The organism is Streptomyces sp. NPDC004752 (genome assembly GCF_053601275.1).
Map to the genome: position 1 here is coordinate 1 of NZ_JBSGBN010000053.1, position 54388 is coordinate 54388.

At 72.8% G+C, this 54388-nt stretch carries 53 protein-coding genes, 3 pseudogenes and 1 riboswitch (1 of these 57 cut by a window edge); of the genes and pseudogenes, 23 read left to right on the plus strand and 33 right to left on the minus strand.

Translation table 11 applies throughout. The annotated features are described in order from the left end of the window. The 5 genes and pseudogenes from ACWEKM_RS22365 to ACWEKM_RS22385 all read right to left on the minus strand — a co-directional run. A pseudogene (locus ACWEKM_RS22365) lies at positions 1-616 on the minus strand (hypothetical protein); the annotation flags it as partial. Continuing rightward, complete coding sequence (locus ACWEKM_RS22370) at positions 613-1497, minus strand: AAA family ATPase (RefSeq protein ID WP_451622945.1); 885 nt, start codon at positions 1495-1497, stop codon at positions 613-615. The pseudogene ACWEKM_RS22365 and the gene ACWEKM_RS22370, both read right to left, overlap by 4 nt. Before the next feature lie 15 nt (positions 1498-1512). After that, a complete protein-coding gene (locus tag ACWEKM_RS22375; RefSeq protein WP_451622946.1) occupies positions 1513-2367 on the minus strand; it encodes an FAD binding domain-containing protein in 855 nt (284 codons plus the stop codon). Next, positions 2364-4763: a xanthine dehydrogenase family protein molybdopterin-binding subunit gene (locus ACWEKM_RS22380; RefSeq protein ID WP_451622947.1), complete on the minus strand. Its 2400-nt coding sequence runs from the start codon at positions 4761-4763 to the stop codon at positions 2364-2366. The genes ACWEKM_RS22375 and ACWEKM_RS22380 overlap by 4 nt, the downstream gene beginning before the upstream one ends. Continuing rightward, positions 4760-5263, minus strand: coding sequence for a (2Fe-2S)-binding protein (locus tag ACWEKM_RS22385; protein ID WP_451622948.1), 504 nt, complete (start codon positions 5261-5263; stop codon positions 4760-4762). The genes ACWEKM_RS22380 and ACWEKM_RS22385 overlap by 4 nt, the downstream gene beginning before the upstream one ends. A gap of 255 nt (positions 5264-5518) precedes the next feature. Between ACWEKM_RS22385 and ACWEKM_RS22390 the strand changes: the two genes are divergently transcribed. Next, complete coding sequence (locus ACWEKM_RS22390; RefSeq protein WP_451622949.1) at positions 5519-7519, plus strand: GTP-binding protein; 2001 nt, start codon at positions 5519-5521, stop codon at positions 7517-7519. 124 nt (positions 7520-7643) lie between these two features. Here ACWEKM_RS22390 and ACWEKM_RS22395 read toward each other — a convergent pair whose 3' ends face one another. Continuing rightward, entirely contained in the window at positions 7644-8009 is a 366-nt protein-coding gene (locus ACWEKM_RS22395; RefSeq protein WP_451622950.1) for a nuclear transport factor 2 family protein, read from the minus strand. A gap of 172 nt (positions 8010-8181) precedes the next feature. On the opposite strand from ACWEKM_RS22395, the gene ACWEKM_RS22400 reads away from it, so the two are divergent. The 6 genes from ACWEKM_RS22400 (at position 8182) to ACWEKM_RS22425 (ending at position 12305) form a co-directional block, all read left to right on the plus strand. Beyond that, positions 8182-8478 carry a hypothetical protein gene (locus tag ACWEKM_RS22400; RefSeq protein WP_451622951.1) on the plus strand — a complete coding sequence of 99 codons (297 nt, stop codon included), beginning with the start codon at positions 8182-8184 and terminating at the stop codon, positions 8476-8478. 137 nt (positions 8479-8615) lie between these two features. Continuing rightward, complete coding sequence (locus ACWEKM_RS22405) at positions 8616-8900, plus strand: metal-sensitive transcriptional regulator (protein WP_451622999.1); 285 nt, start codon at positions 8616-8618, stop codon at positions 8898-8900. 211 nt (positions 8901-9111) lie between these two features. After that, positions 9112-10197, plus strand: a complete 1086-nt coding sequence (locus tag ACWEKM_RS22410; RefSeq protein ID WP_451622952.1) for an S-(hydroxymethyl)mycothiol dehydrogenase — start codon at positions 9112-9114, stop codon at positions 10195-10197. Next, a complete protein-coding gene (locus ACWEKM_RS22415; protein WP_451622953.1) occupies positions 10197-10826 on the plus strand; it encodes an MBL fold metallo-hydrolase in 630 nt (209 codons plus the stop codon). Before ACWEKM_RS22410 ends, ACWEKM_RS22415 begins: the two co-directional genes overlap by 1 nt. Positions 10827-10904: 78 nt before the next feature. Beyond that, entirely contained in the window at positions 10905-11273 is a 369-nt protein-coding gene (locus ACWEKM_RS22420; RefSeq protein ID WP_451622954.1) for a DUF4180 domain-containing protein, read from the plus strand. 117 nt (positions 11274-11390) lie between these two features. Next, positions 11391-12305, plus strand: a complete 915-nt coding sequence (locus ACWEKM_RS22425; RefSeq protein WP_451622955.1) for an SDR family oxidoreductase — start codon at positions 11391-11393, stop codon at positions 12303-12305. Between the two features lies 1 nt (position 12306). Here ACWEKM_RS22425 and ACWEKM_RS22430 read toward each other — a convergent pair whose 3' ends face one another. Next, positions 12307-12834, minus strand: coding sequence for a hypothetical protein (locus tag ACWEKM_RS22430; RefSeq protein ID WP_451622956.1), 528 nt, complete (start codon positions 12832-12834; stop codon positions 12307-12309). Between the two features lie 304 nt (positions 12835-13138). On the opposite strand from ACWEKM_RS22430, the pseudogene ACWEKM_RS22435 reads away from it, so the two are divergent. The 3 genes and pseudogenes from ACWEKM_RS22435 to ACWEKM_RS22445 form a co-directional block, all read left to right on the plus strand. Further along, positions 13139-13552, plus strand: a pseudogene (locus ACWEKM_RS22435) (SDR family NAD(P)-dependent oxidoreductase); the annotation flags it as partial. Between the two features lie 136 nt (positions 13553-13688). Continuing rightward, the gene (locus tag ACWEKM_RS22440) at positions 13689-14384 is read left to right on the plus strand and encodes a L,D-transpeptidase family protein (RefSeq protein ID WP_451622957.1); all 696 of its coding nucleotides are present in this window, start codon (positions 13689-13691) and stop codon (positions 14382-14384) included. Between the two features lie 183 nt (positions 14385-14567). Beyond that, positions 14568-14741, plus strand: coding sequence for a hypothetical protein (locus ACWEKM_RS22445; protein WP_451622958.1), 174 nt, complete (start codon positions 14568-14570; stop codon positions 14739-14741). Between the two features lie 197 nt (positions 14742-14938). Here the strand turns inward: ACWEKM_RS22445 and ACWEKM_RS22450 are convergent, their stop codons facing one another. The 4 genes from ACWEKM_RS22450 to ACWEKM_RS22465 all read right to left on the minus strand — a co-directional run bounded on the left by ACWEKM_RS22450 (position 14939) and on the right by ACWEKM_RS22465 (position 18684). Further along, positions 14939-15622, minus strand: a complete 684-nt coding sequence (locus ACWEKM_RS22450) for a class I SAM-dependent DNA methyltransferase (protein ID WP_451622959.1) — start codon at positions 15620-15622, stop codon at positions 14939-14941. Positions 15623-15762: 140 nt separating this feature from the next. Further along, positions 15763-17133, minus strand: coding sequence for a S1 family peptidase (locus ACWEKM_RS22455; RefSeq protein WP_451622960.1), 1371 nt, complete (start codon positions 17131-17133; stop codon positions 15763-15765). A gap of 212 nt (positions 17134-17345) precedes the next feature. Then, complete coding sequence (locus tag ACWEKM_RS22460) at positions 17346-17762, minus strand: Zn-ribbon domain-containing OB-fold protein (RefSeq protein ID WP_451622961.1); 417 nt, start codon at positions 17760-17762, stop codon at positions 17346-17348. 151 nt (positions 17763-17913) lie between these two features. Then, positions 17914-18684, minus strand: a complete 771-nt coding sequence (locus ACWEKM_RS22465; RefSeq protein WP_451622962.1) for a TetR family transcriptional regulator — start codon at positions 18682-18684, stop codon at positions 17914-17916. Positions 18685-18854: 170 nt separating this feature from the next. On the opposite strand from ACWEKM_RS22465, the gene ACWEKM_RS22470 reads away from it, so the two are divergent. Continuing rightward, positions 18855-19547, plus strand: a complete 693-nt coding sequence (locus tag ACWEKM_RS22470; RefSeq protein ID WP_451622963.1) for a peptidoglycan-binding domain-containing protein — start codon at positions 18855-18857, stop codon at positions 19545-19547. A 162-nt stretch (positions 19548-19709) separates the two neighbouring features. Here ACWEKM_RS22470 and ACWEKM_RS22475 read toward each other — a convergent pair whose 3' ends face one another. The 3 genes from ACWEKM_RS22475 to ACWEKM_RS22485 all read right to left on the minus strand — a co-directional run bounded on the left by ACWEKM_RS22475 (position 19710) and on the right by ACWEKM_RS22485 (position 23219). Next, the gene (locus tag ACWEKM_RS22475; protein ID WP_451622964.1) at positions 19710-20084 is read right to left on the minus strand and encodes a hypothetical protein; all 375 of its coding nucleotides are present in this window, start codon (positions 20082-20084) and stop codon (positions 19710-19712) included. A gap of 438 nt (positions 20085-20522) precedes the next feature. Next, complete coding sequence (locus ACWEKM_RS22480) at positions 20523-21449, minus strand: MurR/RpiR family transcriptional regulator (RefSeq protein WP_451622965.1); 927 nt, start codon at positions 21447-21449, stop codon at positions 20523-20525. A 69-nt stretch (positions 21450-21518) separates the two neighbouring features. Further along, entirely contained in the window at positions 21519-23219 is a 1701-nt protein-coding gene (locus tag ACWEKM_RS22485) for an ArnT family glycosyltransferase (protein ID WP_451623000.1), read from the minus strand. A 540-nt stretch (positions 23220-23759) separates the two neighbouring features. Between ACWEKM_RS22485 and ACWEKM_RS22490 the strand changes: the two genes are divergently transcribed. After that, positions 23760-24500, plus strand: a complete 741-nt coding sequence (locus ACWEKM_RS22490) for an HAD family hydrolase (protein WP_451622966.1) — start codon at positions 23760-23762, stop codon at positions 24498-24500. A gap of 162 nt (positions 24501-24662) precedes the next feature. Here ACWEKM_RS22490 and ACWEKM_RS22495 read toward each other — a convergent pair whose 3' ends face one another. Next, positions 24663-25556, minus strand: coding sequence for a M48 family metalloprotease (locus ACWEKM_RS22495; RefSeq protein WP_451622967.1), 894 nt, complete (start codon positions 25554-25556; stop codon positions 24663-24665). Then, a complete protein-coding gene (locus ACWEKM_RS22500) occupies positions 25553-25936 on the minus strand; it encodes a BlaI/MecI/CopY family transcriptional regulator (RefSeq protein WP_451622968.1) in 384 nt (127 codons plus the stop codon). The genes ACWEKM_RS22495 and ACWEKM_RS22500 overlap by 4 nt, the downstream gene beginning before the upstream one ends. Before the next feature lie 199 nt (positions 25937-26135). Here ACWEKM_RS22500 and ACWEKM_RS22505 point away from each other — a divergent pair, with 199 nt between their 5' ends. The 3 genes from ACWEKM_RS22505 to prcB all read left to right on the plus strand — a co-directional run bounded on the left by ACWEKM_RS22505 (position 26136) and on the right by prcB (position 29552). After that, on the plus strand, positions 26136-27623 hold the full coding sequence (locus ACWEKM_RS22505; protein ID WP_451623001.1) for a hypothetical protein: 1488 nt from the start codon (positions 26136-26138) through the stop codon (positions 27621-27623). Then, positions 27620-28567 carry a lysylphosphatidylglycerol synthase transmembrane domain-containing protein gene (locus tag ACWEKM_RS22510; protein WP_451622969.1) on the plus strand — a complete coding sequence of 316 codons (948 nt, stop codon included), beginning with the start codon at positions 27620-27622 and terminating at the stop codon, positions 28565-28567. Before ACWEKM_RS22505 ends, ACWEKM_RS22510 begins: the two co-directional genes overlap by 4 nt. Positions 28568-28697: 130 nt before the next feature. After that, the gene (prcB, locus tag ACWEKM_RS22515) at positions 28698-29552 is read left to right on the plus strand and encodes a proteasome subunit beta (RefSeq protein WP_451622970.1); all 855 of its coding nucleotides are present in this window, start codon (positions 28698-28700) and stop codon (positions 29550-29552) included. A gap of 41 nt (positions 29553-29593) precedes the next feature. Here prcB and ACWEKM_RS22520 read toward each other — a convergent pair whose 3' ends face one another. Then, the gene (locus tag ACWEKM_RS22520; RefSeq protein ID WP_451622971.1) at positions 29594-30334 is read right to left on the minus strand and encodes a response regulator transcription factor; all 741 of its coding nucleotides are present in this window, start codon (positions 30332-30334) and stop codon (positions 29594-29596) included. Between the two features lie 23 nt (positions 30335-30357). Between ACWEKM_RS22520 and ACWEKM_RS22525 the strand changes: the two genes are divergently transcribed. Further along, positions 30358-30786 carry an ATP-binding protein gene (locus ACWEKM_RS22525; protein WP_451622972.1) on the plus strand — a complete coding sequence of 143 codons (429 nt, stop codon included), beginning with the start codon at positions 30358-30360 and terminating at the stop codon, positions 30784-30786. A gap of 54 nt (positions 30787-30840) precedes the next feature. Next, complete coding sequence (locus ACWEKM_RS22530) at positions 30841-31668, plus strand: COG4705 family protein (protein ID WP_451622973.1); 828 nt, start codon at positions 30841-30843, stop codon at positions 31666-31668. A 40-nt stretch (positions 31669-31708) separates the two neighbouring features. Here the strand turns inward: ACWEKM_RS22530 and ACWEKM_RS22535 are convergent, their stop codons facing one another. From ACWEKM_RS22535 to ACWEKM_RS22555, 5 genes are all read right to left on the minus strand, one after another. Beyond that, positions 31709-33067 (minus strand): sensor histidine kinase, encoded by a 1359-nt coding sequence (locus tag ACWEKM_RS22535; protein ID WP_451622974.1) that lies wholly within the window; start codon positions 33065-33067, stop codon positions 31709-31711. Further along, on the minus strand, positions 33064-33738 hold the full coding sequence (locus ACWEKM_RS22540; RefSeq protein WP_451622975.1) for a response regulator transcription factor: 675 nt from the start codon (positions 33736-33738) through the stop codon (positions 33064-33066). The genes ACWEKM_RS22535 and ACWEKM_RS22540 overlap by 4 nt, the downstream gene beginning before the upstream one ends. A 157-nt stretch (positions 33739-33895) precedes the next feature. Beyond that, positions 33896-34600, minus strand: coding sequence for a phosphatase PAP2 family protein (locus ACWEKM_RS22545; RefSeq protein WP_451622976.1), 705 nt, complete (start codon positions 34598-34600; stop codon positions 33896-33898). Beyond that, entirely contained in the window at positions 34597-35199 is a 603-nt protein-coding gene (locus tag ACWEKM_RS22550; protein ID WP_451622977.1) for a phosphatase PAP2 family protein, read from the minus strand. Before ACWEKM_RS22550 ends, ACWEKM_RS22545 begins: the two co-directional genes overlap by 4 nt. Next, positions 35196-35855 (minus strand): DedA family protein, encoded by a 660-nt coding sequence (locus tag ACWEKM_RS22555; protein ID WP_451622978.1) that lies wholly within the window; start codon positions 35853-35855, stop codon positions 35196-35198. Before ACWEKM_RS22555 ends, ACWEKM_RS22550 begins: the two co-directional genes overlap by 4 nt. 254 nt (positions 35856-36109) lie before the next feature. Between ACWEKM_RS22555 and efeU the strand changes: the two genes are divergently transcribed. Both efeU and efeB read left to right on the plus strand, forming a co-directional pair. Further along, complete coding sequence (gene efeU / locus ACWEKM_RS22560) at positions 36110-38215, plus strand: iron uptake transporter permease EfeU (RefSeq protein WP_451622979.1); 2106 nt, start codon at positions 36110-36112, stop codon at positions 38213-38215. Positions 38216-38393: 178 nt separating this feature from the next. Continuing rightward, a complete protein-coding gene (efeB, locus tag ACWEKM_RS22565) occupies positions 38394-39674 on the plus strand; it encodes an iron uptake transporter deferrochelatase/peroxidase subunit (RefSeq protein WP_451622980.1) in 1281 nt (426 codons plus the stop codon). A 200-nt stretch (positions 39675-39874) separates the two neighbouring features. On the opposite strand, the gene ACWEKM_RS22570 is transcribed toward efeB, so the two are convergent. The 4 genes from ACWEKM_RS22570 to ACWEKM_RS22585 form a co-directional block, all read right to left on the minus strand. Continuing rightward, positions 39875-40834 (minus strand): hypothetical protein, encoded by a 960-nt coding sequence (locus tag ACWEKM_RS22570; RefSeq protein ID WP_451622981.1) that lies wholly within the window; start codon positions 40832-40834, stop codon positions 39875-39877. Positions 40835-40848: 14 nt separating this feature from the next. Next, positions 40849-42321 (minus strand): APC family permease, encoded by a 1473-nt coding sequence (locus tag ACWEKM_RS22575; protein ID WP_451622982.1) that lies wholly within the window; start codon positions 42319-42321, stop codon positions 40849-40851. Between the two features lie 300 nt (positions 42322-42621). Beyond that, the gene (locus tag ACWEKM_RS22580) at positions 42622-42768 is read right to left on the minus strand and encodes a hypothetical protein (protein WP_451622983.1); all 147 of its coding nucleotides are present in this window, start codon (positions 42766-42768) and stop codon (positions 42622-42624) included. A 466-nt stretch (positions 42769-43234) separates the two neighbouring features. Continuing rightward, positions 43235-43441: a hypothetical protein gene (locus tag ACWEKM_RS22585; protein WP_451622984.1), complete on the minus strand. Its 207-nt coding sequence runs from the start codon at positions 43439-43441 to the stop codon at positions 43235-43237. A gap of 224 nt (positions 43442-43665) precedes the next feature. Between ACWEKM_RS22585 and ACWEKM_RS22590 the strand changes: the two genes are divergently transcribed. After that, entirely contained in the window at positions 43666-45510 is a 1845-nt protein-coding gene (locus ACWEKM_RS22590; RefSeq protein WP_451622985.1) for a glycoside hydrolase family 15 protein, read from the plus strand. A gap of 61 nt (positions 45511-45571) precedes the next feature. Here ACWEKM_RS22590 and ACWEKM_RS22595 read toward each other — a convergent pair whose 3' ends face one another. The 3 genes from ACWEKM_RS22595 to ACWEKM_RS22605 all read right to left on the minus strand — a co-directional run bounded on the left by ACWEKM_RS22595 (position 45572) and on the right by ACWEKM_RS22605 (position 47885). Beyond that, positions 45572-45859, minus strand: a complete 288-nt coding sequence (locus ACWEKM_RS22595; protein WP_451622986.1) for a DUF1232 domain-containing protein — start codon at positions 45857-45859, stop codon at positions 45572-45574. Between the two features lie 109 nt (positions 45860-45968). Further along, positions 45969-47132, minus strand: coding sequence for a hypothetical protein (locus ACWEKM_RS22600; RefSeq protein ID WP_451622987.1), 1164 nt, complete (start codon positions 47130-47132; stop codon positions 45969-45971). 261 nt (positions 47133-47393) lie between these two features. Continuing rightward, on the minus strand, positions 47394-47885 hold the full coding sequence (locus ACWEKM_RS22605; protein WP_451622988.1) for an FBP domain-containing protein: 492 nt from the start codon (positions 47883-47885) through the stop codon (positions 47394-47396). Between the two features lie 71 nt (positions 47886-47956). Between ACWEKM_RS22605 and ACWEKM_RS22610 the strand changes: the two genes are divergently transcribed. Then, positions 47957-48526 carry a TetR/AcrR family transcriptional regulator gene (locus ACWEKM_RS22610; protein ID WP_451622989.1) on the plus strand — a complete coding sequence of 190 codons (570 nt, stop codon included), beginning with the start codon at positions 47957-47959 and terminating at the stop codon, positions 48524-48526. A 204-nt stretch (positions 48527-48730) separates the two neighbouring features. On the opposite strand, the gene ACWEKM_RS22615 is transcribed toward ACWEKM_RS22610, so the two are convergent. From ACWEKM_RS22615 to ACWEKM_RS22625, 3 genes and pseudogenes are all read right to left on the minus strand, one after another. Continuing rightward, positions 48731-50095 (minus strand): FAD-dependent oxidoreductase, encoded by a 1365-nt coding sequence (locus ACWEKM_RS22615; protein ID WP_451622990.1) that lies wholly within the window; start codon positions 50093-50095, stop codon positions 48731-48733. A gap of 406 nt (positions 50096-50501) precedes the next feature. After that, positions 50502-51728 (minus strand): NlpC/P60 family protein, encoded by a 1227-nt coding sequence (locus ACWEKM_RS22620; protein ID WP_451622991.1) that lies wholly within the window; start codon positions 51726-51728, stop codon positions 50502-50504. 9 nt (positions 51729-51737) lie between these two features. Next, positions 51738-51909, minus strand: a riboswitch (cyclic di-AMP (ydaO/yuaA leader). A 128-nt stretch (positions 51910-52037) separates the two neighbouring features. Next, positions 52038-52230, minus strand: a pseudogene (locus ACWEKM_RS22625) (protein phosphatase); the annotation flags it as partial. A 154-nt stretch (positions 52231-52384) separates the two neighbouring features. Between ACWEKM_RS22625 and ACWEKM_RS22630 the strand changes: the two are divergent. Then, entirely contained in the window at positions 52385-52837 is a 453-nt protein-coding gene (locus ACWEKM_RS22630; protein WP_451622992.1) for a flavodoxin family protein, read from the plus strand. Positions 52838-52873: 36 nt separating this feature from the next. Here ACWEKM_RS22630 and ACWEKM_RS22635 read toward each other — a convergent pair whose 3' ends face one another. Continuing rightward, positions 52874-53311: a VOC family protein gene (locus ACWEKM_RS22635; protein ID WP_451622993.1), complete on the minus strand. Its 438-nt coding sequence runs from the start codon at positions 53309-53311 to the stop codon at positions 52874-52876. 176 nt (positions 53312-53487) lie between these two features. On the opposite strand from ACWEKM_RS22635, the gene ACWEKM_RS22640 reads away from it, so the two are divergent. Beyond that, positions 53488-54388, plus strand: the 5' portion of a protein-coding gene (locus tag ACWEKM_RS22640) for a hypothetical protein (protein WP_451622994.1). Its footprint extends 218 nt past the window's final position; the window shows 901 of its 1119 coding nt (coding positions 1-901); its start codon is at positions 53488-53490; the stop codon falls past the right edge of the window.

A 54388-nucleotide genomic window follows, 5' to 3' on the forward strand; every position in this document is an offset into this window, starting at 1 on the left:
CCTGCCGCCGCAGCAACGCGGGCTCCCCGCCGCGCCGCAGCAGTTCCCGCACGGTCCGGCGTGGGTCGACGGCGCCGCGCCGGGCCGGGCGGCGGCGCGCGGACAACCGGGTCTGCCCGTGCGCCGTGAACGCGGCCAGCAGCCGGTTGAGCTGGGTGCGTTCGGCGGCGTCCAGCCCGCCGACGTCGCGGTGCCGCAGCACCTCGGCGGAGCTGGCGAGCGCCAGGGCCGGTGGCCCCGGCGGCTCGCTCCCGTCCGCCGCCCGGACGCCGGACGGGGCGTCCCGTACGGCGAGCCGGATCCGGGGCGGGGCCGCGGCACGGGCTGCGGGCGGGGCGCAGCCGCCGTCCGCCCCGAAGTACGCGGCGAACACCCGCTCGTAGCGATCCAGATCGTCCCGCCCGCCGCACAGTGTCGCCCGCCCCGCCGTGTGCACGTCCGCGCGCACCCCGGGGCGCAGGACGTCGACGGCGCGCAGGAAGGCGTACAGCCGTTCGGTGCTCGCGTCGATCCCCGCCGCCCGTAGCGCGCGCACGAAGCCGAGCAGCACCGCGTCGGGCCCGGCCGGCCCGTCCGCCCACCGTCCTTCGACCGCCGTGTGTCCGCCGTGCGTCATGCCGATCGCGCTCCCCGGGCCGCCAGCACCGCCGTGAGGTCGAGGCCCCGGGCCCGCTCCGTGTCCTCCCGGTACTTCAGCACCGAGCCCAGGGTGGCCACCGCCAGCTCCGCGTCGACCTCGCTCGCCCCGAGCGCGTCCAGGGCCTGCGCCCAGTCGATCGTCTCGGCCACGCCCGGCGGCTTGAGCAGGTCGGCGCCGCGCAGCGCCTGCACCAGGGCGGTCACCTGCTCGGCCAGCCGCTCGGTGACCTCGGGCAACCGGCGGCGCACGATGGCCAGTTCGCGGGCGAAGGAGGGATGATCGAACCAGTGGTACAGGCACCGCCGCTTCAGTGCGTCGTGCACCTCCCGGGTCCGGTTCGAGGTCAGCACGACGACCGGTGGCACCTCGGCGCGCAGGGTGCCCAGCTCCGGAATGGTCACCGAGTACTCGGACAGCAGCTCCAGCAGAAACGCCTCGAACTCGTCGTCGGCCCGGTCGATCTCGTCGACCAGGAGCACCGAGGGCCAGGTCTGCAACGCCCGCAGCAGCGGCCGGGCGATCAGGAACCGCCGGTCGTACAGCTCGCTCTCCAGCCGGTCGGCGTCGGTGACCCCGGCCGCCTCGGCGGCCCGCAGATGCAGCAGCTGACGCGGGAAGTCCCAGTCGTACAGGGCCTGCGCGGCGTCGATGCCCTCGTGGCACTGCAACCGGATCAGCGGGGCGCCCAGCGCCTCGGCGAGGGCGGCGGCGAGCGCGGTCTTGCCGACGCCCGCGTCGCCCTCGCAGAACAGCGGCCGATGCAGTCTCAGGGCCAGGAAGCAGGTGACGGCCAGCCCCTCGTCGACGAGATACCCCGTCTCCGCCAGGCGGGCCCGTACCTGCTCCGGGTCGTCCATCCGGGTGATCGACGCTCACCTCGCTCCGGTGGCGGCCAGGACCGCCCGCCGGGTCAGCACCCGCGCGAGGTGCGCCCGGTACTCGGGCGAGGCCGACAGGTCCTGGGCGGGCCGGGTGCCCTCGGCGGCCTGTTCGGCGGCCCGCGCGACGGCGTCCGGGCCGTCGGCGCCGGCCAGTGCGCGCTCGGCGGCCACCGCCCGCAGCGGGGTGCCGCCCATGTTGGTGAGCCCGATGCGGGCCTCGGCGATGCGCCTGTCGTCCCGGCGCACCAGGGCCGCCACGCCGACGATCGCATATGCCTGGGCCACCCGGTGGAACTTCTCGTAGTGGAAGTCCCAGCCGTCCGTCTTCGGCAGCCGCACCTCCACCAGCAGTTCGTCGGGGGCCAGCGCGGACTGGAGGTAGTCCACGAAGAAGTCGCCCGCCGCGATGGTGCGCCGCCCGTCCGGCCCGGCGACGACCAGCTCGCCGTCCAGCGCCAGCACCACCGCGGGCAGATCACCCGCCGGGTCGGCGTGCGCCAGCGCGCCGCCGAGGGTGCCCCGGTGCCGTACGGCCGGGTCGGCGACGGTCCGCGTCGCGGCGGCCAGCAGTCCAGCGTGCCGGCGGACCAGCGGGTCGTGGAGCACATCGTGGTGGGTGGTCAGCGCGCCGATGACGAGCGTGTCGCCGTCCTCGCGGACCCCGCGCAGCTCCGGGATCCGGCCGATGTCCACGACCAGTTCGGGGAAGGCCAGCCTGAGCCGCAGCAGCGGCAGCAGGCTCTGCCCGCCGGCCAGCACCTTCGCCTCGTCGCCCGCCTCGGCGAGCGCGCGCACCGCCTCGTCGACGCTCTCGGGACGGGTGTACTCGAACGCGGGGGGAATCATGCCGCGGTCTCCTTCCCGGCGGCGTCGGTGGCGTCGTCGTCGGCGGACCGGACGGCCCGCCACACCCGCTCCGGTGTGCAGGGCATCCGCACGTCCTGCACACCGAACGGCCTGAGTGCGTCCACGACCGCGTTGACCACGGCGGGCGTCGACGCGATGGTCCCCGCCTCGCCGACGCCCTTGACACCCATGGAGTTGGAGGTGGCCGGCGTCTCCGTCCGCGCGGTCACGAAGTCCGGCAGGTCCGCCGCCGACGGCACCAGGTAGTCCGTCATGGTGCCGGAGACCAGGTTGCCCTCGTCGTCGTAGACCGCCTCCTCGTACAGGGCCTGCGCGATGCCCTGCGCGAGCCCGCCGTGCACCTGCCCCTCGACGATCATCGGGTTGACGACCCGGCCGACGTCGTCGACGCAGACGTAGGACCGGATGCGGGTCGCGCCGGTCTCCGTGTCGACCTCGACCGCGCACAGATGGGTGCCGTGCGGATAGGAGAAGTTCTCCGGGTCGACCAGGTACTCGGCGTTGATGGTCGGCTCCATGCCGTCGGGCAGGTCGTGCGAGGAGAACGTCTCCAAGGCGATCTCCTGGATGGTTCTGCGTGCCTCCGGGGAGCCCTTCACACAGAACACACCGTCCGTGAAGTCCAGGTCCCGCTCGCTCGCCTCCAGCAGATGCGCGGCAACCTTCCGGGCCTTGTCCACCACCCTGGTCGCCGCCCGGTGGACGGCCTCGCCGCCGACCGCCAGCGACCGCGAGCCGTAGGTGTCCATGCCCTGCGGGGAGGACCGGGTGTCGCCGTGCACCACCTCGACGTCCTCGAACGGCACGCCGAGCACGTCGGCGGCGATCTGGCTCCAGCAGGTCTCGTGCCCCTGCCCGTGCGGGCTGGTGCCGGTGACCACCTCGACCTTGCCGGTGGGCAGCATGCGGATGCTCGCCGCCTCCCAGCCGCCGGCCCCGTATCTGAGGTCGCGCAGCACCCGGCTCGGGGCCAGCCCGCACATCTCGGTGAAGGTCGACACACCGATGCCTAGGCGTACGGTGTCGCCGCGCGCGTTGCGCTCGCGCTGCTCGGCGCGCAGCTCGTCGTAGCCGAACAGGGCGAGGGCCTTGTCCGTCGCGGCCTCGTAGTCGCCGCTGTCGTAGGTGAGCCCGGCGACGGTGGTGTACGGGAACTCCTCGTGCCGGATCCAGTTGCGGCGCCGCAACTCCACCGGGTCCAGGCCGAGTTCCGCGGCCAGCTCGTCCATGATCCGCTCGATGGCGAACGTCGCCTCCGGGCGCCCGGCGCCACGGTAGGCGTCGGTGGGGGTCCGGGTGGTGAAGACGCCCGTGCAGGTGAACTCGTAGGCGTCCATCTTGTAGATCGCGGGGTACATGAAGGCGCCGAGGATCGGGACGCCCGGGGTGACGAGCATCAGATACGCGCCCATGTCGGCGATCAGGTCCACCTTGAGGCCGAGCAGCCTGCCCTCCCGGGTCGCGGCCACCTCGACGTCCTGGATCATGCCGCGGCCGTGGTGGGTCGCCAGATAGCCTTCGGAACGGGACTCGGTCCACTTCACCGGGCGGCCGAGCCGTCGGGCGACGGCCACGGCGATGGCCTCCTCGCCGTACACCTGGAGCTTGGAGCCGAAGCCGCCGCCCACGTCCGGGGCGATCACGCGCAGCTTGTGCTCGGGCACGCCGGTGACGGTCGCCAGCATGATCCGCAGGATGTGCGGGATCTGCGTCGCCGAGTAGACCGTGTACTCGCCGGAGGCGGTGAGCGGGGTGACGACGACGGCGCGGGGCTCCATCGCGTTGGGGATCAGGCGCTGCTGGTGGTAGCGGCGCTTCAGGGTGACCTCGGCGCGCTCGCGGACCGCGGCGAAGTCCTCACCGGTCGCCAGCGGCCACACATAGCTGCGGTTGGTGCCCTTGTCGGCGTGGACCAGCGGGGCGTCGTCCGCCAGCGCGGCCTCCAGGTCGAGGACCGGCTCCAGCGGCTCGTAGTCGACCTCGATCGCCTCCAGTGCGTCGGCCGCCGCGTACCGGTCGCGGGCCACCACCACGGCGACCGGGTCACCGGCGTAGCGCACCTCGTCCAGCGCGATCGGCGGGTGGCCGGGCAGCACGATGTCCTCGGTCACCGGCCAGGCGCACGGCAGCGAGCCCAGCCCGTCGGCGAGGTCGGCGCCGCTGAACGCCGCGACCACACCGGGCCGGTCGAGCGCCGGGGAGACGTCGATGCGCCCGATGCGCGCGTGGGCCATCGGGCTGCGCAGCACGGCGAGGTGGAGCAGGCCGGTGACCTGGATGTTGTCGGTCCAGTTGGTCTGGCCGGTGATCAGCCGGGCGTCCTCCTTGCGCAGCCGGGAGCGGCCGATCTCGCGCGCTACGGCCTGATCCGTCATGCCGTGACCTCCTGAGTGCTCTGCTGCCCGGACCGAACGCTCTCCTGCCCGGAGGCGGCTAGCACCGCGCGGACGATGTTCTGGTAACCGGTGCAGCGGCACAGGTTGCCCTCCAGGGCGTGGCGCACCTCGTCCGGGCCGGGACGCGGGTTCTCGCGCAGCAGATCGCGCGCCGCCATGATCATGCCCGGGGTGCAGTAGCCGCACTGGAGCGCGTGCCGCTCGTGGAAGGCGCGCTGCAACGCCGTCAGCTGCCCGTCGCGGGCCAGGCCCTGCACGGTGGTCACCTCGGACCCGTCCGCCTGGACGGCCAGCACCGAGCAGCTCTTGACGGTCGCGCCGTCCAGGTCGACCGTGCAGGTCCCGCAGTTCGAGGTGTCGCAGCCGATCGGGGTGCCGGTCAGGCCGAGGCGGTCGCGCAGATAGTGGGCCAGGAGGAGACGGGGTTCCACGTCGTCCTCGTAGACCGTGCCGTCCACGTTCACCTTGATATGGGTCATATGCCCTCCAGACCGTGCGGGCGTGAGCGAGCGGTATCAGCGACGTGACGTGATGTACGTCACTGTAAGACCGAGGTGTGGCCGCGGCGAGTGCTGTGCGGGCGGCTCGTGCCGGGCGTTAATCCGTTGCGGCCAGGGCGCCGGTGCTGCTGCACTGCGCGGGACCAGTCGTCACACCGAGAGGACCCATGATGGGCGCTGCGTGCATGTCCCCCCAGGAAGGAACCCCACCCATGCCGAAGGACATCACGCTCAGTGCATCTGCTCAATCTTGGAATCCTCGCGCACGTAGACGCCGGTAAGACCAGCCTGACCGAGCGGCTGCTGCACTCCGTCGGAGTGATCGACGAGGTCGGCAGCGTCGACGCCGGCAGCACTCAGACGGACACGCTCGCCCTGGAGCGGCAGCGCGGCATCACGATCAAATCGGCCGTCGTCTCCTTCCCCCTCGACGGCGTGACCGTCAACCTCATCGACACACCCGGCCACCCGGACTTCATCGCCGAGGTGGAACGGGTCCTCGGCGTGCTCGACGGCGCCGTCCTGATCGTCTCGGCCGTCGAGGGGGTCCAGGCGCAGACCAGGGTGCTGATGCGGACCCTGCGGCGGCTGCGCATCCCGACGCTGATCTTCGTGAACAAGATCGACCGGCGCGGGGCGCGGGAGGCGGAGGTGCTGCGGGCGATGGCCCGCCGGCTCACCCCCGCGCTCGTGCCGATGGGCACCGCCACCGCGCTCGGCACCCGCGGCGCCCGCTTCGTCCCCCGGCTCGGCCCGGACGCGCTCGATGTCCTCGCCGACCGGGACGACGACCTGCTCGCCGCCTACGTGGCGGGCCCCGTCGCCCCCGGCGAGCTGCGCGCCGCCCTCGCCGCCCAGACCCGGCGGGCCCGCGTCCACCCGGTCTACTTCGGCTCGGCCGTCACCGGCGCCGGTGTGGCCGACCTGATCGGCGGCATCGAGGAACTGCTGGCCCCCGCCGCGGGCGACCCCGAGGGGCCACTGTCGGCGACGGTGTTCAAGGTCGACCGGGGCCCGTCGGGGGAGAAGATCGCCTACGCGCGGATCTTCTCCGGCACCCTGCGCACCCGCGACCGGATCCTGTTCGGGGACGGCCCGCAGGAGGGGAAGGTCACCGCGGTCAGCGTCTTCGACCGGGGCACCGACGCCCGGCAGGAGAGCGTCGGCGCGGGCCGGATCGGCAAGCTGTGGGGCCTCGGCGGCATCAGGATCGGGGACGCGATCCAGGGGGCCGCGGGCGCGGCCGGGTGCGGGGGAGTGCCGCGTTCGGCGTACGAGCGTCACTTCGCCCCGCCCACCCTGGAGACCGTCGTCGTCCCGGGCCCGCACACGGACCGGCGGGCGCTGCATGTCGCGCTCACCCAGCTCGCCGAGCAGGACCCGCTGATCGGCGTGCGCCATGACGAGGCGCGGCAGGAGACCTCCGTCTCCCTGTACGGCGAGGTGCAGAAGGAGGTCGTCCAGGCGACCCTCGCCGACGAGTACGGCCTCGACGTCACCTTCCGGGAGACCACGGTCATCTGCGTCGAGCGTCCGGTGGGCGGCGGAGCGGCCGTCGAGTTCAACACGCGGGACGGGAACCCGTTCCTGGCGACTGTCGGCCTCCGTGTCGACGCCGCCCCGGTCGGCTCGGGCGTGGACTTCCGGCTGGCGGTGGAGCTGGGCTCGATGCCGTACGCCTTCTTCAAGGCCGTCGAGGACACCGTGCGCGAGACGCTCGGGCAGGGGCTGCACGGCTGGCAGGTCACCGACTGTGCGGTGACCATGACCCACTCCGGATACTCGCCCCGGCAGAGCCACGCCCACCAGGGCTTCGACAAGAGCATGTCGAGCACCGGTGCCGACTTCCGCGGGCTCACCCCGCTCGTACTGATCGAGGCGCTGCGGCGGGCCGGCACCCGGGTGTACGAACCGATGCACCGCTTCCGCATCGAGGCCCCGGCGGACACCCTGGGCGCCCTCCTGCCGGTGCTCGCGCGGCTGGCGGCGGTGCCGCGGAGCACCGGGACGAACGGCTCCGAGTGCGTGCTGGAGGGCGCGATGCCCGCCGCCCGGGTGCACGGTCTCGAACAGCGGCTGCCCGGACTGACCCGCGGCGAGGGCGAGTTGGAGACCGCCTTCGACCACTACGCCCCGGTCACCCGCGGCCCGGTCCCCGAACGCCCACGCACCGACCACAACCCGCTGAACCGAAAGGAGTACCTGCTGAACGCCACCAACCGCCTGGGCGGCTGAGCCCGGACGATCGCGCCCCCTCGGCCGCCGCCGACCATGCCGCCCCGGGCCCGGCCGATTGCGGCCCGCGCCGGGAAGGTCCAGGTCAGCCGAGAACTGACCTGGACCCTCGCGGCACTTTTCGCTAATCGTCCCATGCCTGGATCATGATCTGTTCGGCGATCTTGCCCTCGCGCAGCGTGATCATGGACTCGGCGAGAACACGGACACCGTCCGCGTACTCGCAGGACTCGCTGTAGGCGGCGTGGTCGCCCTGCACGACGCACTGCTCCAGCCTGTGCGTCATATCGCGGCTGTAGATGTCGTCGAGCATCTCCGCTATCTGCGGCCGGCCGCGCAGGACCTTGGGGTGACTGGGCTGGGTGTCGTGGTCGACGATGCGGATCTCCGCGTCGTCCGCGTACAGCGACAGAAGGTTGTTCCCGGTGTTCCCCTCTATGCCCCGGCGCAGGGTCTCGGCGGTGAAGGCGGAGCCGGTCCCGGTGCCCATGGTGACCTCCTTCGAGGAGCCGTGGCCCGGCGAGGAGCCGGCCGGGCGGGCCCCACCTTCGAGCGTCCTCCGCCCAGGCTGCCCCGGCAAGCCCGGTCGGGGCGCTGCGCCTCACGGGTGAGCGGAGCCGGGCGCCCGTGTCCGCCGGGGACCGGGTGCCGTTGCTGAGGACATGATCTCAACACGACGTATCGTCGCCGCCGTCGGTCTCGCTGCGGGTGTCACGGGCCTCGCCGCGCCGCTGGCGCACGCCGCCCCCGCGAGTGCCCAGGACACCGGGAAGATCAGCCCGATGGCGACGCTCGACTCGTTCGCCGTGAGCGACATCCCCGCGCAGCACCGGGGCGAGATCCCGCGGGTCTCCGAACAGTTGCAGGGACTGAACCGGCTGCACGACCTCGGGCAGCTGCACCAGCTCACCGACCAGGCGGCCCCCGTGACCGGGCTGCTGCCCGCCGTCGAGTACTGAGCACCGCGCCCGTGTCCACCGACCGAGGGCCGTCCGGAAACGGGCGGCCTCGCGCATGTCCGGGACCATCCGGGACCATGGGAACGGGCGGCCGGATGGCATACCCCAGAGGGTATACAGGGAGTGGAGGGGTGGTCGTGGAGCTGCGGTTCGAGGGTGACGAGCTGTCATCGGTGCTCAACCGGTTGCGCAGGGCGCAGGGGCAGATATCGGGCGTGGTCAGGATGATCGAGGAGGGCCGTGACTACGAGGACGTGGTCACCCAGCTCGCCGCGGCCTCCCGCGCCCTCGACCGGGCCGGTTTCGCGATCATCGCGACCGGGCTCCAGCAGTGCCTCAACGGCGAGCAGGACGGGGCCGACGGCGCAACGACCGAACAGATGAGGGCCCGGCTGGAGAAGCTGTTCCTGTCGCTGGCCTAGCCGCCCATGACCGTAGCCGCCCATGACCGTAGCCACCTATGACCGTAGACGCTCACGACCGGCTCGTCCGGTCGGCGTACGACCCGCTCGCACCGTCGTCGTACGATACGTCCGGCCGGAAAGATCCGCGGCTGTCGTGGTGCTCCGTGCCGCTGCCGATCGGTCACGCATAGGGTCACAGGACAGTCAATTCGACGGAAAGGGCCAGGCCATGGCGCAGGAAGTACGCGGCGTGATCGCACCGGGGAAGGACCAGCCGGTGCGGGTCGAGACGATCGTGGTGCCGGACCCGGGTCCGGGGGAGGCGGTCGTACGCGTCCAGGCTTGCGGCGTCTGCCACACGGATCTGCACTACAAGCAGGGCGGCATCTCCGATGACTTCCCCTTCCTGCTCGGCCACGAGGCCGCCGGTGTCGTGGAGTCGGTCGGCGAGGGCGTCACCGACGTCGCCCCCGGCGACTTCGTGATCCTCAACTGGCGTGCCGTGTGCGGCAACTGCCGGGCCTGTCTGCGCGGCCGCCCCTGGTACTGCTTCGACACGCACAACGCGCGGCAGAAGATGACCCTGACCGACGGCGCCGAACTCGCCCCGGCCCTCGGCATCGGCGCCTTCGCCGAGAAGACCCTGGTCGCCGCCGGGCAGTGCACCAAGGTCGACCCGGCCGTCTCCCCGGCCGTGGCCGGCCTGCTGGGCTGCGGCGTGATGGCCGGCATCGGCGCCGCGATCAACACCGGCAACGTCGGCCGCGGCGACTCCGTGGCCGTGATCGGCTGCGGCGGCGTAGGCGACGCGGCCATCGCCGGGTCCCGGCTGGCGGGCGCGGCGAAGATCATCGCCGTGGACATCGACGACCGTAAGCTGGCCAAGGCCCGCGCCCTGGGCGCCACCCACACCGTCAACTCCCGCGAGACCGATGCGGTCGAGGCGATCCGCGAGCTGACCGGCGGCTTCGGTGCCGACGTCGTGATCGAGGCGGTCGGCCGCCCGGAGACCTATCGGCAGGCGTTCTACGCCCGCGACCTGGCCGGCACGGTCGTCCTCGTCGGCGTGCCCACCCCGGAGATGAAGCTCGAACTGCCGCTCCTGGACGTCTTCGGCCGCGGTGGCGCGCTCAAGTCCTCCTGGTACGGCGACTGCCTGCCCTCCCGGGACTTCCCCATGCTCATCGATCTGCACGTGCAGGGGCGCCTGGACCTGGCGGCGTTCGTGACCGAGACCATCCAACTCGACGAGGTGGAGAAGGCGTTCGAGCGGATGCACGGCGGCGACGTGCTGCGCTCGGTGGTGGTGCTGTGATGGCCGCGCGCATCGAACGCCTCGTCACCTCGGGCCAGTTCACCCTTGACGGCGGCACCTGGGACGTCGACAACAATGTGTGGATCGTCGGTGACGACGAGGAGGTCATCGTCATCGACGCCGCGCACGACGCCCGCGCCATCGCCGAGGCGGTCGGCGACCGGCGGCTGACCGCCATCGTGTGCACCCACGCCCACAACGACCACATCGACGCCGCCCCCGCGCTCGCCGACCTCACCGGCGCCACCATCTGGCTGCACCCCGACGACCTGCCGCTGTGGAGGCTGACCCATCCCGACCGGGACCCGGACGAGCACCTGGTCGACGGCCAGGTGCTGGAGGGCGCCGGCGCCGATCTGACCGTGCTGCACACCCCCGGCCACGCGCCGGGTGCCGTCTGCCTCTACGATCCCGGCCTCGCCACCGTCTTCACCGGCGACACCCTCTTCCAGGGCGGCCCGGGCGCCACCGGGCGGTCCTACTCCCACTTCCCGACGATCATCACCTCGATCCGTGACCGCCTCCTCACCCTCCCGCCCGAGACGACGGTGCTCACCGGCCACGGCGACGCCACCACCATCGGCGCCGAGGCCCCGCACCTCCAGGAGTGGATCGCCCGCGGCCACTGAGCCGGAGAACCCCGAGAACCCGGCGAACCCCGGAAAACCACGGGAGATCGGGTGGCGGCGACCGTACGATCAGCTGCCATGACCTCGAACACGCTCCTGACCCTGCGGGACGTACGCGTCCTGAGCTGCGCCTCCGACGGTCCGCTCCTCGACGGCGAGAGCGCGGCGCTTGATCTGATCGGCGACGCGCTCGGCAGGGAGGCGCAGTTGGTCGCGGTTCCCGTGGAGCGGATCGCGGACGAGTTCTTCCGGCTGCGCTCCGGCGTCGCGGGCGCCGTCGTCCAGAAGTTCGCCACCTACCGGTTGCGCCTCGCCGTCGTCGGCGACATCTCCCGGCACCTCGCCGGGAGTACGGCGCTGCGGGACTTCGTGTACGAGTCGAACCAGGGCCACCAACTGTGGTTCCTGGCCGACTCCGGCGAACTCGACGACAGGCTGCGCCGGTAGGGCCGACGGGCCGCACGGGTCGGTACGACGGGCCGCGTCGGTAAAGGTGACAGAGGATGTCCGGGATTCCCGGGAGGCTGAACGGCGACACCGTCGTACGGACACGGGAGGCCGGACATGTCAGGACCGCTGGAGGGCAAGGTCGCGCTGGTGGCGGGGGCGACCCGGGGCGCGGGCCGCGGGATCGCGGTGGAACTCGGGGCGGCGGGCGCCACCGTCTACGCCACCGGTCGCAGCACCCGCGCCCGCCGTTCGGAATACGACCGCCCCGAGACCGTCGAGGACACCGCCGACCTGGTCACCGCGGCCGGCGGCCGGGGCATCGCGGTGCCCGTCGACCACCTCGACCGGGACGCCGTCCGCGCCCTGGTGGACCGCATCGCCGACGAACAGGGCCGGCTCGACGTCCTGGTGAACGACATCTGGGGCGGCGAGCACCTGTTCGCCTGGGACAGCCCGGTCTGGGAGCACGACCTCGACCAGGGGCTGCGGCTACTCCGGCTCGCCGTGGAGACCCATGCCATCACCAGCCACTTCGCCCTGCCGCTGCTGCTGCGCCACCCCGGCGGTCTTGCCGTCGAGGTCACCGACGGCACCGCGGACTACAACCGCGACACCTACCGGGTCTCCTTCTTCTACGACCTGGCCAAGGCGTCCGTGCTGCGGATGGGCTTCGCACTCGGCCACGAACTGGGCCCGCGCGGCGCCACCGCCGTCGCCCTGACCCCCGGCTGGATGCGCTCGGAGATCATGCTCGACCAGTTCGGCGTCCGCGAGGACACCTGGCGCGACGCCCTGGAGCAGGTGCCCCACTTCGCCATCTCGGAGACCCCGCGCTACGTCGGCCGTGCCGTCGCGGCACTGGCCGCCGACCCCGACGCGGCCCGCTGGAACGGGCAGTCCCTGTCCAGCGGCGGGCTCGCCCAGGAGTACGGGTTCACGGACCTGGACGGCAGCCGCCCCGACGCCTGGCGGTACCTCGTCGAGGTGCAGGATGCGGGAAAACCCGCGGATGTCACCGGCTACCGATGAGCTACAGGCGGGGCAGCGGCCAGGCCGCCGAGTGGCCGGGAGGCAGCGCCAGGTCCTCCCGTACGGCCGCGTAGTAGCCCTCGCGGCCGGCCCGTTGCCGCTCCAGCAGCACCTGCCAGGCCGCGGCGTCGCACCGCCCGTCCCGGACGAACCGCTCCATCGCCATCGCGACCACGACCCAGGCACGGGCCTGCTCCACCACCGCCGGACTGCCCAGCAGAAGCAGCGCCTCACCGGACGGGTCCCGGGCGGCGGATGCCTCGGTCAGCAGCGGCTCAGCCTCCTGGGGAGTCAGGGGATGCGGGTGCGGATCGTTGCCGAAGTGCGCGGCGAGGCGGTAGGTGAGGGTGACCGACTGCTTGACCGTCCGCGCGTAGTCGGCGTACACCGCGAACCGCCGCTCTTCCCACCGTGCCGCCTGCTCGCGCCGGAACCGGGCCCGGTCGCTGCGGACGACCGCCAGATACGAACCGAGGGCACCGATCATGACGCCCACCAGGGCGGGGAGTTGCTGGAGGAACGCGGACATGCCCGCACGCTATCCGGCCCGGCGGTCCGGCGGCTCGGCGGTCCGGCGAACCCGTGCCGGGATCTGTCGCACTGATCGTCGCGGCCGTACGGTCGTTGCCATGACCGAACCCGAACGCTTCGCAGGACACGGAGTTCTCGTCACAGGCGCCGCCCGCGACATCGGCGCAGCTGTCGCCCGCCGGCCAGTCGCAATGCCGTTGGCAAGGGCTTTGACGGTGAGACGACTCCTCCGGGGGTGGTGTCGGTGGGGTCGTCTCTGGCAGATTTGGCCGGTATCGGGGTGCTGACACGTACTTTCCCTCCGGGCCGCCCTCCCGCAGCCGGCTGCCTCCGGCCGGGGCGCGATCGTCCTCATCGGCTCCGTCAACGGCTGCCAGGACTTCGGCAACCACGCCTACAGCGCCGCCAAGGCCGGACTCGAATCGCTGAACCGTACCCTCGCCGGGCACGCGGCCCCGCGCGGGGTCCGGGTCAATCCGGTGGCGCCCGGCACGGTGCGCACCTCGGCCTGGCAGGGGCGGGACGCCGAACTCGACGCCGTCCGCGGGCTGTACCCGCTCGGCCGGGTCGGCGAACCCGAGGACATCGCCGCCACCGTCGCCTTCCTCGCCTCCCGCGACGCCGCCTGGATCACCGGCACCTCGCTCCGCGTCGACGGCGGACTCACCGCGGTCCACACCGGATTCCACGCGGCCCTGGACGCCGCGGGCGGCTGAGCGGCGCGCGCTCCCGCAGCGGAACTTCACCATTCGGTCACAGCTCGATCCGTCCTACAACCTAAGCCGTCGCACGCATGTCTAGGTTTCCGGGACCGCGGGAGCCGCGGACACGGCAGCAGGGGGAGGGCCCGACATGGGGCACATAGGCAGGCGGGGCGCCGTCGCGCTCGGCATCACGGGGCTGGTGGCACCGCTCACGCTCGCGCTCGGCGCGGCACCGGCGCAGGCCGCGAGCTGCACCACACAGACCGGGCCGTACCAGAAGCAGGTGGAGAAGTTCCTCGGCCGTCCGGTCGACGGAAAGCAGTCCGCCGCCGACTGCAAGGCCGTCCGGGCCTTCCAGAACAAGCACGGCATCACGCCCAACATCGGCTACGCGGGCCCGGTGACCTGGGGCGTGATGGACCTGATGAACAAGCAGAAGGCCGTCGGGAACAACCCGAACAAGGCCGGCAAGTGCCCGGTGAACAAGGGCCGGATCGCCTGTGTCAACCTGACGCTCCAGCTGAGCTGGATCCAGGACGGCAAGAAGCTGGTGTACGGGCCGGTCCCGGTGCGCACCGGTCGCAACGGCTACGAGACCCGCACCGGTCTGAAGAAGATCTACTGGCGGCACATCGACCATGTCTCGTCCCTCTACAACGTGCCGATGCCCTACAGCCAGTTCTTCGACGGCGGCCAGGCGTTCCACTCGGTCGGCGTCAGCATGTGGAACCCGCCGGGCTCGCACGGCTGCGTCAACATGACCAAGAAGGACGCCAAGAAGTACTGGTCGCTGCTGAAGAAGGGCGACGACGTCTTCGTGTACGGCCGCAAGCCGGGCACCTGACGGGACTCGGCTCCGGCGTTCGGCTCCAGCGGTTCGCTGCCGTCCTGGGGCCGGGCGCCGCCGAGGGGTGAACTCCCCTGTGATCACGGATGGATTGACGTGATGAGTAACACGGTCCGATATGTCCCATATCGATGGTACTTATTCACCTCGTCTTCACGCCGATCGGCATATGCTCACACCATGTCCACCACAGTTGAAGTCGCCTCCGAGCGCTCGGCCGCGGAGGTCAACGAGGAGATCCGGGCCCTGTGGCTGCGGTCGGGCGGGACACTGAGCGTCGAGCAGCGCGAGGAGTACCGGCGGCTCGTCCTGGAGTGGGCCGCCGCGGCCCCGCAGTCGCCGAAGGCGGCCTGAGCGCCGCGCTCAGCGGACCTCCCGCGGCCCGAGCGGCGCCGACCCGAGCGGCGCCCGCTCCCACCAGACCACCTGGCCCGTGCTCAGCCGGGTCGCTCGGACACAGAGCGAGTTGCCAGGGACACGACGGTCAGCGGATCCGGGCCGTCGCCCCGGCCGTGCCGCAGGGGACTGCGGTCGGCCCTCGGGGCCCTTAGTCATTCGGGCTTCCGTCTGCAGCGCAGGAAGATCTGCTCCTCGGGCTGTACATCGGCGGAGGCCGGAGCGTACGAGTAAAGGGACTCGCCGACGATGTCAAAGCCCGCCCCGTCGACCACCTCGCGCAACTCGTCCCGGAGATAGCCGGAGACCCGGACGGTGCTGCCGATGAACGGGATCGCGAAATCGTCGACGTCGGCCTCGACCATCGACAGGGCGAACAGGCCCCCGGGGACCAGCAGATGACGGACGGTCTCCAGCGCGAGCGGGATCTCCGCGCGCGGCAGCATGAGCAGGGCGAAGAACGCCGCGACCGCGTCGAACCGGCCCAGGTCGCTAGGGCCGCCGGGGCGCAGGTCCGCGATGTCCAGGTGGTGGAACTCCGCCTCGGGCACGTTCGCTTGGGCCAACTCGACCATCCCGCGCGACAGATCGACGCCGGCGACCTCGAACCCGGCGTCCGCAAGCCGGCGTGCGGTGGGCAGTCCGGTGCCGCATCCCAAATCCAGCACGCGGGCGCCGGGCGGCAGCGACTCGACCAGCCACTCGGCGTCGGCGATCTGGCCCTCCTTGTGCGGGAAGGCATCGTCGTACCGGTCGCCGATGGCGTCGAATGCCTCGGCCTGGCCGCCGCGGTCGAGTTGAATGTTCCCGTAACCGGGCTGGCTGCTGGGGCTGTTCACGAATTAGCTCCCTTGGGAGATCTCTGGCTCCGGAGACCTCTGGGTGTGGTTTTTACACAGATCACCCGACCGTACGGGCCGGAGGACCCGGTCGACCGGTGCCGAATTCGTCACCAAGAGTAGTTGCCTTTGGGACAGGATCAACCCCAAGTGGCCGAGTAGTAGCGCTGATACGCCCTGCGGTCCTGTTCCGTGCGGATGTAGCGGGTGGCGACCAGCGCGATCAGACTGCCCGCGATCACCAGCAGGCCGGGCCCGACGACCCGGCCGTCCGTGAGCCGGGACAGCGGACTCGTGTCCTGCGCGGCGCCGGTGACCGGGGCCGAGGAGCCGGGCGCGGCAGCACTGGGGGCGAGCGCGCCCTGCGGGGCCGAGGCGGACGGCGCGGGGGAGGCGGCGCCCTCGGCGTTCGGCGCCGCGACGATCAGCCGCACACCGAGCGCGGACAGCGCCTTGGTCACCGGCTGGAAGAACGTGGTGCCACCCGTGGTGCAGTCACCGCTGCCGCCCGAGGTCACACCCAGCGCGACGCCCTCGGAGAACAACGGGCCGCCGCTGTCGCCCGGTTCGGCGCACACATCGGTCCGCACCAGGCCGGTGACGGTGCCCTCGGGATAGTTGACGGTCGCGTCGAGCCCGGTCACCTGGCCGTCGCGCAGCCCGCTGGTGCTGCCGCTGCGGAACACCCGCTGCCCGACCGTGGGATCGGCGACCCCGGTGATCCGCACGCCCTTGCCGTCGCCGACGGCGACCACGTCGGCGCCGTCGCCGGCCCGGCCGGACGCGTATGCGATGAGCGAGAAGTCGCTGCCCGGGAATTCGGTGTTGACCGTCGTGCCCAACTGCCGGTTGCCCCGGCCGTCCGCGAACCAGATGGTGTCCGCGGGCCCGCAGTGCCCGGCCGTGAGGATGAAGTCCCGCTGTCCGTCGGTGACATTGAAGCCCGCCGAGCAGCGCCCGCCGGTGGACAGGATCGGCTCCGCCCCGTTCAGGCGCGTGGTGAACGTGCCCGACGTGCGCTCCATGTGGACGAAGCCGCCGATGTCCGTGGCCACCCGGGACAGCCGGGACCAGTTGCTTGCGGAGACGGTCCTGTCGGCCTGCACCACGACCTGGTTGGTGCGGTAGTCCAGGGCCCACGCGGTCCCCGCCACTCGGGGTGCCGAACGCAGCGCCGCCGTGGCCGACTTGAGTTCGTTCATGCTGTGCCGTACGACCTTCGCCGCGGCCCCGGCCCGGCGCACCGTCCGCGCGGCCCCCTCGTCGGTCACCGCCACGACCGGACGGCCGTCGGAACCGATCCAGCTCCCCGCCGTACGGGCGGTGCCGAGCCGCTCCACCAGGCCGGCGCCGGTGCCGGCGGCGTCCCGTGCCGCGCTGAACGGGACGGCGGGCGCGTCGGGCGGCTCGCTCGCCACGGCCCGGGTGACCATCGTGCCTCCCAGGAGGAGTCCGCCGATCGCCGCCAGCCGTGCCGTCCGCCGGACGAACCGTCGTCGTGCGTGCCTCATGCATGGCTCCCGAACCCCGAACGCGCGGTGCGGACACCGCGGGGCCCTCCGGTCGTCGAGCGCCCGCCCCTGCATACGTGGCCCGGCGCACAGGCGTTCACCGCGATCGCGACCAGGTGCCGTACGCAGGTAACTCCCGTTCGCCGGAGCGGTGTTGAAACCCCACGCTCAGCCGGGCGGCGCGGGCGGTCAGCCCGACGGCGGGCGGGTCGTCAGGTCCAGGCCCGATACGGCTCGTCGACCATCTGGAAGACCGGTTCGCCGCGCACCGGGTCCTTGGCCGTGGACAGCCGGACCCGGTCCCCGCTGTGCACGCCCACCGGCGGACCCATGACCCGGCCGCGCAGCACGAAGCCCTCGGCCATCTCGACCAGGGACACATTGCGCGCGGCGGGCGTGTTGCGGTGCACCACCGAGGAGTGGCGGACCGTGCCGATGCCCTCGCTGCGCTCCGTCAGCAGGTCGCTGCCCTGGCACACCGGACACAGCAGCCGGTGGTACATGGCGGTGTTGCACCAGGTGCAGCGCTGGAAGAGGAGGGCGTTGCCGGAGCCCGCGGGCTTGGGGTCGAGGACGCCCGTCGCGGTGCCGACCACCGCCTGAGCGGCGCTTCCTGAGTGGTGGTACACGCTGGTCAACTCCCTGCCCTCGGCCGGAATCCCGCGGACCCGGCACCGACCGGGCACACAGGTGCGCGGTGCGCCGTGCCACCGTGCACGCCGACAGGTTATGGCACTCAGTGTCAGGCGTAAAGGTACTCGGTACCCCGGATTTCCCCGGTCAGCCGCGGCCCAGCGTCGACTCCAGTTGCTGCACCACCCGCCACAGCGGGGCGTCGCGCCGGGAGACGAGGACGACTACATCCTCGGGGTGCTCGGGGTGCTCGGGGTGCTCGGGGTGCTCGGGGTGCTCGGGGTGCTCGGCGTGCGGGAGTCGTGGTGCGCCATGGTCCGCCCGCGGGCCGGCGAAGGTGGACCGCACATGGCCCAGCGCGTGGTCGACGGAGGTGTCGGGGACGCCCCGTCCGCCCGAACGCAGCCAGGAACGCAGGGCGTTGTTGTGTGCCGCGACGACCGCGGCGGCGACGACATCGGCCCGCAGCGTCCCGTCCGGCTCCCCGGCGAAGCGGCGGCGCAGATACCCGGCCAGCGCGCGCTCGTAGCGCCACACCACCGACAGTTCGTACGCGCGCAGCCCCGGCACCTCCTTGGTGAGCCGGTAACGCCGCACGGAGAACGCCGGGTTCTCGGCGTACATCCGCATGCCCAGCCGGACCGCCTCGCACACCCGCCGCACCGGCTCGTGCTCCTCGCCGCCCTCGGCCAGGAAGGCCGTCATATCGGCCAGGCAGCGCTCGTGGTCGGGGAAGACCACGTTCTCCTTGGCGGGGAAGTAGCGGAAGAACGAACGCCGTCCGACCCCCGCGAGCGCCACGATGTCGTCCACGGTGGTCTGTTCGTAGCCGCGTTCCAGGAACAGCCGGAAAGCCGCCTCCACCAGGGCGTCCCGTATCGGCGGCTTCGCGGCGGGCGCCGCACTGCTGGAGCTCATGGACGCGAACGTAGCACCCGCCAGGACCGGCATGGCACTCAGTGCAAGGTCAGCGGGGAGCCGAGTGCTCTCGGCCGGTGCGGGCCTGTCGCGCGCCGGACTGAACCGGAGGGCAGGCACAGCCGTATCACTGGGGGATCGCTGCCCGGGGATCGCGGAAGGAGAGCAGCGTGTCGACACCGCCGGACCCCAGTGAGGAGCCGCGGCGCGGCCCGGTCCTGGAACCCATCCGGGTGCTACGGCCCCGGCGCCTGGACGCCCTCGCCGAACTGATGCGGGAGATACGTCAGGACGCCGAGGGGGCCGAGGGGTACGAGGCCGTCACGCCGGAGCCGCGCGCGGACCGGCCGGAGGAGGACACGCAGGAACTGCCGACGGTGCCGGCGCCCGGCGCCCGCACCGGTGCCGGACTGCGCCGGGTCGCCGTCGCGGCCGTTGTGGGCGCCGCCGTCCTCGTCGGCTTCGGCGCCGCCCTGCTGCTGCCCGGCCGCGGCGACGCAGCCCCGAGCGCCGGGCCGAGCACCGTCCCGAGTGCCGTCCCGAGTGCCGTCCCGAGTGCCGGGCCGTCCCGCTCCGCATCGAGCGCGCCCCCGGCGCCGAGTGCTTCGGCCGCCGACCCCGACGGACCCGGCACCCTCCGCGAGGGTGACAGCGGACCCGAGGTCGTTGCGCTCCAGCAGCGCCTGCTGCGCATCCCGGACGTCTACCGCGACGGCGCCACCGACGGCCGTTACGATGCCGTACTCGCCGCGACCGTGGCCCGTTTCCAGCTCTGGTACGGCATCAGAGGGGATGAGACCGGGGTGTACGGCGACGACACCCGACGCGACCTGGAGTCCCGCACGACCCTGGACGACGGCTGACCGCGCCGGAACGGCCGGGCAGGGCACGGCAGTTGGAACCGCGACCCGCCCGGCGGCGGCCGGACGGAGCCGGGGCCAGGTTCAGAGCCCCGAACAGAATGGGCGCCCGGCGTGCGGCGTCTGGCACGCACGCTGATCGGACTCCCATTCCGTTCGCAGCTCTCAGCGGCCGGCGGTCTGGGCCACCAGGGCCTCGGTGACCGCGCGGACGCTGCGGGCGATGTACTGGAGCTGCCGGACCTCGGCCGCGTACATCTTGATGGTGTGCTCGATGACCGACTCGGGCATGCCCAGCGGGGGCAGTTCGGCCCGGGCCGTCTGCAAGGCCGTCCGGGCCACCCGGATCTCATGGTGGACCTGGATCTGCGCGTGCCGGGCGAGCAGCACCGGATGCCGGATCAGCGCCGGGTAGCTGGCGTAGCGGGCCGGGACCAGTTCGCGCAGCCACTTGACCGCGGAGCGCTCCCAGTCGTAGCTGCCGGGCGGCTTGACCTGGCAGGGCCAGTCCGGACCGATGCGCGTCGTCGTCAGGGTCATGATGATCGCTTCCGGGTGTACGGCGTCGTGCGGGGTGGTGCGACGGGTTCGGGCGGCCCCGGTCTAGGGGATGACCGGGGCCGCCACGGGCGAATCGCACAGGCGATGCCCGGCCGAACACCCCGGGCGCCGACGCGGGTAGGAAACGGCGGCTCGGGGTGCTCGTCGAGTGGCCCCGGCTGCCGGCGCGGTGAGCGGTGCGGCGGCGTGCGCATGAGCGGTCCGGCTTTCTCGGGGCGGTGCGACTGGTGCGTCCTGGGGTGCGGAACGCGCCCGGAGTGACCGGGTGCGATCTGGGAGCAGTATTTATATATGCCGTCGTCTTGGCAAGCAACATGAAAACATTCATGCCGGACCTGTGGTGAATCGTCCCGTTCGGTCCCGGTCGGTCGGTCTTCGAGCGGGGCCGGGACGTAGTCCCGCAGGAAGAACCGGGGCTCAGTCCCGCAGGAAGAACTGGTGCTGCTCGGCGACCTGTTCGTACTCCTCCAGGCGGGCCTGGGTGCGCTCGGGGTCGGCGTCGGTCATGGCCTGCAGCAGCGCCGCGGACAGCATGCCGGGTGCGGCGTAGGAGTCGAAGACCAGCCGGGAACCGGTGCCGGTGGCGAAGGTGACGTCCGCCTCGTCGGCCAGCGGCCCGAGCCCCAGATCGGTCACCAGGGCGACCCGCAGTCCGGCGCCGCGCGCGACCCGGATCGCGGTGAGCGTCTCCTGCGCGTGCCGCGGCATGCCGAACGCGAGGATCCAGGTGCCGCCCGCCTCACGTGACTGGAGCAGCGCGTCGTACGCCACGCTCCCGCCGCGGGTCACCAGCCGTACGTCGGGATGGATCCGGCGGGCGGCGTAGGCGAAGTACTCGGCCAGCGACACGGAGATGCGCAGCCCGAGGACGGTCAGCGGGGTCGACCGGGACAGTTCCCGGCCCACCCGGATCACCCGGTCCGGATCGGCGAAGTCCCGCCGCAGGTTCTCCAGGTTCGCGATCTCGGCGTCGACGGCAGCCTGCAGTTCGTTGCTGCGCATCTCCTCGGCCGCCCCCGGAGCACCGCCGGGAAGGGCCGCCAGCGCAATCGACTGGAGCCGCTCCCGCAACGCGGGGTAACCGCTGAAGCCGACGGCGGCGGCGAAGCGGGTCACCGAGGGCTGGCTGACGCCCACCCGCTCGGCGAGGTCGGTGATCGACACAAACGCGGCCTCGGTGATGTGCTCGATCAGGTACTGGGCGATCCGCCGCTGACCGGGGGACAGCACACGCCCGTCGAAAAGCTCTCTGAGCTGGGAGGTCGGAGCGGCTTCCGCCTCCGGCACCGTCTTGCCCGAGGTGATCGCGGACGCCTGCGCACGCGCCTGCTGCGGCGATGGCACCGGGGCCCCTCCTTTGTCTCCCACGAGGACTCAACATAGCTCACGGACCGTGGTGACCAGGGGTGGTGCTCAACGCCGGAAAATCATGATCGAATGACCGACCTCGTCGACGGGGCGGCTGCTGCCGATCAGTTCGGCCAGCCGTCCGCGCGCCTTGGCGACCGACGAGTCGGACACGACCAGCACGCCACGCACCTCGGACGGGGGGACCCGGCGTGGATCGTCCGCGTGGATGCCGTAGTACGCGGGCACCCCGCTGCCCTTGTAGACGAGCCAGATCCGCTCGCCCCGGTACCGCTCGGCGAGCCGGTCGGCCAGCCGGCCCAGGTCCTGCCCCCAGTCCACGTTGGAGTCGTGCAGCAGCAGCCGGGTCCGCTCGGGTCCGCCGAACGCCTCGTTGGAGTACGGCAGATAGGTGGGGTACGTGCCGAGCGAACTGGCGGCGACGAACAGCACCAGCGCCCCCGTCACCACCGGCTGCCACCGCCATCGCACCGCGAACACACAGGCCGCCGCGACCGCCAGGAACATCGGCACGAACACGGCGTAGCGGGTGCCGAAGTCCCGCGTCCCGGTCATCGCCGCGGCCAGCAGCACCGCGGGCGGCAGCAGCAGATACGGCGCCGCGTCCCGCGTCCCGCGCACCGCCACCACCGCGACGGATCCGGCCGCCCCCAGCGCGAGCAGCCCGAGGGGCGTCTTCACCAACAGGGCGGCCGGCAGGTAGTACCAGAGGGAGCCGGTGTACACGCGCCCGAACAGGAAGCCCTGCCACGGCTGGTCCTCCAGGCCGAACTGCATCCGCACGCCCACCCGGTACGCCTCCGGGAACGGCAGCAGCTCGACCAGGCGCCCGCGCAGCCCGTGCAGGGCGGGCACCGACTCCGTGGGAGCGAGGCGCAACCGCGGATCGACCGCCAGGTAGGCGGCCCACACCACGGCGACCGCGGTCACCGCCACGACCGCCGCCCCGGCCGCCCCCGCCGCCAGCGTTCCGCGTCGCCCGGTTCGCCCCGCGGCGTGCCGGGCGTGCCGCACCGACACCGCGGCCAGCGGCAGCAACACCACAACCGCGGGCAGCGCGCTCATCTTCGTCGCCAGCGCGGCGCCGAGCGCCGCCCCGGCGAGCGGCAGATACCGTCCGGGCCGCCGCCGGGCCCGCCACACCAGCCAGGCCGATGTCAGCACGAACCCCGCGGCCGGCACGTCGAGCGTGGCCAGCGAGCCATGGGCGATGACATCCGGGGAGAAGGCGTACAGGGCGAGCGCGACCAGGCCGCCCGCCGGCCCGCCGACCTCGCGCGCGAACGCGAGCACGACCAGTCCGAACAGCAGCGTCAGCGCGATCACCGGCAGGCGGGCCCACAGCATCAGCCGCCATGGATCGTTGCCGGACTCGTACAGCAGATGCCGCCCCACCTGTCCCTGCGTGCCGGGGTACGACGGGTCGTAGTGCGGATCGGCGACCGCCACCCCGGCCATCACGATCAGCTTGCCGAGCGGCGGATGTTCGGGGTTGAGCCGCAGCCGGTGCTCATGCAGGTAGTCGGTGGCCGCGGCCACGTACACCGGCTCGTCGATGGTCGGCGTCTGCTGCACGGCCGCGGTCACCATCGCCACGGCCGACTGCCCGAGCAGCAGCACCACAAGGAGCGGCACCGGCCAGCGCCGGGGCCGGCGCAGCGCCGCGAGCAGACGCGTCCACCACGCGGCCTTCGCGCGCCCAGGGCGCGGCGGGGCCGTGCCGCCGTCGGGGACCTCGGGAGCCATGGGGGCCTCGGGGGTCGCGGAGGGCTCGGCGGTCGCGGGGGCTTCGGAGGACTCGGGGGGCTCCGGGGCTGCCTCGGGTGCGACGACCGAGTGTGCTGCGCGCGCCATCTTCCGCCCCTTCACGAGCCGTACCGGCAGACCCTCTGCCGCACACACCGGTACGGCCCGCGACCGGCCGGAGTTCACCGCGGCACGGTCGGACCTGGGCGTCACCTCGCTGTCGGTGTCGGCCTGGCGGCGCGGCGGCGACCCGCGGCTGCCGCGGGCCGTGCGCCGCGGCCCTCGCCTTACCTCTGCGCGAGCAGGTGTCCACCGAGGACAACCCCGGTCACCCCCGATCTGACGGTCCGCGACTTCCGCCTGCCGCCTCGCCGCCTGCCGCCTCCGCCCGCCGCACGCGTGGTACGCCCTGCGGCCGGGCGCGCACCCCATCGGCGACCGGCCAGCACCGTGCGGGCACTGCCGAGGGCTTCACCGCGCTGATCGGGCCCGTCTCGGGCGGCGCCCGTGCCGGGCCCGTCGTGGGGAACAGTGCCGGGTATGACACAGCTTGGTCTGCCCGACGACATCCTCGCCTGCCTCTTCGACCTGGACGGCGTCGTCACCAGGACGGCCGTCGTGCACGCCGCCGCCTGGAAGGAGACGTTCGACGCCTTCCTGCGCGACCGGGACGGCGAGCACTTCCGCCCGTTCGACGCCGCCGCCGACTACGCCGAGTACGTCGACGGCCGCCCCCGGGCCGACGGTGTGCGCACCTTCCTCGCCGCCCGCGGCATCCACCTGCCCGAGGGGCATCCCGACGACCCGCCCGACGCCGCCACGGTGCGCGGCCTCGGCAACCGCAAGAACCGGCTGCTCCTGGCGAAAATCCGCACCGAGGGTGTCGAGCCGTACGAGGGCACCCTGCGCTACGTCGAGGCCGTCCGGGCACACGGGCTGCGCACCGCGATCGTCTCCGCCAGCGTCAACACCGTCGACGTGCTGCGTTCGATCGATGCCGAGCACCTCTTCGACGTGCGCGTCGACGGCGTGGTCGCCGCCGAGCGCGGGTTGCCGGGCAAGCCGCACTCCGACACCTTCCTCGCCGCCGCCCGCGATCTCGGCGTGCCACCGGCGCGGGCCGCCGTCTTCGAGGACGCCCTGCCCGGCATGGAGGCGGGCCGCAGCGGGCGCTTCGGGTACGTCGTCGGCGTCGACCGCGTGGGCCGGTCCGACGCCCTGTACGCGCACGGCGCCGACGTGGTCGTCGCGGACCTGGCGGAGCTGTTGGGCAAGGAGTGATCACCCACCGGTCGTACGCCGTCGAACCCTGGACGGCGAGTCGTTCGACGGTGATCCGAGGGCCGCGACGCCGCTCCGGTCGCCGCTGGAGCCGACGGCGCACTTCGCCTCCGGCCACCGGCTGTGGCTGCTGTACCGGCCGGCGATCTCGTGGGCGGGTGATCAGAAGAGCACGCTCGTCAGCAGCGCCAGTAGATCGTCGGTGGCGTCGGCGGCGCTCAGGGCCGACAGGGCGCCCAGGGCGAGGACCGCGAGCGCGACGGGCCACAGGCGCGGGGGCGGGGCCGTCTGCAGGGCCGCGATCCGGCGTGTGACGGCGCGGTCCGCGAAACCGAGGGCGCACGCCGGCCGGGTGCGGCACGCGGTGAGCGCGGCCCTGGCCAGGGCGCGGGCGGTGGCCCCACGGTCCCCGACCGCTCGCGCGGCCTGCTCGTCGGCCCAACGCTCCACCAGGAAGGTCACCGCCCGACGGGTCGGGGCGAGCAGCGGATCGGCCGCGGCGGCCAGTGCGAGCGCCGTCACCAACGCCCCGTGGCGGTGGGCGAGATGGGCCCGCTCATGGGCGAGCAGCACCCGCCGTTCGGCCGGTTCCAGCGCGCCCAGCATGGCGGAGGTGACCAGGATCCGGCCGGGACGGCCCGGAATGGCGAACGCCTGCGGCACGGGGGAGGCGGCGACGATCAGCTCGGTGTCCGTGGGATGCCCCTGGGACAGGCGCCGCAGGGCCCGCCGGGTGGCGCGTTCGGCCCGCACGGTGCGGTGCACCCGCCAGGCGACGACCGCCAGCGCCGCGCACGCCGCGATGCCGATTGCCTCGGGCACGGGTTCGGCCAGCCGATGTCCGTCCTCCCGGGCCTCGGCGGCCACCGAGGGCGCGCTGCCGACCAGCGTGGTGGCGAGCAGCACCAGGGACCAGGTGGTGGCCGCCGCGGTCAGCACGGCCGCGGCGGTGAGCACCCGGGCGGCCAGCGCCGGGGCCACCCGCCGGCCGATCACCGGGCTGACGGCGGGCAGCAGCAGCGACAGCAGCAGCGGTGCGTAGACATCGACTCTCATGCGACGCTCCCGCCCAGCAGGTCGCGCAGCGCCCGTTCCTCCTCGGCGCTCAGCCCGGTCACGAACTGCTGGAGAGCGGCGATCGGGTCCGGACCGCGGTCCAGGGCCTCGTGCATCGCCTCGGCGGTCAGCTCCGCGGCGTTCTTCGCCGGCCGGTACGCGCCGCGCCGCCCGTCGGCGTCCCGCAGCACAAGTCCCTTGTCGTACAGCCGTTTGAGGATGGTGTGCACCGTGTTGTAGGCGAGTGCGCCGTCGATGTCCGCCTGGATCTCGGCGGGGGTCAGCGGCCGTTCGGTGGCCCAGAGCGCGGCCAGCACCTCGCTCTCCAACTCCCCGGCGCTGCGCCGTTCCGCCCTGCCGTGGGAATCCGTGCCAGCCATGCCCCCAACCTTACAGCGCGTAGGGCCGTCATTCGGCTGGCCGTACCCGCGCCGCACGGCCACTCGATGCGGGTTATTTTGCTCGTGTTTGTCTTCGGCTTTGTCTTCTGCTTTGTCTTCGGCTCCCACCCTCAGTGCTACCGCCTGTAGGGTGTCGGTGCCAGAAACCCTACACACTGTAGGGCGGGAGGGGTGGATGATGGCCGGCAACGCGAACGTCACACTCACCGGGACACGTCGCGACGGACGGCGCCCCGGATCCGACGCCGCCCGCACATTCCGCGCGGACCGCCCCCTGGCCGCCGTGGCGGCCGCCTTCACCCTCGCCCAACTCGTCCTCGTACGGCCCGGAATGGGCCTCGGCTGGGACGAGACCGTGTACGTCAGCCAGGTCAGTGGGCATGCCCCCGCGGCCTTCTTCAGCGCGCCCCGCGCCCGCGGCATCTCCCTGCTCGTCGCGCCGGTGACCGCATGGTCCTCGTCCACGCCGCTGCTGCGGAGCTACCTCGCCGTGCTCTCCGGGCTCGCCCTGTTCCTGGCGCTGCGCGCCTGGCGGGGACTGTTCCCGGTGCGCGTCCTGGCCCTGGCGGGCGCCCTGTTCGCCGCCCTGTGGGTGACGCTCTTCTACGGCCCGCAGGCCATGCCCAACTACTGGGTCGCCGTCGGCGCGCTCGCCGCCGTCGCCTGCTTCCTGCGCGCCCGCGCCGACCGGACCGACCGGGCCGCGGTCTGGGGCTTGGCCGCGAGCGCGGCGCTGATGGCGTGGATGCGGCCCACCGACGCGGCCTGGACGGCCCTGCCGCTGCTCGCCCTCGCCCTGTACCGCCGCCACTGGCGCCCGCTCGCCGCCCTCCTGGCCGGGCTCGCGGCCGGCGCCGCCGAGTGGGTCGTCGAGGCGTATGTGAGTTACGGCGGCCTCGCCCGGCGGCTGTCCGACGGTTCGGACATCCAGGGCGGCCTCGGCTGGCACCTCGCCGTCACCGACCAACTGCGCAGCCTCGGCGGCCGTGCCCTGTGCCGGCCCTGCACCGGAGCGATGCCGCACCCACTGGTCACCGTGTGGTGGTTCGTGCTGCCCGTGCTCGCCCTGTACGGCCTGGCCGTCGCCGTCCGGGCCCGGCGCACCACCGCCACCCTGCTGCCGTCGGCCTGCGCGGCCACCGCCGCCTTCCCCTACCTGTTCCTGATCGGATACGCGGCACCCCGCTTCCTGCTGCCCGCCTACGCCCTGCTCGCCCTGCCGGTGGCGGGCGCGCTCGTCCACCTCGTGACCGCGGCCGGACCGGCCCGGCGGCCGCTCGCCATCGGCCTGGTCGCGGCCGGGCTCGTCGCGCACCTCGCGGTGCAGGTGGCCGTCCTGGAGCACACCGTCGCGCGCACCACGGCCGCCCACCGCGACTGGGCGCGCACCGCCGCCGAACTGCACCGCCTGGGCGTCCGCCCGCCCTGCCTGCTCACCGGGCAGGACGCCATCCCGGTCGCCTTCTACGCCGGCTGCTCCTCCGCCGCCACCTCCGGCCACAACGCCAACACGACCCGGGCCGGCATCGAACGGACCGCGCACCGCACCCCCGTGGCCACGCTCGTGACGGCGGGCGGTCGGCCACCCGCGTACGCCCGCTCCTGGCCGTCCACGTCCTTCGGCGGACTGCGCCTCTACTACGTCACCCCGGCGGCCGGCTCATGACGTCCCCCGCGGACCTCGCCACCACCCCCGGCCGACGGCGCGCCTACTGGCACACCGCCTGCTGTCTCGCCGTCCTGCTCGTCGCCGCCTATCTGGCCCGGCGGCACTGGCCCACCATCGAGTCGGGCGCCGTGCGACTGGCCGTCGCCGACCAGGGCTGGCTGCTGGTGGGCGCCACGGCGGCGGTCGCCACCTGGGCGTCCTCGGCGCTCGCCCAGCAGGGCGCGGTGCGGTGCCGGCTGCCCGGCGGTCGGCTGATGGCCACGCAGTTCGCCGCTTCCGCCGCCAACCACGTGCTGCCCGCCGGACTCGGCGCGGGCGCCGTCAACCTCCGCTTCCTGATGCGCTGCGGGCTCCCGGCCGGGCGCGCGGCGAGCGCCCTCGCGGTCAAGGCCACCGCGGGCGCCGTGGCCCGCGGCGCGCTCATCGCCGCGCTCGCCACGGCCTGCCCGGGCCTGCTGCACCTGCCGCGCGTCCCCGCGGTCGCGTTCGCCGCCGCGCTCGCCGCGGTCTCCCTCCTGGCCGTCCTGCCGCGCACCCCGCTGTGGCCCCGCTGTCGGCGGGCCCTGCACGCGGTGCTCGCCGACATCCGCGCCGTGCACGCGAACCCGCCCCGCGCCGCCGCCCTGTGGGGCGGCTCGCTGGTCTTCGCCGCGCTGCACTCCCTGGTGCTGATCGCCGTCTCCCAGGCCGTCGAACTGCCGCTGTCCCCCCTCCGGGTGGCGCTGCTGTACCTCGCCGCCAGCAGCGCCGCCGCCCTGCTGCCCACCCCGGGCGGCATCGGCTCCCTGGACGCCGCGCTCGTTTTCGCGCTCACCGTCAACGGGGCCCCGGGCGCGGCGGCGGCCTCCGCCGTGCTCGGCTACCGCCTGCTGACCGTGTGGCTGCCGCTGGTCCCGGGCCTGCTGGTGCTCGGCGTGCTGATGCGCCGCAACGCGCTGTGAGCCGCGCGGCGTTTCCCGCGGGCCCGCATCAGGTAGGAGTCGAATGTCGGCGACGACCGAACCACAAGAAGACGGATCGAACCACAGGACGACGACCGAAGCCACAAGAGGTCGACCGAGGGGGAGTGCCATGGCAGGAGACAACACCGGCGGACGGCTCGGGGAGGAGTTCTGCACGCCCGGCACCGCGTCCTTCACCGAGTTCCTCGCCGCGCACCGGCCCGAACTGCTGCCGACGCGCCGCCCCTTCCCGGACGGGGTGCGGGCCGCGGCCGACCGGTTCCCGCACGGCACCACGGTCCTCGCCCTCACCTACCGCGACGGTGTGCTGATCGCCGGCGACCGCCGGGCCACCATGGGCAACCTGATCGCCCAGCGCGACCTGGAGAAGGTGCACCCCGCGGACGACCTCTCGGCGGTCGCCTTCGCCGGCACGGTCGGGCTGGCACTGGACCTGGTGAGGCTCTATCAGGTCGAGCTGGCGCACTTCGAGAAGATCGAGGGCACCCCCATGACCCTCAACGCCAAGGCGACCCGGCTGGCCGGCCTGATCCGGCAGAACCTCGGCCAGGCCATGCAGGGCCTCGCGGTCGTCCCCCTGTTCGCCGGCTACGACCCGTCGGCGCCCGAGGGCCGACGAGGCCGCATCTTCAGCTTCGACGTCGCCGGCGGCCGCTACGAGAAGTACGACTTCCACGCGGAGGGCTCCGGCTCCCCGTACGCCCGCGGCGCGCTGAAGAAGCTGTTCCGGCCCGGCATGCCCCGCCGCGACGCCGCGCTGGCGGCCCTCCAGGCGCTGTACGACGCGGCGGACGACGATTCGGCCACCGGCGGCCCCGACCTCAACCGGCGGATCTTCCCCCGGGTCTCGGTCATCACCGAGGACGGCTTCGAGCGACTGTCCGAGGCCGAGACGGAGGGGCTCAGCCACGAGATGGTGGAACAGCGCCGGGGCCGCCCGGACGGCCCCGGCGCGGCGCTCTGACTCTCCGGGTGTGCCGGTGGGCTGCGTCGGGTTTGTGTGGGCTACGTCGGGTCGGTTTCGAGTCGGTAGGCGTGTCCGCGCAGGGTGGAGATCCGCGGCAGCCGGACGGCGCGCGGCGCGGACTCGGCCGCGTCGGTCAGGCGGCGGCGCAGGCTCGCCACGGTGGCATCGAGTGCCTCTGTCGAGCCCGGCCGGTCCTCGTCCCGCACCCGGGCCCTCAGCGGCTCCGGGGACACGGCCGTGTCCGCGTACCGGGCGAGCACGACGAGCACGGCGAACTCCTCGGGCCGCAACGGGACTTCCAGGTCGTCCAGGGTGCAGCGCCGGGCCGCCAGGTCGAGGACGAGGTCGCCGAGCCGGACCGGATCGCGCAGCGGGGCGGCCGAGTACCGGGGGCGCAAATGCGCGCGCAGCCGGGACAGGAGCACGTCGAGGCCGAACGGCTTGACCAGATGGTCGTCGGCGCCCGCCGCCATCCCGGCGACCACGTCGGCGCCGTCCTCGCGGGACGTGAGGACGACGATCCGCATGTGGGGGAAGCGGTCCCGCGCCCTCCGGGCGACATCGAGGCCGTCCATGTCCGGCAGCCCGAGGTCCAGCAACAGCGCGTCGTACGGCGCCCGTTCGGCCTCGGCCAGCGCGCCCGACCCGGTGCGGATCCAGGTCGGCGCGTAGCCGTTGTCACGCAGACCGCTCTCCACCCGGCGGCCGGTCGTGTCGTCGCCCTCGACGAGGAGGACACGGAAGGGACGGGGGTCCGGTGACGCCGCGGGTGTACGCATACCGGCCAGCGTAGGGGCGATCCATGCACGCACAGTCCGCGGAGTTCCCCGACGGCGGACCGGCCCGCCTGCCGCCATGGCGGTTCGCCCGCGCCGGGCGCCGGCCGCAGTGCGCCCCACGGGGCCCTCCGCAGGACACACAGGTGCCCGGCGCACCGGTCGCCGAGATCCTCGGGGTGCTGCTGGACAACGCCCGGGTCCACGGCCGCGGCACGGTACGGCGCACCGTGCGCGACCTCGGCGACGCGCTCGCCTTCGACGTCGCGGACCAGGGGCCGGTCACGGGCGACGGGGCGCGACTGTTCTATCGCGGACACAGCGGTGCCGACGGGTCCGGCATCGGCCTCGCGCTCGCCCGTGACCTGGTGGTCTCGCTCGGCGGCAGGCTCTCCCTGGCACGGGCGGCGCCCACCACCTGCACCCTGCTGGTGCCCCTCGGACCCGAGGGCTGACCGGCGGCGGGCGGTCAGGATGCGTTCAGGTTTCCGGTGGCACCGTCGGGCCTCATGACATCAGAGACCTCCCGGACCCCTGTGGTCGACTCCGTGACGGCGGCGCCCGGCCGTCGATCGCGCCGGAACAAGGTGCCCGAAGTCACCGTCTACTTCTGGGTGATCAAGGTGCTGTGCACCACCGTCGGCGAGACCGCGGCCGACCTGCTCAACGAGAAGGCGGGCCTCGGCCTGACCGGTGTGTCGGTGCTGATGAGCGCACTGCTCGCGGCCGTCCTCGTCGTGCAGTTCCGCACGCGGGCCTACCGCGCCGCCGTGTACTGGACGGCCGTCGCCCTGATCAGCGTCGTCGGCACCCTCATCAGCGACAACCTCACCGACAACATGGGCGTGCCGCTGCAGACGAGCACCACGGTGTTCGCGCTGCTCCTCGCCGTCGTCTTCGGCATCTGGTACCGCCGCGAGCGAACCCTGTCGATCCACAGCATCGACACCGGCGCCCGCGAGACCTTCTACTGGCTCGCCGTGCTCTTCACCTTCGCCCTCGGCACGTCGGCCGGCGACCTGGTCGCGGAACGCATGGACCTCGGCTACTGGCTGTCCGCCGTGCTGTTCGCCCTCGCCATCGCGGCGGTCGGCGTCGCCCACTTCGCGCTCGGCCTCGACACCGTGCTGAGCTTCTGGATCGCCTACGTCCTCACCCGCCCGCTCGGCGCCTCGGTCGGCGACTATCTCTCGCAGCCGACCGGTGACGGTGGCCTGGGGCTGGGCACCGTGGTGACCAGCGTGCTGTTCCTCGCGGTCATCCTCGGCCTGGTCATTCATCTCACCGTGACCCGCAAGGACGTCACCGAGGAGCGGGCCGCCCCCGCGTCGGGGTGAGGGGCGCCCGCCCGGCGTACGGCGCCACCGCGGGCCGCCCCTACCCGGCGGGCAGCGTCACCACGAAGCACGCTCCCGGAACCCTCCCGGGCTCGAAGGTCACGTCACCGCCGGCGGAGCGGGCCAGGCGTCGCGCGAGCGGCAGCCCGAGGCCCGCTCCGCCGTGCCCGTCACCGGGATCGGCCCGCCGGCCCGGCTGGAAGAGCCGGTCCGTGAACCATCCTGGTACGCCCGGCCCGTCGTCCGTGACGTCGACGCGCACGCCGCCCGCCGCCGGGCGGGCGACGATCGTGACATCCGCGCGGGCGTAGCGCAGCGCGTTCGCGACCAGCGGGCCGACGATCCGCTCCAGGAGCGCCGACCGCACCGCGGCGCGCAGCGGCAGCTCCGGGCCGGTGACCGTGATCCGCACCGCACGGGGCGTCTCCAGCGCGGAGACCAGACGACGCAGCGCGGGCAGTACGTCGGTCGTGCCGGGGGCCGCCCCGAGGCCGTCGCGGGCCTCGTTCAGCAGGGTGTCGCAGATGGTGCCCATCGACCGGGCCGCCTCGGCGATCACGTCCTGGGTGGCCCGGGTCTCGGCCCGCGACCGCGGGCGGGCGCGCCACCAGTCCAGCTCGGCGACGATCCGGCTGAGCGGCGTGCGCAGTTCGTGCGACAGTTCCGCGGTGAGCTGCCGTTCGTGCCGCAGCACCGCTCGTATGCGGTCGAGCAGGGCGTCCAACGAGGCGCCGAGCCCGGCGAGTTCGGCCGGCCGCTCGACCCCGCCGAACCGCTCGTCGGAGGCCGTGGCGCTCCATTGGGTGGCCTGGTCCGTCATCGTGCGCACGGGCCGCAGCGCACGGCCGACCGCCAGCCGGGTCAGCCCGTAGGTACAGGCGAGCATCACGACGTCGAGCGCGATCGAGCCCAGCAGCAGCGTCTCGGCCAAGCCGTGGTACGGCGACAGGTCCAGGGCCGTGACGACGGTGGCGGCGTTCGCACCGCCGCCGGGCACCGGCTCGGCACACAGCCGGACCGGATCGTGCCCGTCGACGGTGGCGCAGCCCCGGCCCGCGCGGGCCAGTGCGCCGGCCGCCCCGGTGAGGGCGCCGACACGAGCCGTGGACGGCGGGCGTTCGAGCAGTCGCGGGCCCGCGTAGATCCATGTGTTCGTGTCCAGGAGCGTGTCGTTGGCGGGCTCCAGGACCCGTATCGATCCGCCGAGGGTGTCGACGGCGGTGGCGACGGCCGCCGCCCGGGTGCGCAGTTCGTCGTCCGCCTCACGCTGGAGGCGCTGCCGGGCGACGGTGTCGAAGACCACGGTGAGGATCACCATGAGCAGCGCGGCCAGCGTCAGCGCGATCAGTGACAGCCGCCCGCGCAGGGTCCGCGGCGCCCACCGCAAGGGGATCCTCATATCAGCCGGTGGCCTATGCCGCGCGCGGTGCCGACCGTCAGCCCGCTGCCCGCGGCGCGCAGCTTGCGCCGCAGCCGGGTCAGATACTGGTCCAGGGTGTTGTCACTGACCTGCGCGCCCTCCGGCCAGCCGGCCCGGACCAGCTCGCGACGGCGCACGAGGTCCCCGCCTGCCGCGGTGAGCGCGGCGAGCAGCCGGAACTCCGTCGGGGTGAGGGCGATCCGGCCGCCCGCCACGGTGGCGCTGTACCGGACCGGGTCCAGGACCAGGCCGCCTGCTGTGGCGACCGGCGGGGCCGCGGTCGGCGGTGCGGCGCGCTTGACCGCGGCTCGCAGCCGGGCGGCGAGTTCGGTCAGGTGGAAGGGCTTGGGGAGATAGTCGTCGCCGCCGGCGGAGAACCCCGACAGCCGGTCCGCAAGACCGTGCCGTGCCGTCAGGAAGATGACGGGGGCCCAGAATCCGGCCGCGCGCATTGCCTGGCACACGTCCCGGCCGTCGGCGTCGGGCAGCCCGACGTCCAGCACCGCGGCGGCCACGTCGGGCGTCGCCAGCCGTAGGGCCGTGGCGCCGTCCGGGGCGGGCACCGTGTCGAAGTCCTCGTCGTGCAGGCCGCGGCGCAGGACGTCACGCAGGGCGTGATCGTCCTCGATGATCAGGATCTTGGGACGCACGGTGTCCTCCCTGGATGCTCCCGTCGGGCTCGGGCTCGGGCCCGACGAGTCCGAATCTGACTCTGGCTCTGGGTCCGAGTTCGAGTTCGAGTCCGAATCTGAGTTTGTCGAGTCCGTCGGGGTCGTCGAGTCCGTCGGACCGGCTGAATGCGTCGTGTCAGCCGTGTTCGTTGCGTTCGTGGTGCGCGTCGCGTTCGTCGTGCGCGCTGTGCCGGGTGACGAGCCGTGCGGGTAGCCACCAGGCCGCCGCGCACAGGCAGACGCCGAGCCAGCCGACGGCGAACAGCCAGCCGCCGAGCACGTCGGTGAACCAGTGCACGCCGAGATGGACCCGGGTGAGCCCGACCAGCACGCCCCAGCAGCCGACGGCCAGGCATAGCGGCGTCCTGCCGCGCGGGGCGCGCACACAGACCGCGAGGATCACCAGGGCGGCGGTGAGGGCCGCCGTGGTGCTGTGGCCCGAGGGGTAGGCCCAGCCCGAGGCGTGCGTCTGCCAGTCGGGCCGTGGCGGGCGGGCCCGCGCCACCAGCTCCATGACGCCGTACCGTGCGGCCTGTCCCGCGCCGAGGCAGACCACACCCAGCAGTACGGCGGCCAGCCGCTGCCGCGCGGTGCGCCCCGCGACCAGCGCCGCCAGTACCACCAGGGCGTACGGCAGCACGCCCGTGCCCGTGGCGGTCAGTCCGCGGGCCACGGCCACCGCCTCGGCCGGTCGGTGGCCGAGGGACCAGTGCAGCAGGGCGTTGTCCAGAAACAGCGGGGCGCCGTGGGCGCCGACCACGACCATGGTCAGCACCCCGAAGGCGGTCCAGGCGCCGAGGCCGGTGCCGCCCGCGAGTTCGGTGATGTGCTTGCGGTTCATGACACCAGAAGCGGGCGCAGCCGGGTCGCCGACAGCCGCAGGGCGAGTCCTCCCGGCCACCGCCGCAGCACCGTCATCGACACGAACGCGACGAGTCCCCCGAGCATGGCCCCCACGAGGACGTCGTGCGGATAGTGGACGCCGATCCACACCCGGGAGACCGTCATGGCGCCCGCGGCCAGGGCCGCGACGGCGCCCAGTCGGCGGGAGACGAAACAGAGGGCCACCGCCGCGGCGACCGCGATCGCCGCGTGATTGCTCGGGAACGACCAGTCGCCCGGCGCCGGACACGCCTCCAGTGTGCTGACCCGCAGGCTCTGGCACGGCCGGTTCTCCCGTACCAGCGCCTTGAGTCCGGCGTCCACGCCGAACGCCGCCACCACGACCACCGGAACGGCCAGGGCCGTCAGGGCGGCCCGCGCCCCCGCCCGGCGCGAGCGCCACCAGCCGACGGTCATCAGCACCGCGAAGAGGGCGAGGCCGTAGGCCGACCACACCGTCACCGCGTCGTTGAGCCAGCCGGGTGAGCGGTGCGCCAGCGCCACCACGTCCGTATAGGACTCGCCGTCGACCGCCGAACCCGAGAGCGCGAGGATCATCGGGCCTCCTTGGCCGCCCTGCGGGAGCGCAGCACCTCGGCGACGAGTGGGATCAGGGACACCAGCACGATCACCGCGATCACCGGCAGCAGGTACTTGTCGACGTTCGGGACGGTGGAGCCCAGTGCATATCCGGCGAGGGTCAGCCCGACGCTCCACACCAGGCCGCCGATCACCTGCCACACCGTGAACGTCCGGGCGGGCACACCGAGTGCCCCGGCCATCGGATTGAGCACCGTGCGCACCACGGGCACGAACCGGGCGAGGACGATCGCCTTCGCGTGGCCGTAGCGGTCGAGCAGTTCCTCGGCGCGCCGCGCACCCTCGTGCAGCCGCGTCGAGCGGCTGCGCTCCAGCAGCGTGCGGCCCGCCTTGCGGCCCAGCAGATACCCGCACTGCGAGCCGGCCAGCGCCCCCACCGCGGCGGCGACCAGCAGCGGCGCCAGGGACAACCGCAACCCCTGGCCGGCGGTGCCGGTGCACAGCAGACCCGCCGTGAACAGCAGCGAGTCGCCGGGCAGGAAGAAACCGATCAGCAGCCCCGTCTCGGCGAAGAGCACCACACCGACGCCCAGCACGCCGAAGGCGGCCAGCAGCGAGTGGGCATCCAGCACGTTGACAGCGAGCTGCGACGACAGGTGTGCGGCAGCGGTCATCGTCGCGCGCCCCTTTCATACGACTACATAGGTTCATGCGACTACATAGGTTTCGACTACATAGATCTCGACCACATGGGTTTCGACTACATAGATGTAGACGGTCTACCGAACTGTAGACGATCGGCAGGCGCTCCGGGTTCCGGGCTTTTGCCGCTCCATTGCCGGTTCGTGACCTGATGACTACACGGGTGTAGTCATTATGGTCCGCGAAGGTAAGGCATGCCTTCGCTAACCAGGGAGGGTCGCGGGCCATGTGGGACGACGCGTTTCCGAGTTTCCTGATCGGACTGAGGGAGGGACTCGAAGGCGGGCTCATCGTCTCCATCCTGGTGGCCACCCTGGTGCGGGCGGATGCCAGATCGCGGCTGCCCCAGGTGTGGACGGGCGTCCTCGCGGCCGTCGCGCTGTCGATGAGCTTCGGCGCCGTCCTCACATTCACCGCCGCGTCCCTCTCCGCCGGCGCGCAGGAGGCGTTCGGCGGCACCCTCAGCGTGATCGCCGTCGCGTTCGTCACCGCGATGGTCTTCTGGATGCGCCGCTCGGCCCGCGGCCTGTCGGGCGAGATCAGGGAGAAGGTCACCGGCGCGCTCGCCATGGGCGCGGGCATGCTGATCGTCACCTCCTTCCTCGCCGTGGGCCGCGAGGGCCTGGAGACAGCCCTGTTCCTGTGGACCACGGCACGGGCGGCCGGCGAGTCCACGGGCCCGCTGAGCGGCGCGGGCATCGGTCTGGTCCTCGCGGTGGGCCTGTGCTGGGGTCTGTACCGGCGGGTCCTGAAGATCAACCTGACGCGGTTCTTCACCGCCACCGGCGTCGTCCTCGTCGTGATCGCGGCCGGCGTCCTCGGTTACGGTCTGCGCGACCTCCAGGAGGGCGGAGTTCTGCCCGGGCGGAGCGCGTACGCCGTCGACCTCGGCGGCAGCGTCGACGCCGGCGCCTGGTACAGCACCCTGGTGCAGGGCGTGTTCAACCTGACGCCGACGATGACCTGGCTCCAGGCGACGGCCTACGTCGCCTACCTCGCCGTGGTGATGACGCTGTTCGTACGCGGGGTGCGCCCCTCCGCGTCCCGGCCGTCGGCCACCGAGCCGCCGGCGCCCCAGCCGTCGGCGCACGGGACGTCTGTGCCTGGGTCGGCCGACCGCGAACCGTCTGCCGCCGAAGCGTCGGCGACGCCGTCGCGGGGCGCCGTCGTCCGGCGCCGGCCGGCCTGGGTGGTCCCTGTCGCGGTCGTCGCCGTCCCCGCGGTTCTCGCGGCTCTCGTCGTCGCCCTCGCCCGCCCCGAACCGGCGGACGCCCAGACGGTCGCCGTCTCGGAGACCGACTGCGGCCAGGGCTTCGCCGCGCCGAAACCCGGACGGCGGACCTTCCGCATGCACAACACCGGCGGCCGGACCTCCGAGGTGTACCTCATCGACCCGGCCACCGACGCCGTCTACGGCGAGATCGAGGGGCTCGCCCCCGGTACCACCCGGGAACTGGTCGCCACGGTCGCGGGCGGCACCTACGCCTGGCGCTGTGTGCCCACCGGCGGCAGGGCCGTCACCTCCAGGTCCGTCACCGTCAGCGGTGGCGGCGCGGCCAGGACGGTCGTACCCGTCTCGGAACGCGACCTCGCCGCCCCCCTGAAGGCGTACCGGGCCTACGTCGACCGGGGCCTGGCCGCGCTCGTCACACAGACCCGCACGCTCGGCGACGACATCGCGGGCGGCCGGCTCGACCAGGCCCGCACCGACTGGCTGACCGCGCACCGCACCTACTCCTCCCTCGGCGCCGCGTACGGCACCTTCGCGGACTTCGCCCAGCGGATCGACGGCCGGGCCGACGGCCTGCCGGACGGTGTGCGGGACAAGGACTTCACCGGCTTCCACCGGGTCGAGTACGGACTGTGGCACGGGCAGTCCGCGAACCGGCTGACGGCGCCCGCCCGGCAACTCGCCGACGCGGTCGCGGCCCTTCGCACGGCGTTCCCCACCCAGGACTTCGACCCGGGTGACCTGCCGTTGCGCGCCCACGAGATCCTGGAGAACACCCTCCAGTTCGAACTCACCGGCGACACCGACGAGGGCAGCGGCACCAACCTCGCCACCGCCGACGCCGATCTCCGGGGCACCGGTGAACTGCTCACCGTACTGCGGCCGTTGCTGACCAGCCGGTCACCGCAGCTGCTCCCCACGGTCGACGCGGATATAGCCCGCCTCCAGAAGCTCCTCGACGCGGCGCACCACGGCGCGCGGTGGACACCGGTCGACCGGCTCGACGCGACGGCCCGGGCCCGTCTCGACGGCGCCACCGGCCAACTCCTGGAGGATCTCGCGCCGATCCCGGACCTGTTGGAGATCCGGAGGTCCGCCTGATGACCGCCGGGTGCTCGGCGGTCATCACGCGCGGGCGCCCGCACGGCCCGCGGGCCCGGCGGCACGCCCACCCGGACCCCGACCGCTCGGACCCGCCCCGTTCGGACCCGCCCCGATCCGCCCTGCCCCGTACCGCAACGCCCCGCACCACCCTGCTCGTAGCGAAGGGAACACCCCCATGCCGTCCGCCGAAACGCCCGCCCCGCACGGCGCCCGCCCCGCCGGCCAGGCTCGCCGCACCTTCGTACGGAGCGCCCTGGGCGCCGGGGCCGCCGGTGCGGCCCTGGCCGGGGGCGGCTTCGCGCTGAGCCAGAGCGGGACGGGACAGGCGCAGGCCGCGGACGGCTCCTCCGAGGCCGCCAAGGTGTCCTTCCACGGCGCCCACCAGGCGGGCATCGTCACCCCCGCGCCCGCCGCCGCGGCCTTTGTCTCCTTCGACGTGATCGCGGACGACCGCAAGGGTCTGACCGATCTGCTGCGCACCCTCACCGAACGGGCCCGTTTCCTCACCGCCGGGGGCACCCCCGCCGACCTGGGCGTCGGGGCACCGCCCTCGGACAGCGGCATCCTGGGCCCCGAGGTTCCCGCCGACGCGCTCACGGTCACCGTGGGCGTCGGCGCCTCCCTCTTCGACGACCGCTACGGACTGGCGAAGGCCAGACCGAGCCGGCTCACGCCGATGAGGACGTTCCCGAACGACCGTCTGAACCCCGCCGAGTGCCACGGCGACCTGTCGCTGCAACTGTGCGCCGACCGCCGGGACACGGTGCTGCACGCGCTGCGCGACATCGCCCGGCACACCCGCGGGGCCATGCAGATCAAGTGGCGCGTCGACGGCTTCCAGAACACCCCGCGTCCCACCGGCGCCCCGCGCAACCTGCTCGGCTTCAAGGACGGCATAGCCAACCCAAACGTCACCTCGGCCCGGGAGACCGAGCGTCTCATCTGGGTCGGCGCCGGGCAGGGCGAGCCGGCGTGGGCGACCGGCGGCAGCTTCCAAGTGATCCGGATCATCCGGATGCTGGTGGAGTTCTGGGACCGGGTCTCGCTCAGCGAGCAGGAGAAGATGTTCGGCCGCCGCAAGGACACCGGCGCGCCGTTGGACGGCACCGAGGAGAGCGACATCCCGCAGTACGCGAAGGACCCGCACGGCACCGCGATCCCGCTGGACGCGCACATCCGGCTCGCCAACCCGCGCACCCCCGCCACCGACGACTCCCGCATCCTGCGCCGCGGTTACCACTACGACCGGGGCGTCGACAGCGTCGGCGACCTCGACATGGGGCTGGTCTTCTGCTGCTACCAGCAGGACGTCCGGCGGCAGTTCGAGGCCACCCAGACCCGGCTGATCGACGAACCCCTGGTCGACTACATCTCCCCGACGGGCGGCGGCTACTTCTTCGCGCTGCCCGGTGTCAAGGACGCCGACGATTGGCTGGGCCGGGGCCTGATGACGTAGACGCTCCGCTGGGTGGGCCGGGATACGGCGGTCTGTTTGGGTGCGGGTGTGTTGTGGCCGGTTGCGCAGTTCCCCGCGCCCCTTTCTTTGGGGGCTGGTCGTCTGTGTCGGGTGCGGGTGTGTTGTGGCTGGTTGCGCAGTTCCCCGCGCCGCCCCTTGGGGGGCTGGTTGCGTAGTTCCTCGTGTCCCTTGGGGGCTCGTCAGGGTTTTATGTTCAGGTCTTTGCGCCAGCGCTTGAGTTGTTTTTCTGGGTCGCCCGTGTATGACCACGGGGTGCGGGTGGCGCGGCGGCCCAGCATGCGCAGGGTGGCGGAGGCGATGTCCGTGGTGCCCGCGTGGCAGGCCGCATGGGCCAGATGGTTCAGGTCGCGCAGCTCGGCCGGGGCGACGGTGGCGTCGCCCCGGCCCGCGATCCACCGGTGCCAGGTGCGGCGCACATCGCTGACCGCGCCGTCGTGGTTCAAGTGCTGGCCCAGGCCGACCGTCCCGCGCTGCCCCTGCGCACGGTCCAGGGCGTAACGGAACTCCTCGACCCGCGCGTACTGCACCAGCACCGGCAGCGCGCAGCCGGGTGGGGCCACCCCGGCCGCGTCCCGGGCGAAGTCGTACATGAGGCCGTGGGAGCCGTGCCAGCGCGCCGAGTAGTAGTGCAGCACCTGAAGGTGGCCCTCCACACCGTAGGGGTCGCGCCGGTGCAACTCGTCCCACCAGCGCGCCAGTTCCGATCGCCGTACCCCCTTCGGATACAGCCGGGCCACTGAGATCAGCGAGACCCATGGCGTCGGGTCCTCGGGCCAGGACTCGATGGCCCGCAGACAGGCTCGCACGGCGGTGTCGATCCGCTCCCGGTCGATCGGCACCCCCCGGCCCGCCGCAATGGCCAGCGTGAAGGCCCGGACCGTCTCCGTCGCCGCGCGCAGCACCAGCGCGTCGGCGCTGTGCGGCTCGGCGGCCAGCCAGGACTCCACCGTCGTGCTGCCCGCGCACGCCTGCGCCAGCAGCCGCATCCGGTGGCCCCGCGAGAGCCAGTCGGCACCGGTGGCCCGCAGCAGGTCACGGAGCCCCTGCCAGCGGCCGATCACGATGTCGTGGCGGGCGGAGGTGAGCAGCGTGTCCCCGCAGTCGGGGTCGAAGTCGGGCGTGAATCTGTCTCGCGCCATCGGTCTCACCCCCCTCAGAAGTCGGTGGGGAGGCCCTCGTGGAGGTGGGACCGCGCCACCGCGCGGTCGTCGAGGACGTACTCGGTCTCGACGGTGCGCGTGGCGTCCAGCCTGGCCGGCCGGTAGTAGTCGCTGCCCTTGTGCCAGTACCAGAGCATCGGCACCAGGCCGACGGCCAGGCCGCCGAGGCCGATCGCCACGGCGGCGCCGTTCAGCTCGCCCAGTGACTTGACGAAGACCCAGAACATGAACAGGGAGCCGGACAACGGCCACAGCCCGCCGAGGACGAACCGGGACGGCGAGGTGAACAGCAGCTTGCGGTAGGCGACGACCGCCGCGAGCCCGGTGAGACCGTAGTACACGGCGATCTGCAGGCCGATCGCCGAGATCGCGTCGGAGAGGATGTCACCGACCGTACCCAGGGCGTTGGCGGCGATGAACATCACCAGCGCCACCACGCCGACCACGGTGATCGCCACCCAGGGCGTGTTCCAGGTGCGGTGCACCCGGCCCAGCACGGTCGGCATCGTCCGGTCGCGACCCATCGCGAACAGCGACCGCGTCACCTGGATGAGCGTCGTCTCCAGCGTGGCGATGGTGGACAGCATCACCGAGACGATCAGCAGCTTGCCGCCCCAGCCGGGCCAGATCTCCTCGCCGAGCACGGCCAGCACATTGGCCGCGTTCCCGGCGATCTGCTCCGAGGAGAGGATGACGTTCGCGGCGATGGTGAACACCTCGAACAGCAGAAACACGGTGCCCAGTCCGATCAGGCCCGCGAGTCCGGTCGTACGACGGCTGTTGCGGGTCTCCTCGCTCAGGTTGCTCGTGACGTCCCAGCCCCAGTAGTAGAAGGTGGCGATCAGCGCGCCCGAGGCGAATCCGGACGTCCCGTCGAACCGGCCGAAGCCCAGCCAGGACCAGTCGAACGGGCGGGCGTTGCCGGTGTGGAAGACGGCCAGCACCGCGAACAGCGCCAGCAGGGCCAGCTCCACGCCGGACATCAGCAGCTGCGCCCGTACGGTGATCCGGGCACCGCCCAGCACGACGCCGAGCATGAGCAGGAACCAGCCGGCGCCCACGACCGTGGCCAGGCCGGTGTCGTCGGCCAGCCGCTCGTCGAACAGCGCAAGCGTCATCGAACCGGCGGGCAGCGACCCGGCCACCATGAAGATGGTCGCCGCGACCACCAGCGCCCAACCGCTGACGAAGCCCAGTGACGGATGCAGGGTGCGCCCCACCCATGAGTAGCTCGCGCCCGCGTTCACATCGATCCGGCCTAGCTGCGCGAACGCCAGCGCGATGCCCAGCATCGGGATCGCGCAGTACAGCAGCGTCGCCGGGCTGGCCAGACCCACCGCGCCGACCAGGACGGCGGTGGTGGCGGCCAGCGAGTAGGCCGGAGCACTGCCCGCGACGGCCATGACGACGGTGTCGAACGTACCGAGGGCATTGGCCTGGAGCCCTCTGCCCCTGTTGTTGCTCATGGTTGTGCTGCTTTCCGGTTGTGCACGGCGCCCGGGCGGCCCGGCCCGACCGGCGTACGGAGTGGGGGGTGCGGACCCGCCTCGGCCCCGGAGAGGGGTGGCCTCGGGTCGGGGTCGGGCCAGAGCTGGGAAAGGGGGCGGCGGGCACCGTTCAGCCGTGCTTCGGCTTACGGTTACACCGAGTGTGGGTGTGATGATAGCGGTGCCCTTTACCCTTTCGGGACTGACCAGCGGATAATGTCACGGACCCCCGTTCGCCCCAACTTCCCCCTGAGCGCCCGGCCTTCGGCGCCCGGCCGGTCACCCGGCCGGTTGATTCTCCAGGACGGTCAGGGTGTTGCGGGGACGGCGTTCGACGGTGGCGACGGTCTCCCCGAACCGGAAGGCAACGGCGGCGCCTCCGGGCCGCTTTGCCGACCCGTACACCGTCGCGCTGCGCGAAGTCACCGGACAGGAACGGCTGTTGTGCGCCGAGCACCTCGTGATCGCCACCGGTACGCGCCCGGCCGGGGCGGACAGTGCCGAGTTGGACGGGCGCACGCACGATCGTGGACTCGGACAACGTACTGTCCCTGGCACGGGTGGCCCGTCCCGGCGAACAGGGACACCTGGTCGTGGGACAGTCCGGCACCTACCGGAGCCCGGCAGCCCGGGGGCCGGCTCAGGAACGGCACTCCCGGAAACGGTCACCGCCGTCCGTCCCGCTCCCTGGGGCATCGCAGCCTTCGGCGCCGTCACCGTGAGCGACGGACGGTCACCCTGCCCGCACGCCGGGCGGACAGCAGCCATGGCGAGCGGCAGCGGCGTCGGCGCCGACGCGGTGGTCCGCCGGGACCCGGAGCCGCTCCGGCCCCCGGCGCCCATTCTGTTCGGAGCTCTAGAGGCGGAACCGGCCGCCCGACGGCCGCGCCCGCTACGGCAGCAGCTTCTCGATGGCGGCCGGGCCCTCCGACTCCAGCTTCCGGCGAGCCCATTCGAGATTGGCCGGGGTGATGTCCCTGCCCGCGGCGAGGACCAGGTCCTCCGGGCCGATGCCGGCGCCGGGGGCGGAGTGGAGCAGGGCGTCCGGGGTGCAGCGGTCGTCGGACGGCCGGGACGCTTCTGATTCTGACGTCGACATGATGTCTCCTCCTCGGGTCCGTGTGGCCGCATCGGTACCCGTGCCGCGAGACCGGGGCCCACTCTCACGATTCACCGCCACGGCCCGCCCTGCATCCGGAAGGGGGGCCTCGCCCGGCGCCCGGCCCGCGGCCGTACCGTAGGAAAACCTTCGCTCCTAAGCTGGAAGCAGTCCGCACGCCGGCTGGAAGCAGCCCGCACACCCGTCCCCGGGAGGCCGCCGTGATGTCCGAGACGCCGTTCCGCCGGGACGAGCACGGCAACCCGCGCTATCTGCCGATCGCCGAGCACGGACTGATCGGCGACCTGCAGACCGTGGCCCTGGTGGGCAGCGACGGCACGATCGACTGGTACTGCTGCCCGTCCTTCGACGCCCCCAGCGTCTTCGCGGCGATCCTGGACGCCGAGCGCGGCGGAGCCTTCGAGCTGGCCGCCGCCGTACCGGCCCGGACCAAGCAGTTCTACTTCCCCGACACCAATGTGCTGATCACCCGCTTCTTCACCGAGGACGGCGTGGGCGAGGTCCAGGACTTCATGCCGGTGACCGGGGAGCCCGCCGGCTCCACCGAGGGCGACCGGCACCGCTTGATCCGGCGTGTCGTGTGCGTCCGCGGAGCCGTCCCCTTCCGCGCCCGGGTGGCCCCGCGGTTCAACTACGGCGCCGACCCGCACACCGTGGCCATGCGCGACGGCAGCACCCTGTTCGAGTCCTCGGAGCTGTCCCTGTGCCTCACCTCCACCGTGGCGCTGGAGAGCGACGGCGTGGACGTCCGTGCCGACTTCAAGCTCGCCGAGGGCGAGTCCGCGGTGTTCGCCCTCGACCGGGTCGGCGACGCCGTGGCACCCCGCGGCTGCGCCCACGTCGAGGCCGAGCACGAGTTCGCCGCCACGGTCGCCTACTGGCGCGGCTGGCTGCACCAGTCCCGATACCGCGGGCGCTGGCGCGAGATGGTGCACCGGTCGGCGCTCACCCTCAAACTGCTCACCTACGCGCCGACCGGCGCCATCGTCGCCGCCCCGACCACCAGCCTCCCCGAACAGATCGGCGGTGAACGCAACTGGGACTACCGCTACGTCTGGGTGCGCGACGCGGCCTTCTGCGTCTACGCGCTGCTGCGGCTGGGCTTCAGCAGCGAGGCCGCGGCGTTCATGCGGTTCCTGACCACTCACATCAGTGTCGGCGACGGCGGCGCCTCCGGGCCGCTGCAGATCATGTACGGCATCGACGGCCGCACCGACCTGCCCGAACGCGAACTGCCCCACCTGGAGGGCCACCAGGGCTCCGCCCCGGTCCGGGTCGGCAACGCCGCCGCCGACCAGCTCCAGCTCGACATCTACGGCGCCCTCATCGACTCGATCTACCTCTACGACAAGTGGGCCCAGCCCATCTCCAGCGACCAGTGGGACGATGTGTCCCATCTGGTGGACTGGGTCTGCGACAACTGGGATCAGCCGGACGAGGGGGTGTGGGAGACCCGGGGCGGCCGCAAGAGCTTCCTCTACTCGCGGCTGATGTGCTGGGTGGCCATCGAGCGTGCCATCCGGCTCGCCAACCGGCGCGGACTCCCCGCCGACCTGCCCCGCTGGCGGCAGAGCCGCGACACGATCTACCGGCGGATCATGGAACGCGGCTGGTCGCCGACGCGCCACGCCTTCGTCCAGTACGAGGACGGCGACGTGCTGGACGCCTCGCTGCTGATGATGCCGCTGGCCAAGTTCATCGCGCCCACCGACCCGAAGTGGCTGTCCACCCTGGACGCCCTGACCGAGGACCTGGTCTCCGACTCCCTCGTCTACCGCTACGACCCGCAGGCCAGCCCCGACGGACTGCGCGGCGACGAGGGCACGTTCTCGATCTGCTCGTTCTGGTACGTCGAGGCGATGGTGCGCGCCGGACGGCTGGAGGAGGCCCGGCTGGCGTTCGAGAAGATGCTCACATACGCCAACCACCTGGGGCTGTACGCGGAGGAGATCGGCCGCACCGGCGAGCAACAGGGCAACTTCCCGCAGGCGTTCACTCACTTCTCGCTGATCAGCGCCGCCTTCAACCTGGACCGCGCCCTCGGCTGACCGGCGCTCCCACAGCGCGGCCGACCATGCCTGTGCCGCCCGGATGACCTCCCCGGACGGCTCAGGACTTCGGGGTGTCCGTCGGCAGCGTCGACCCGCTGCGCAGACTGCGCAGCGCGAGCAGCAGCACGCCGATGTCGTCGAGGTACACGGGGTCGGGCAGCAGGTCGGCGGGCAGCACCAGATAGAGGACGGCGCCCCAGAAGATCCAGCGCGGTCCCGTGGGCAGCCCGGCCTGCCGCAGCGTCCGCCGGGCGCGGACCAGCCGGACCAGCAGGACGAGGGCCACGGCGAGGACGGCGGCCGCGAGCACGGCGGCGACCAGCAGCACGGTGGTGGTCGTGTCCATGGGGCTCCTGTTTCGGTATGCCGGTTTCGGTACGTCATCCGCGGTGCGTCGTCTTCGGGTACTTTTTCGTCTTCCCGGTCCGGGGCTGCCGTACCGCTTCTGCCACGGGTCAGGACGGGCCCTTCACCTCGTCGGCGTCGTCTCCCTCCCGGCCGGTGCCCGTACCGCCCGGGGCGCGCAGTCCCTTGGTGCCGCTCGTCAGCCGGGCGAACGTTCGTGTGAACTGCCGCAATGGGGACGCCACCGGCGGCGCGGACGGCGTCGGCCGCTCGGTCGGCGGGGCGGGCGCGTCCCGGTAGGCGGCCAGTGCCTCATGGGCCGCCTCCGCGGCCTCCCGGTACAGGTCGCGGGACCTGGTCATCGCCTCCAGCGCCTCGGCGTACCTCGCCACCAACTCGCGCTCGCGGGCCAGTTCCTCCTGAAGGGTCAGCAGCGTCCAGTTGTCGCGCAGGTCGGCCAGCGCCTGCGCGGCGCCCTCGGGTGACGGCTTCGGCAGTGCGGTGAAACGCCGCAGCGTATCGACGAGTTCGGCGGGTTGTGAGCCGTCGAGGAAGACGCTGCGCACGGCGTACTCCATGCCGTCGTAACCGTCCGGGGCCGGCCGCGGGGGCAGCAGGACGGCTCCGCCGCGCGGCACCTCCACGCCGAGGTCGCGCAGCGCCCAGTTGACGGCGCGCAGTTGATGCGGCGCGGCCCGGTGCTCCACGACACGCAGGCGCAGCCCCGGGGGCAGCAGCCGCGCCAGCGGCAGCCTGCCGCGCTCCTCCGGGGTCATGGCCTCGTGCACGACCACATGGACGGACCAGGACTCGCGCGCGGCGTTCCGGAAGACGCGTCGCATGGCCTTGTCGTCCGCCGGGACCGGGTTGGCGTCGCGCAGCCGCAACCCGGCCACGGCGTGGTGGTGGTCCCAGGCGACGTCGTCCGCGTCGGGCCAGAACATGGTCGCGGGGGACGGCCAGCTGTCCTCCCACGGCCGTTCCGCCTCCGCGACGAGCAGCCACTCCTGCCCGTCCACCCGGTCCTGCGGGAGTTCGAGGGTCAGTCGGGCCCGCACGGTCACCTCGCCGTCGACCCGCCAGCGTGCCTCGAAGACCCGCTCGGCGGCGTTCCCCGGCAGGGGCGGTTCGGCGAAGTCGTCGAGGATCTCGGCGTCCTTGTGCCGACGCAGGGTGCGGAGCAGGACGTCCTTCGAGGAGGGGCCGACGTGGCGGCCGCGGCCCAGCCACACCGTGCCGGGGATCGTGGAGCGGTCACTGGCGGAGTTCGACATGGGCCCATCTGCGGTGGAGGCGGCGTGCGACTTCCAGTATCACCGCTGCGGAGCGAGGCCCGGCGGCCGGGTCGGTACCGGCGGGCGCGGGTGTCGGCCTGTGCGCACGGGGAGTGCGCACAGGGGAGTGCCCGGCGCACCCGGGGTGCGCGCGGCGCACCGCGCGCGGGTGCCGTTCACTCGTACCGGTGATCTGTGCGGCGCACGACAAGGGGCCGCCGAACGGGGCCCGCCCGCCATCCGCTCAGGGGCAGGTCGCGTTCACGCCGTCACCTTGGCGAGGAACGCCTCCAGGTTCGACACGGCCCGCAGGATCTTCTCCTCCAGGGTGAGCGACTCCTTCAGTTGCGCGCCGACGCCCGCGTCCTTCTTGCCGCGTACATAGAGCGAGCAGGCGAGGTCGCTGCAGATGTAGACGCCGACGGAGTCGCCCCGCTGGCCGCGTCGGCCCGCCCGCGTCGCCACCATCAGGGACACCCCGCCGGTGTGGGTGGTCAGGCAGATCGAGCACATGCTGCGCCGCGTCTGCCAGGACGTGGCGTTCGAGGTGCGCAGCGCGAGGGCCCTGGGGCGGCCGTCCGACGCGGTCACGAGGTAGGCGCGATCGGGGGCCTGCGGGTCACGCCAGCCGAGGAAGTCCAGGTCGTCCCAGGGCCGGTCGGCCAGATCGCGCGGGACGGACAGGCGCTTCGCCTCGCCCTTCGTGCAGTTCACGAACGCGGAACGGATCTCTTGCTCGGTCAACGGCTTCATGGCGGTCACGCTAATTTGCCTAAACCTGTTAGGCAAATGGATAATCAATCTCGCCGAATGGGAGGATGGCTATGGCACGTGCGGGACTGACCCCGGAACGACTGACCCGGGCGGGCGCGGAACTGGCCGACGAGGTCGGGTTCGACCAGGTGACCGTCTCGGCACTCGCCCGGCGCTTCGACGTCAAGGTCGCGAGCCTGTACTCGCATGTGAAGAGCTCCCAGGACCTCAAGACCCGGATCGCCCTGCTCGCCCTGGAGGAACTCGCCGACCGGGCCGCCGACGCCCTGGCCGGACGGGCCGGCAAGGACGCCCTGACCGCCCTCGCGAACGTCTATCGCGACTACGCCCGGGAACACCCCGGCCGCTACGCCGCAGCCCAGCTCCGGCTCGCCCCGGAGACGGCCGCCGCCGGCGCGGGCGTCCGGCACGCCCAGATGACCCGCGCCCTGCTGCGCGGCTACGACCTGACGGAACCGGACCAGACCCACGCCGTACGGCTGTTGGGCAGCGTCTTCCACGGTTACGTCAGCCTGGAACTGGGCGGCGGGTTCAGCCACAGCGCCCCCGACACCGAGGAGACCTGGACCCGCGTCCTGGACGCCCTCGACGCCCTGCTGCGGAACTGGCCCGCGCCCTGACCCGCCGCCCGTACGGCCGACGACCGCAGTCCGCACGCGCCATCCGCCATCCGCCATCCGCCGTACCCGACCACCCCGATCACCGGGCTGGAACCATCGGCTGACCGAGAAGTCGGTACGGCCCGGACACCTCGCGCTACCGGGCCGGTCCGCACGCCCAGGCTGTCACCGTGCCCGTGCGCCGGCCCATGAGCGCATTGCTTCTTACGCCCCGCTCTCCCGGAGCATGTCCGCACGCTCCACGATCTTCACGCGCTCGCGGCCCTGGGGCTCACCCAGCGCCTTCTCGGCGGCGTCGAGCCGGTACCAGCCGTCCCAGGTGGTGTAACGGACATTCCGGTCGGCGAGGAACGCGTCCACGGCCTGTGGCGCGGGCGACTCGGGCGTGTGTAGACGGCCGTTCGCGTAGTCGTCCAGGAGATGGGACACCGTCTCGTTCGCGTCGCCCTTGGTGTGGCCGATCAGACCGACGGGACCGCGCCGGATCCAGCCGGTGACATACATGGACTGAAGGTGCGCGCCGCTCTCCTCGATGACCCGGCCGCCCTCGTCAGGGACGGTGCCGGAGTCGATGTCCCAGGGCAGTTTGGGCAGTTTCTCGGACAGATAGCCCACGGCCCGGTAGACCGCCGTGACGTCCCAGTCCTTGAAGGCCCCGGTGCCCTTGACGTTGCCGGTGCCGTCGAGGGCGGTGCGTTCGGTGCGCAGGCCGACGACCTTGCCGTCCGCGCCGAGGAGCTGCGTCGGCGACTCGAAGAAGTGCAGGAACAGCTTGTGCGGCCGGTCGCCGACGTCGCGGATCGCCCAGTTCTCCAGCGTCTTGGCGACCATGTCGGCCTGCTTGTTACCGCGCCGGGTCGCGATCGAGCCCTCGTCGTAGTCGATGTCCTCGGGGTCGACGATGACCTCGATGTTCGGGGAGTGGTCCAGCTCGCGCAGCTCCATCGGGCTGAACTTCGCCTGGGCCGGGCCGCGTCGGCCGAAGACGTGGATCTCCCGGGCCCTGTTGGCCCGCAGACCGTCGTACACGTTCGGCGGGATCTCCGTCGGCAGCAGCTCGTCCGCCGTCTTGGCCAGGATGCGGGCCACGTCCAGGGCGACGTTGCCGACGCCGAGCACGGCCACCTTCTCGGCCTCCAGGGGCCAGGTGCGCGGCACGTCCGGGTGGCCGTCGTACCAGGAGACGAAGTCGGCGGCGCCGTACGAGCCGTCCAGGTCGATGCCCGGCACGCGCAGGTCGCGGTCGGCCGTCGCACCGGTCGAGAAGATCACGGCGTCGTAGAACGCGCGCAGGTCGTCGAGGCTGATGTCGCTCGGATAGTCGACGTTGCCGAACAGCCGGATCTGCGGCTTGTCGAGCACCTGGTGCAGGGCCGTGACGATGCCCTTGATGCGCGGGTGGTCGGGAGCGACGCCGTACCGGATCAGGCCGAAGGGCGCGGGCATCCGCTCGAAGAGGTCTATGGAGACGCCGGGTTCGGCCGCCACCTCGGATTTGAGCAGGGCGTCGGCGGCGTAGATCCCGGCGGGGCCGGCTCCGACGATGGCTACCCGCAGGGGGCGCGGCATGATCAGGTTCCCTTCGAGTGACGATGAGCGACTCGAACGGGAAGCCTAAACTAAGGCAGACCTAAGTCGGTACGCGGGTCCGGTCTATAACGTCATAAGGCGATCTTATGTGTTGCCGGGCGGCTGCCGGGAGCGGCTGGTCAGGGGCGGTTGGTCAGGGGCGGAGTGCGGTCCGCATGCCGGGGCGGCTCGGGCGGCGCGCCTGTGGCACCGTCGTCCACGGCGACGCCGAACGCCGTGCCGCCGCCCGGCCGGACGGTATGGCGGGCCGTCGGACGGGCGGCGAAACGCCTGGTTCATGACGCGCGGCACGACCACCGACATGATCGCCAATATGACCGCCGACATGACCACCATGCACAGTCCGGCCCGCTTGGCGGTCGACCCCGTGGGCGTCGGCCCGGGGTCACGCGGGCCGTATCACCCGGTGGATCGCCGACTCCCCGGCGCCGAAGATCGACTCCTCGCGGACGGCCGACCCCGGGCCCGGGGCGTGCACCATCATGGCGTTGCCGACGTAGAGGCCGACGTGGCTGTCGTCGTCGAAGAAGAAGACGAGGTCGCCGTCCCGGATGCCGGTGAGCGCGACCGGGGTGCCCGCGTGGACCTGCTCCTGCGCCGAACGCGGCAGGGACACCCCGGCGGCCTTCCAGGCGGCCCGGGTGAGGCTGGCGTGGTCGTACGAGCCGGGCCCGGTCGCACCCCAGACACACGGCCGTCCGATCTGCGCCCGGGCGAAGGCCACGGCCTGTGCGCCCCGGCCGCCGCTTCCCGCGGGAACGGAGGAACCGGTGTCGGTCAGCGCGTCGGCGGCGAAGGCCCCTGTGCCGACGGGGGAGTCGAAGGACATGCCCGTCTCCGGTCGGGGCACGCCCATCTCCGGTCGGGGTACGCCCGTCTCCGGTCGGGGTACGCCTGTCTCCAGCCCGGGCATGCCCGTCTCCGGCCGGGGCTCGGCCGCCGGAGCCGACGGCCGCACGGCGTACCGGGTCAGCAACTCGCGTGCCGCGGCCAGCCTGCGGCGGTTGCTCTCCTTGGACTCGGCCGGTGAGGGCCTGCGCGGACCGGCGGCGGGCGCGGGCAGCGCCCTGGGCGCGTCGGGTGCCCGCCGCTCCCCGGTCCCGGCGGGCAGCGCGGCGGCGGGGCCGACGGTCGGCTCGGGGAGGGAGCGACCGGCAGGCTCCGGTGTCGGGCCGCTGGGCAGCGCCGGTGCCGAACCGGACGGCAGCGCCGGCGGCGAGCCGCCGGTCAGTTCCGCGACGGCACGGGCGGTCGGTCCGGCGGCCAGCTCGGGCACGGGACGGCTCGCCGCCCCCCGTCCGCCGTCCGGTCCACCGTCCCGCCCGGGGGAGTCGGGGCGGGCCCCGGCCGGTGGCTGCGGCATCCGGTCGGCCGGGAGTACGGCCGGAACGGTCGGCCCCAGCTTGGCGCGCGCCGCGTCGAACCACTGCCGGGCGACCTCGTCGAGGGCGGGATCGCCAGGCCCGCCCGGCCGCTTGCGCAGCGGGACGCCGCGCGTCCGCGTCCTGGCGGTCATCGCACGCGTCGCGTTGAAGTTCCCGGTGGCGTTCTCGGCCTGGTCGTAGAGGCTGTCGATCCGTTGCCGGACCTCGTCGCGGCTCTCCGGCGCCATGGGCGACGCACTCCTTCCGTACTCCGCCTACCGGGTTAGCTGTCGGGTTCGGGCGGTCGGCTCCGGAAGGTGTGCCCTACGGCCCTCGCCCCACGGGACAGCCGGGCCGATTCACCCCATCGTCGGTTGGGTCCCCGGCTCCGGTCGCCTCGGCGGCCACTGGACTCGGCGGCAGCCACGCGGCCCGGCGGGGTTCGCCGGGGGGACCGGGCGGCCTGGGCGTCAACCTAGCCAACATGTGTCCCTCGTGTGAAGGTTGAAGCGCGGAATGCCCGATACGTCTGTGTGGAATAGGCCGGAACTCGGCCGTCAGAGCCCGACGATGACGATCGCGGTGTCGTCGGTGGCGCCCCCGGCGGGAGCAACTCCCGCAGCACGGCGTTGTGTCGAGAGCTTCCGGGTCGGCGTCGCGGTGGCGGCCCAGGGACTCGGCGAGGCGGGCCGGACCGGCGTCGATGTCCTCGCGGCGCCGCTCGACCGGTTCGTCGGTGTACCGCACCAGGCAGCCCGTCGGTGTACCGCACCAGGCCGGCGCCGAGGCCGAATTCCCGGCCGTGCCCGACCGCGTCGCCGACCGACACCCCGCCGCGGTCGGTGCATGAGCCGCGCCGGGCGCCGTTTGCGCGCGGGAGTCCCGCCACGGCAGGGTGCGGGACGTGGCTACCTTGCTGATCGTGCATCACACCCCGTCGCCGCACTGCCAGGCGATGTTCGAGGCCGTCGTGGCGGGCGCCACGACACCGGAGATCGAGGGCGTACGGGTGGTACGGCGGGCCGCGCTGTCCGCGACCGCGAGCGATGTCCTGGCCGCGGACGGGTATCTGCTCGGCACCCCGGCGAACCTCGGCTATCTGTCCGGCGCGCTCAAGCATTTCTTCGACCAGATCTACTACCCCTGCCTGGACGAGACCCGCGGCCGGCCCTTCGGCTACTACGTGCACGGCGGGAGCGACGTCACCGGCGCGGTGCGCGGGATCGAGTCGATCACCACCGGTCTCGGCTGGCGCCGCGCGGCCGAGGCCGTGACCGTGACGGGCGAGCCCGCCAAGGCCGACATCGAGGCGTGCTGGGAACTGGGCGCGACCGTCGCCGCGGGGCTCGTGGGCTGAACGGAGCAGGCCGGGCCGCCCGGCGTTCCGAGCGGGTCAGTAGACCGGCTGGCCGATGCTCAGCATGTTCCCCTCGCTGTCGCGGAACCAGGCGCCGCGGTCGCCGCGGGCACCCGTACCCAGGAAGTGCCCCTCGACCTCGGCGATCCCGTCCCGCGTCCGGCCGCCGCCGTACACCGCGGGCAACTCGAACTCCTCGAACACCACACCGCGTCGCCGCAGTTCCGATACGACCGTCTCGATGTCGTCGACCTGCCACGACATCTGGGTGAACGTTCCGGGCGAGGCCCCGGCGGACCTGAACAGCTGGAATTCCCCGTAGGCGCACCGGTACAGCAGGCCGCCGGGCCGTTCGTCGACCGGTTCCAGGCCGAGCTTCTCGGAGTAGAAGCGCCGTGCGCGCTCCAGGTCACGCGCGGGGAGTCTGGTCGCGACTCGGCCCTGGGCCAGAAGGTTCGTGTCCGGTGAGGTCATACCGGCACTGTGCCCCGGATCGGGGCGCAATGGGCCGGGTGGAGTGCGCCGGTAACCCGGCTGGGCGGCCCGGATGGTGCGAGCGAAGGGTGTGACTGACGGTGGTTCATGTCGGAGCCGGGTGATCTCAGCTGATGCGGTATCGGCTGCCCGCGCCACGGCGAAAGGATTCCCTGATGCACTCTGCCCGCATGATCATGGCCACGGCGGTCGCCTCGGCCGCCATCGCGATCGCCGCCCCCGGCGCCTATGCCTCGGGCGGCGACGAAGGAGGACGCGATAATTCTTCGTATAACAGGGAGAAAGGCAACGACAGCAGGCGCGACGAACCGCGTGGCGGAATGCACACGGGTGGTGGTGCGCTCACCGCGCTGACGGGTCGTGGTGACGAGGACAGGGAAGGTGGGCCGCGCGGTGGTGTGCACACCGGCGGTGGCGCGCTCACCTCGGTGGACGCACGTGGTGACGGCAGGGGCGACGAACCGCGGGGTGGGGTGCACACGGGCGGCGGTGCGCTCACCGCGCTGACGGGTCGTGGCGACGAGGACAGAGAGGGTGGGCCGCGCGGTGGTGTGCACACCGGCGGTGGTGCGCTCACCTCGGTGGAGTCGCGTGGTGACGAGAATGGGCGCGATGAGCCTCGGGGCGGGGTGCACACGGGTGGTGGTGCGCTCGCCGCGCTGACGGGTCGCGGTGACGAGAACGGGCGCGACGAACCGCGGGGTGGGGTGCACACGGGTGGTGGCGCGCTCAGCGTGCTGAAGGGACGCGGTGACGAGAACAGGGGCGAGGACAGGGGCGATGAGCCTCGGGGTGGAATGCACACGGGTGGTGGTGCGCTCGCCGGGCTGACGGGTCGCGGTGACGAGGACAGAGAGGGTGGGCCGCGCGGTGGTGTGCACACCGGTGGCGGTGCCCTCGCCGAGGCGAAGGAACACGGCCACGGCAGGGGCGACGAGCCTCGGGGCGGGATGCACACGGGCGGCGGCGCGCTCACCGCGGCCGTGAGCGACAGCTGGAGCTCGGACAGCGGCGACACCAGCAGGTTCGACCCCGAGTCGTACAAGGACAACTCGG

What these genes read in the sequence shown, in the direction of transcription:
- ACWEKM_RS22370 (WP_451622945.1), bottom strand. Translation starts at nt 1,497, where the DNA reads ATGGACGACCCGGAGCAGGTACGGGCCCGCCTGGCGGAGACGGGGTAT.
- ACWEKM_RS22375 (WP_451622946.1), bottom strand. Translation starts at nt 2,367, where the DNA reads ATGATTCCCCCCGCGTTCGAGTACACCCGTCCCGAGAGCGTCGACGAG.
- ACWEKM_RS22380 (WP_451622947.1), bottom strand. Translation starts at nt 4,763, where the DNA reads ATGACGGATCAGGCCGTAGCGCGCGAGATCGGCCGCTCCCGGCTGCGC.
- ACWEKM_RS22385 (WP_451622948.1), bottom strand. Translation starts at nt 5,263, where the DNA reads ATGACCCATATCAAGGTGAACGTGGACGGCACGGTCTACGAGGACGAC.
- ACWEKM_RS22395 (WP_451622950.1), bottom strand. Translation starts at nt 8,009, where the DNA reads ATGGGCACCGGGACCGGCTCCGCCTTCACCGCCGAGACCCTGCGCCGG.
- ACWEKM_RS22400 (WP_451622951.1), top strand. Translation starts at nt 8,182, where the DNA reads ATGATCTCAACACGACGTATCGTCGCCGCCGTCGGTCTCGCTGCGGGT.
- ACWEKM_RS22410 (WP_451622952.1), top strand. Translation starts at nt 9,112, where the DNA reads ATGGCGCAGGAAGTACGCGGCGTGATCGCACCGGGGAAGGACCAGCCG.
- ACWEKM_RS22415 (WP_451622953.1), top strand. Translation starts at nt 10,197, where the DNA reads ATGGCCGCGCGCATCGAACGCCTCGTCACCTCGGGCCAGTTCACCCTT.
- ACWEKM_RS22420 (WP_451622954.1), top strand. Translation starts at nt 10,905, where the DNA reads ATGACCTCGAACACGCTCCTGACCCTGCGGGACGTACGCGTCCTGAGC.
- ACWEKM_RS22425 (WP_451622955.1), top strand. Translation starts at nt 11,391, where the DNA reads ATGTCAGGACCGCTGGAGGGCAAGGTCGCGCTGGTGGCGGGGGCGACC.
- ACWEKM_RS22430 (WP_451622956.1), bottom strand. Translation starts at nt 12,834, where the DNA reads ATGTCCGCGTTCCTCCAGCAACTCCCCGCCCTGGTGGGCGTCATGATC.
- ACWEKM_RS22440 (WP_451622957.1), top strand. Translation starts at nt 13,689, where the DNA reads ATGGGGCACATAGGCAGGCGGGGCGCCGTCGCGCTCGGCATCACGGGG.
- ACWEKM_RS22445 (WP_451622958.1), top strand. Translation starts at nt 14,568, where the DNA reads ATGTCCACCACAGTTGAAGTCGCCTCCGAGCGCTCGGCCGCGGAGGTC.
- ACWEKM_RS22455 (WP_451622960.1), bottom strand. Translation starts at nt 17,133, where the DNA reads ATGAGGCACGCACGACGACGGTTCGTCCGGCGGACGGCACGGCTGGCG.
- ACWEKM_RS22465 (WP_451622962.1), bottom strand. Translation starts at nt 18,684, where the DNA reads ATGAGCTCCAGCAGTGCGGCGCCCGCCGCGAAGCCGCCGATACGGGAC.
- ACWEKM_RS22475 (WP_451622964.1), bottom strand. Translation starts at nt 20,084, where the DNA reads ATGACCCTGACGACGACGCGCATCGGTCCGGACTGGCCCTGCCAGGTC.
- ACWEKM_RS22485 (WP_451623000.1), bottom strand. Translation starts at nt 23,219, where the DNA reads ATGGCTCCCGAGGTCCCCGACGGCGGCACGGCCCCGCCGCGCCCTGGG.
- ACWEKM_RS22490 (WP_451622966.1), top strand. Translation starts at nt 23,760, where the DNA reads ATGACACAGCTTGGTCTGCCCGACGACATCCTCGCCTGCCTCTTCGAC.
- ACWEKM_RS22495 (WP_451622967.1), bottom strand. Translation starts at nt 25,556, where the DNA reads ATGAGAGTCGATGTCTACGCACCGCTGCTGCTGTCGCTGCTGCTGCCC.
- ACWEKM_RS22500 (WP_451622968.1), bottom strand. Translation starts at nt 25,936, where the DNA reads ATGGCTGGCACGGATTCCCACGGCAGGGCGGAACGGCGCAGCGCCGGG.
- ACWEKM_RS22505 (WP_451623001.1), top strand. Translation starts at nt 26,136, where the DNA reads ATGGCCGGCAACGCGAACGTCACACTCACCGGGACACGTCGCGACGGA.
- ACWEKM_RS22510 (WP_451622969.1), top strand. Translation starts at nt 27,620, where the DNA reads ATGACGTCCCCCGCGGACCTCGCCACCACCCCCGGCCGACGGCGCGCC.
- prcB (WP_451622970.1), top strand. Translation starts at nt 28,698, where the DNA reads ATGGCAGGAGACAACACCGGCGGACGGCTCGGGGAGGAGTTCTGCACG.
- ACWEKM_RS22520 (WP_451622971.1), bottom strand. Translation starts at nt 30,334, where the DNA reads ATGCGTACACCCGCGGCGTCACCGGACCCCCGTCCCTTCCGTGTCCTC.
- ACWEKM_RS22525 (WP_451622972.1), top strand. Translation starts at nt 30,358, where the DNA reads ATGCACGCACAGTCCGCGGAGTTCCCCGACGGCGGACCGGCCCGCCTG.
- ACWEKM_RS22530 (WP_451622973.1), top strand. Translation starts at nt 30,841, where the DNA reads ATGACATCAGAGACCTCCCGGACCCCTGTGGTCGACTCCGTGACGGCG.
- ACWEKM_RS22535 (WP_451622974.1), bottom strand. Translation starts at nt 33,067, where the DNA reads ATGAGGATCCCCTTGCGGTGGGCGCCGCGGACCCTGCGCGGGCGGCTG.
- ACWEKM_RS22545 (WP_451622976.1), bottom strand. Translation starts at nt 34,600, where the DNA reads ATGAACCGCAAGCACATCACCGAACTCGCGGGCGGCACCGGCCTCGGC.
- ACWEKM_RS22550 (WP_451622977.1), bottom strand. Translation starts at nt 35,199, where the DNA reads ATGATCCTCGCGCTCTCGGGTTCGGCGGTCGACGGCGAGTCCTATACG.
- ACWEKM_RS22555 (WP_451622978.1), bottom strand. Translation starts at nt 35,855, where the DNA reads ATGACCGCTGCCGCACACCTGTCGTCGCAGCTCGCTGTCAACGTGCTG.
- efeU (WP_451622979.1), top strand. Translation starts at nt 36,110, where the DNA reads ATGTGGGACGACGCGTTTCCGAGTTTCCTGATCGGACTGAGGGAGGGA.
- efeB (WP_451622980.1), top strand. Translation starts at nt 38,394, where the DNA reads ATGCCGTCCGCCGAAACGCCCGCCCCGCACGGCGCCCGCCCCGCCGGC.
- ACWEKM_RS22570 (WP_451622981.1), bottom strand. Translation starts at nt 40,834, where the DNA reads ATGGCGCGAGACAGATTCACGCCCGACTTCGACCCCGACTGCGGGGAC.
- ACWEKM_RS22575 (WP_451622982.1), bottom strand. Translation starts at nt 42,321, where the DNA reads ATGAGCAACAACAGGGGCAGAGGGCTCCAGGCCAATGCCCTCGGTACG.
- ACWEKM_RS22585 (WP_451622984.1), bottom strand. Translation starts at nt 43,441, where the DNA reads ATGTCGACGTCAGAATCAGAAGCGTCCCGGCCGTCCGACGACCGCTGC.
- ACWEKM_RS22590 (WP_451622985.1), top strand. Translation starts at nt 43,666, where the DNA reads ATGTCCGAGACGCCGTTCCGCCGGGACGAGCACGGCAACCCGCGCTAT.
- ACWEKM_RS22595 (WP_451622986.1), bottom strand. Translation starts at nt 45,859, where the DNA reads ATGGACACGACCACCACCGTGCTGCTGGTCGCCGCCGTGCTCGCGGCC.
- ACWEKM_RS22600 (WP_451622987.1), bottom strand. Translation starts at nt 47,132, where the DNA reads ATGTCGAACTCCGCCAGTGACCGCTCCACGATCCCCGGCACGGTGTGG.
- ACWEKM_RS22605 (WP_451622988.1), bottom strand. Translation starts at nt 47,885, where the DNA reads ATGAAGCCGTTGACCGAGCAAGAGATCCGTTCCGCGTTCGTGAACTGC.
- ACWEKM_RS22610 (WP_451622989.1), top strand. Translation starts at nt 47,957, where the DNA reads ATGGCACGTGCGGGACTGACCCCGGAACGACTGACCCGGGCGGGCGCG.
- ACWEKM_RS22615 (WP_451622990.1), bottom strand. Translation starts at nt 50,095, where the DNA reads ATGCCGCGCCCCCTGCGGGTAGCCATCGTCGGAGCCGGCCCCGCCGGG.
- ACWEKM_RS22620 (WP_451622991.1), bottom strand. Translation starts at nt 51,728, where the DNA reads ATGGCGCCGGAGAGCCGCGACGAGGTCCGGCAACGGATCGACAGCCTC.
- ACWEKM_RS22635 (WP_451622993.1), bottom strand. Translation starts at nt 53,311, where the DNA reads ATGACCTCACCGGACACGAACCTTCTGGCCCAGGGCCGAGTCGCGACC.